At 66.2% G+C, this 48,467-nt stretch carries 51 protein-coding genes and 1 pseudogene; 22 read left to right on the forward strand and 30 right to left on the reverse strand.

The features are described from left to right. Positions 1–187: 187 nt before the first annotated feature. The 7 genes from LL06_RS19995 to LL06_RS20025 form a co-directional block, all read right to left on the reverse strand. Positions 188–1,441 (reverse strand): class I SAM-dependent RNA methyltransferase, encoded by a 1,254-nt coding sequence (locus LL06_RS19995; RefSeq protein ID WP_035530912.1) that lies wholly within the window; start codon positions 1,439–1,441, stop codon positions 188–190. Further along, positions 1,438–2,205, reverse strand: coding sequence for a TlyA family RNA methyltransferase (locus LL06_RS20000; protein ID WP_035530913.1), 768 nt, complete (start codon positions 2,203–2,205; stop codon positions 1,438–1,440). The genes LL06_RS19995 and LL06_RS20000 overlap by 4 nt, the downstream gene beginning before the upstream one ends. A 57-nt stretch (positions 2,206–2,262) precedes the next feature. Next, positions 2,263–2,523, reverse strand: coding sequence for a hypothetical protein (locus LL06_RS20005; RefSeq protein ID WP_152599696.1), 261 nt, complete (start codon positions 2,521–2,523; stop codon positions 2,263–2,265). Positions 2,524–2,657: 134 nt separating this feature from the next. Then, entirely contained in the window at positions 2,658–4,601 is a 1,944-nt protein-coding gene (gene dxs, locus LL06_RS20010) for a 1-deoxy-D-xylulose-5-phosphate synthase (RefSeq protein WP_035530999.1), read from the reverse strand. A 127-nt stretch (positions 4,602–4,728) separates the two neighbouring features. Then, positions 4,729–5,652, reverse strand: a complete 924-nt coding sequence (locus LL06_RS20015; protein ID WP_035530915.1) for a pirin family protein — start codon at positions 5,650–5,652, stop codon at positions 4,729–4,731. 23 nt (positions 5,653–5,675) lie between these two features. Further along, positions 5,676–5,921 carry an exodeoxyribonuclease VII small subunit gene (locus LL06_RS20020; protein ID WP_035530916.1) on the reverse strand — a complete coding sequence of 82 codons (246 nt, stop codon included), beginning with the start codon at positions 5,919–5,921 and terminating at the stop codon, positions 5,676–5,678. A gap of 3 nt (positions 5,922–5,924) precedes the next feature. Continuing rightward, positions 5,925–6,851 carry a histone deacetylase family protein gene (locus LL06_RS20025; RefSeq protein ID WP_035530917.1) on the reverse strand — a complete coding sequence of 309 codons (927 nt, stop codon included), beginning with the start codon at positions 6,849–6,851 and terminating at the stop codon, positions 5,925–5,927. Positions 6,852–7,023: 172 nt separating this feature from the next. On the opposite strand from LL06_RS20025, the gene LL06_RS20030 reads away from it, so the two are divergent. Both LL06_RS20030 and LL06_RS20035 read left to right on the forward strand, forming a co-directional pair. Further along, positions 7,024–8,217 carry a winged helix-turn-helix domain-containing protein gene (locus tag LL06_RS20030; RefSeq protein ID WP_035530918.1) on the forward strand — a complete coding sequence of 398 codons (1,194 nt, stop codon included), beginning with the start codon at positions 7,024–7,026 and terminating at the stop codon, positions 8,215–8,217. A 147-nt stretch (positions 8,218–8,364) separates the two neighbouring features. Continuing rightward, entirely contained in the window at positions 8,365–9,135 is a 771-nt protein-coding gene (locus LL06_RS20035; protein WP_035530919.1) for a gamma-glutamyl-gamma-aminobutyrate hydrolase family protein, read from the forward strand. Here the strand turns inward: LL06_RS20035 and LL06_RS20040 are convergent. The 3 genes from LL06_RS20040 to aroC all read right to left on the reverse strand — a co-directional run bounded on the left by LL06_RS20040 (position 9,132) and on the right by aroC (position 11,896). Continuing rightward, a complete protein-coding gene (locus LL06_RS20040; protein WP_035530921.1) occupies positions 9,132–9,617 on the reverse strand; it encodes a GNAT family N-acetyltransferase in 486 nt (161 codons plus the stop codon). The genes LL06_RS20035 and LL06_RS20040 overlap by 4 nt on opposite strands. Before the next feature lie 71 nt (positions 9,618–9,688). Further along, positions 9,689–10,789 (reverse strand): 3,4-dihydroxy-2-butanone-4-phosphate synthase, encoded by a 1,101-nt coding sequence (ribB, locus tag LL06_RS20045; protein WP_035530923.1) that lies wholly within the window; start codon positions 10,787–10,789, stop codon positions 9,689–9,691. Between the two features lie 12 nt (positions 10,790–10,801). Further along, on the reverse strand, positions 10,802–11,896 hold the full coding sequence (aroC, locus tag LL06_RS20050; protein WP_035530925.1) for a chorismate synthase: 1,095 nt from the start codon (positions 11,894–11,896) through the stop codon (positions 10,802–10,804). A 224-nt stretch (positions 11,897–12,120) separates the two neighbouring features. On the opposite strand from aroC, the gene LL06_RS20055 reads away from it, so the two are divergent. Further along, complete coding sequence (locus LL06_RS20055) at positions 12,121–12,381, forward strand: DUF1344 domain-containing protein (protein WP_035531001.1); 261 nt, start codon at positions 12,121–12,123, stop codon at positions 12,379–12,381. Between the two features lie 73 nt (positions 12,382–12,454). Here LL06_RS20055 and LL06_RS20060 read toward each other — a convergent pair whose 3' ends face one another. The 6 genes and pseudogenes from LL06_RS20060 to LL06_RS20085 all read right to left on the reverse strand — a co-directional run bounded on the left by LL06_RS20060 (position 12,455) and on the right by LL06_RS20085 (position 16,885). Further along, on the reverse strand, positions 12,455–12,841 hold the full coding sequence (locus tag LL06_RS20060) for an Ig-like domain-containing protein (RefSeq protein ID WP_035530928.1): 387 nt from the start codon (positions 12,839–12,841) through the stop codon (positions 12,455–12,457). A gap of 200 nt (positions 12,842–13,041) precedes the next feature. After that, the gene (locus LL06_RS20065; RefSeq protein WP_035530930.1) at positions 13,042–13,512 is read right to left on the reverse strand and encodes a GFA family protein; all 471 of its coding nucleotides are present in this window, start codon (positions 13,510–13,512) and stop codon (positions 13,042–13,044) included. Positions 13,513–13,643: 131 nt separating this feature from the next. Beyond that, complete coding sequence (locus LL06_RS20070; RefSeq protein ID WP_035530932.1) at positions 13,644–14,234, reverse strand: histidine phosphatase family protein; 591 nt, start codon at positions 14,232–14,234, stop codon at positions 13,644–13,646. A gap of 36 nt (positions 14,235–14,270) precedes the next feature. Continuing rightward, on the reverse strand, positions 14,271–15,083 hold the full coding sequence (gene fabI, locus LL06_RS20075) for an enoyl-ACP reductase FabI (RefSeq protein WP_035530935.1): 813 nt from the start codon (positions 15,081–15,083) through the stop codon (positions 14,271–14,273). 285 nt (positions 15,084–15,368) lie between these two features. Further along, positions 15,369–16,316 (reverse strand): annotated as a pseudogene (locus LL06_RS28480) (DnaJ domain-containing protein); the annotation flags it as partial. A 116-nt stretch (positions 16,317–16,432) separates the two neighbouring features. Then, positions 16,433–16,885 carry an RT0821/Lpp0805 family surface protein gene (locus LL06_RS20085; protein WP_161785001.1) on the reverse strand — a complete coding sequence of 151 codons (453 nt, stop codon included), beginning with the start codon at positions 16,883–16,885 and terminating at the stop codon, positions 16,433–16,435. 38 nt (positions 16,886–16,923) lie between these two features. Between LL06_RS20085 and pdxH the strand changes: the two genes are divergently transcribed. Beyond that, on the forward strand, positions 16,924–17,538 hold the full coding sequence (pdxH, locus tag LL06_RS20090; RefSeq protein WP_035530939.1) for a pyridoxamine 5'-phosphate oxidase: 615 nt from the start codon (positions 16,924–16,926) through the stop codon (positions 17,536–17,538). A 34-nt stretch (positions 17,539–17,572) separates the two neighbouring features. Here the strand turns inward: pdxH and LL06_RS20095 are convergent, their stop codons facing one another. From LL06_RS20095 to LL06_RS20110, 4 genes are all read right to left on the reverse strand, one after another. Beyond that, complete coding sequence (locus tag LL06_RS20095) at positions 17,573–18,625, reverse strand: polysaccharide deacetylase family protein (RefSeq protein WP_052161758.1); 1,053 nt, start codon at positions 18,623–18,625, stop codon at positions 17,573–17,575. 309 nt (positions 18,626–18,934) lie between these two features. Next, positions 18,935–19,324: a DUF302 domain-containing protein gene (locus LL06_RS20100; RefSeq protein ID WP_052161759.1), complete on the reverse strand. Its 390-nt coding sequence runs from the start codon at positions 19,322–19,324 to the stop codon at positions 18,935–18,937. A 108-nt stretch (positions 19,325–19,432) separates the two neighbouring features. Further along, positions 19,433–20,848, reverse strand: coding sequence for a metalloprotease TldD (gene tldD / locus LL06_RS20105; RefSeq protein ID WP_035531005.1), 1,416 nt, complete (start codon positions 20,846–20,848; stop codon positions 19,433–19,435). A gap of 150 nt (positions 20,849–20,998) precedes the next feature. After that, complete coding sequence (locus LL06_RS20110) at positions 20,999–21,475, reverse strand: invasion associated locus B family protein (RefSeq protein ID WP_052161762.1); 477 nt, start codon at positions 21,473–21,475, stop codon at positions 20,999–21,001. A gap of 435 nt (positions 21,476–21,910) precedes the next feature. On the opposite strand from LL06_RS20110, the gene coxB reads away from it, so the two are divergent. The 12 genes from coxB (at position 21,911) to rnhA (ending at position 31,384) form a co-directional block, all read left to right on the forward strand. Beyond that, entirely contained in the window at positions 21,911–22,786 is an 876-nt protein-coding gene (gene coxB / locus LL06_RS20115) for a cytochrome c oxidase subunit II (RefSeq protein ID WP_035530943.1), read from the forward strand. Between the two features lie 17 nt (positions 22,787–22,803). Further along, positions 22,804–24,459, forward strand: coding sequence for a cytochrome c oxidase subunit I (gene ctaD, locus LL06_RS20120; RefSeq protein WP_035530945.1), 1,656 nt, complete (start codon positions 22,804–22,806; stop codon positions 24,457–24,459). 147 nt (positions 24,460–24,606) lie between these two features. Beyond that, positions 24,607–25,554, forward strand: coding sequence for a heme o synthase (locus LL06_RS20125; RefSeq protein WP_035530947.1), 948 nt, complete (start codon positions 24,607–24,609; stop codon positions 25,552–25,554). A 2-nt stretch (positions 25,555–25,556) separates the two neighbouring features. Further along, positions 25,557–25,706 (forward strand): hypothetical protein, encoded by a 150-nt coding sequence (locus tag LL06_RS27975; protein ID WP_162835379.1) that lies wholly within the window; start codon positions 25,557–25,559, stop codon positions 25,704–25,706. A gap of 10 nt (positions 25,707–25,716) precedes the next feature. Next, positions 25,717–26,316 (forward strand): cytochrome c oxidase assembly protein, encoded by a 600-nt coding sequence (locus tag LL06_RS20130; RefSeq protein ID WP_035530949.1) that lies wholly within the window; start codon positions 25,717–25,719, stop codon positions 26,314–26,316. 62 nt (positions 26,317–26,378) lie between these two features. Beyond that, positions 26,379–27,254 (forward strand): cytochrome c oxidase subunit 3, encoded by an 876-nt coding sequence (locus LL06_RS20135; RefSeq protein ID WP_035530952.1) that lies wholly within the window; start codon positions 26,379–26,381, stop codon positions 27,252–27,254. A gap of 100 nt (positions 27,255–27,354) precedes the next feature. Then, a complete protein-coding gene (locus LL06_RS20140) occupies positions 27,355–27,738 on the forward strand; it encodes a DUF983 domain-containing protein (RefSeq protein WP_035530954.1) in 384 nt (127 codons plus the stop codon). A gap of 7 nt (positions 27,739–27,745) precedes the next feature. After that, on the forward strand, positions 27,746–28,477 hold the full coding sequence (locus LL06_RS20145) for an SURF1 family protein (protein ID WP_035530956.1): 732 nt from the start codon (positions 27,746–27,748) through the stop codon (positions 28,475–28,477). Positions 28,478–28,545: 68 nt separating this feature from the next. Next, on the forward strand, positions 28,546–28,911 hold the full coding sequence (locus LL06_RS20150) for a DUF1304 domain-containing protein (protein ID WP_035530958.1): 366 nt from the start codon (positions 28,546–28,548) through the stop codon (positions 28,909–28,911). Between the two features lie 30 nt (positions 28,912–28,941). Further along, positions 28,942–29,940: a 4-hydroxy-3-methylbut-2-enyl diphosphate reductase gene (gene ispH, locus LL06_RS20155; RefSeq protein WP_173426131.1), complete on the forward strand. Its 999-nt coding sequence runs from the start codon at positions 28,942–28,944 to the stop codon at positions 29,938–29,940. Between the two features lie 2 nt (positions 29,941–29,942). After that, positions 29,943–30,923 (forward strand): homoserine kinase, encoded by a 981-nt coding sequence (locus LL06_RS20160; protein WP_035530963.1) that lies wholly within the window; start codon positions 29,943–29,945, stop codon positions 30,921–30,923. After that, positions 30,920–31,384 (forward strand): ribonuclease HI, encoded by a 465-nt coding sequence (gene rnhA, locus LL06_RS20165; RefSeq protein WP_035530965.1) that lies wholly within the window; start codon positions 30,920–30,922, stop codon positions 31,382–31,384. Before LL06_RS20160 ends, rnhA begins: the two co-directional genes overlap by 4 nt. Positions 31,385–31,405: 21 nt before the next feature. Here the strand turns inward: rnhA and LL06_RS20170 are convergent, their stop codons facing one another. Further along, entirely contained in the window at positions 31,406–31,891 is a 486-nt protein-coding gene (locus tag LL06_RS20170) for a peroxiredoxin (RefSeq protein WP_035530967.1), read from the reverse strand. 92 nt (positions 31,892–31,983) lie between these two features. Next, entirely contained in the window at positions 31,984–32,859 is an 876-nt protein-coding gene (locus LL06_RS20175) for a protein-disulfide reductase DsbD domain-containing protein (protein WP_052161760.1), read from the reverse strand. Positions 32,860–33,116: 257 nt separating this feature from the next. Between LL06_RS20175 and LL06_RS20180 the strand changes: the two genes are divergently transcribed. Beyond that, positions 33,117–33,746, forward strand: a complete 630-nt coding sequence (locus LL06_RS20180) for a YqgE/AlgH family protein (protein ID WP_035530969.1) — start codon at positions 33,117–33,119, stop codon at positions 33,744–33,746. Between the two features lie 44 nt (positions 33,747–33,790). Here LL06_RS20180 and LL06_RS20185 read toward each other — a convergent pair whose 3' ends face one another. Genes LL06_RS20185 through thrC form a run of 4 tightly spaced genes read right to left on the reverse strand, consistent with a single transcriptional unit; the run spans position 33,791 to position 40,078 of the window. Continuing rightward, entirely contained in the window at positions 33,791–36,685 is a 2,895-nt protein-coding gene (locus tag LL06_RS20185) for an EAL domain-containing protein (RefSeq protein ID WP_035530971.1), read from the reverse strand. Positions 36,686–36,717: 32 nt separating this feature from the next. After that, the gene (locus tag LL06_RS20190; RefSeq protein ID WP_035530973.1) at positions 36,718–37,341 is read right to left on the reverse strand and encodes a GNAT family protein; all 624 of its coding nucleotides are present in this window, start codon (positions 37,339–37,341) and stop codon (positions 36,718–36,720) included. A 22-nt stretch (positions 37,342–37,363) separates the two neighbouring features. After that, a complete protein-coding gene (locus tag LL06_RS20195; RefSeq protein ID WP_035530976.1) occupies positions 37,364–38,662 on the reverse strand; it encodes a pitrilysin family protein in 1,299 nt (432 codons plus the stop codon). 18 nt (positions 38,663–38,680) lie between these two features. After that, on the reverse strand, positions 38,681–40,078 hold the full coding sequence (thrC, locus tag LL06_RS20200) for a threonine synthase (RefSeq protein WP_035530978.1): 1,398 nt from the start codon (positions 40,076–40,078) through the stop codon (positions 38,681–38,683). Between the two features lie 162 nt (positions 40,079–40,240). On the opposite strand from thrC, the gene LL06_RS20205 reads away from it, so the two are divergent. Then, a complete protein-coding gene (locus tag LL06_RS20205) occupies positions 40,241–40,804 on the forward strand; it encodes a hypothetical protein (RefSeq protein ID WP_244447191.1) in 564 nt (187 codons plus the stop codon). A 13-nt stretch (positions 40,805–40,817) separates the two neighbouring features. Here LL06_RS20205 and LL06_RS20210 read toward each other — a convergent pair whose 3' ends face one another. Beyond that, positions 40,818–41,507, reverse strand: coding sequence for an HAD family phosphatase (locus LL06_RS20210; RefSeq protein ID WP_035530982.1), 690 nt, complete (start codon positions 41,505–41,507; stop codon positions 40,818–40,820). Between the two features lie 271 nt (positions 41,508–41,778). Here LL06_RS20210 and LL06_RS20215 point away from each other — a divergent pair, with 271 nt between their 5' ends. From LL06_RS20215 to LL06_RS20225, 3 genes are all read left to right on the forward strand, one after another. Then, complete coding sequence (locus LL06_RS20215; RefSeq protein ID WP_035530984.1) at positions 41,779–42,912, forward strand: site-specific DNA-methyltransferase; 1,134 nt, start codon at positions 41,779–41,781, stop codon at positions 42,910–42,912. A gap of 258 nt (positions 42,913–43,170) precedes the next feature. Further along, positions 43,171–43,344: a CsbD family protein gene (locus tag LL06_RS20220; RefSeq protein ID WP_244447194.1), complete on the forward strand. Its 174-nt coding sequence runs from the start codon at positions 43,171–43,173 to the stop codon at positions 43,342–43,344. A 79-nt stretch (positions 43,345–43,423) separates the two neighbouring features. Further along, complete coding sequence (locus LL06_RS20225) at positions 43,424–44,545, forward strand: AI-2E family transporter (RefSeq protein ID WP_052161761.1); 1,122 nt, start codon at positions 43,424–43,426, stop codon at positions 44,543–44,545. A 169-nt stretch (positions 44,546–44,714) separates the two neighbouring features. Here LL06_RS20225 and LL06_RS20230 read toward each other — a convergent pair whose 3' ends face one another. Further along, positions 44,715–45,191, reverse strand: coding sequence for a ferritin-like domain-containing protein (locus LL06_RS20230; RefSeq protein ID WP_035530991.1), 477 nt, complete (start codon positions 45,189–45,191; stop codon positions 44,715–44,717). Positions 45,192–45,351: 160 nt separating this feature from the next. Here LL06_RS20230 and LL06_RS20235 point away from each other — a divergent pair, with 160 nt between their 5' ends. After that, a complete protein-coding gene (locus tag LL06_RS20235) occupies positions 45,352–46,581 on the forward strand; it encodes an FAD-binding oxidoreductase (protein WP_035530993.1) in 1,230 nt (409 codons plus the stop codon). Between the two features lie 24 nt (positions 46,582–46,605). Here LL06_RS20235 and LL06_RS20240 read toward each other — a convergent pair whose 3' ends face one another. Further along, positions 46,606–47,235, reverse strand: coding sequence for an HAD family phosphatase (locus LL06_RS20240; protein ID WP_035530995.1), 630 nt, complete (start codon positions 47,233–47,235; stop codon positions 46,606–46,608). Then, on the reverse strand, positions 47,232–48,335 hold the full coding sequence (gene mutY, locus LL06_RS20245) for an A/G-specific adenine glycosylase (protein ID WP_035530997.1): 1,104 nt from the start codon (positions 48,333–48,335) through the stop codon (positions 47,232–47,234). Before mutY ends, LL06_RS20240 begins: the two co-directional genes overlap by 4 nt. Between the last annotated feature and the right edge of the window lie 132 nt (positions 48,336–48,467).

Genomic DNA, 48,467 nt, shown 5'->3' on the forward strand with positions numbered 1-48,467 from the left:
CCCAGGATCCATTCCGTGATGCTTCCACCAGCAGTGTCCCCGGATGGATCACGGAATGGATCCCCGGCTCGGGGGCCGGGGATGACGAAAGACGGGGGGCAGCATGACCTAAGACTGGGCCAGCATGACAAGAAAATAGGGCGGAGTCAGCTGTCCTCAATACCGGAAGCACGAGGACAACCGCCCCCTACCGCTTCGGCCGCTCCAAGAGCGCCACCACTTCCACATGGCTCGTCCACAGGAACTGGTCGATCGGCGTCACCGACAGCACCCGGTAGCCGCCCGCAATCAGGATCTCGAGGTCGCGCGCCAGCGTCACCGGGTTGCAGGAGACGGCGGCGACGCGGGGAATGGCGGAGCGGGCGATGTCCTGCGCCTGCACCTCCGCGCCGGCGCGCGGCGGGTCGAACACCAGGCCCTGATAGGCCTTGAGCTCGGCCGTCATCATCGGCCGGCGGAACAGGTCGCGCTTTTCCACGCTCACGGGCTTCAAGCCCTGCGCCCGCCGCGCCGCCTTGTCGAGCGCCGCCAGCGACGGCCCGTCGGCCTCCACCGCATGCACGTGGCTCTGCGTTGCGAGCCTGAGCGTGAAGGTGCCCGAGCCCGAAAACAGGTCGATCACCCGCTTGGCTTTCCTCAGGTGATCCGAGACCAGCTCGCCCATCACCGCTTCCGCCTCGGCCGTCGCCTGCACGAAGCCGCCCGGCGGCGGGCTCACCAGCACCGAACCGAAGGTCAGTTGCGGCGGCTGCTTCTCGATCAGGATCTCGCCGTTGAAGCTCAATCGCGCTACCGGCGCCTCGGTGCGGGTGGCCGAGATGATCCGCAGCCGGTCGGGCTCGGAGAGCTTGAACGGCGCCTCCACGGCGATGTCGAGCCCCGGCACGGCGTCGAGCACGGAGAGATGAAACGCCTCCCGGCCCACCGCCGCAGCGGTCGCAAGCCGCCTTATGCTCGGCAGCGCCTCGACGATCCGCGGCGTGGCGATGACGCAGGTGTCGATCGCCACGATCTGGTGGCTGCCGGCGCGGTAGAAGCCCAGGAGCGCGCCCCTGTCGGTGCGCTTTGCGGCGAACACCACCCGCCGCCGCGAGTGCGGCGCGCAGGCGACCAGCGGCGCCACCTCCGCCGTGATGCCGCGGCCTTCGAGCGCCGAGACCACCAGCTCGCGCTTCCAGGCGCGATAGGGCGCATCCGCCATATGCTGCAGCGCGCAGCCGCCGCAGCCGGCCTGCTCGAGGTCGGGGCCGAAATGCGGGCAGGGCGGCGTCACCCGGTCGGGCGAGGGCGTGAGCACCGCCATCAGCGTGCCGCGGCCCTTCTCCACCGCCGCGTTGACCACGTCGCCAGGCAGCGTGAAGGGCACGAAGATCTGGCCGCCCTCGGCGATGCCGTCGCCCTGGCCGCCCAGTCGGGTGATGTCGAGTTTCTGTGCGCTCATGACTTGACGCCTCCAATGAGAAATTCGTGATTGCCGTCCTGTCCCTCGATCGGCGAGGGAACCGGCCCGACCGCGCGCCAGCCCGGCAGGCCGCCGAGCCAGGCGGCGAGGTCGGCGGCGATCGCCGGCCCCTGCGCCGGATCCCGGAGCAGCCCGCCCTTGCCGATGGCGGCGCGGCCGGCCTCGAACTGCGGCTTGACCAGCAGCACCGCGATAGCGCCGGGGGCCGCGAGATCGAGCGCCGGCGGCAAGGCCAGCCTGAGCGAGATGAAGCTCACGTCGGAGACCACGACGCCGATCTCCCGGCCTTCGAGGTGCTCCCGTGCGAGCTCCCGCGCGTTAACCCCCTCGAGATTGCTGACGCGCGGATCGGCGGCCAGCGTCGGATGCAACTGGCCATGGCCGACATCGACGGCGATGACATGCTGTGCCCCGGCCTCGAGCAGCACCTGGGTGAAGCCGCCGGTCGACGCGCCGATGTCGAGGCAGGCGCGGCCTTTGGGATCGAAGCCGAAGGCCTCGAGCCCCGCCCTGAGCTTGAGCGCCGCCCGCGAAACATAGGCCCGCGCGGGGTCGTCGAGGGCGATCTCCGCCGCCATCTCCACGAGCTGGCCGGGTTTGCTCGCCACCTGGCCGTCGACCCGCACCGCGCCGCGGGCGATCGCGTCGCGCGCCCGCGAGCGGCTGTCATAGAGGCCCCGCCGGACCAGGATCTGGTCCAGCCGGTCCCTGTCAGGCGGCGGATTGGAGGCGGGGGATGTCATGCGCCGTCTTCGCGCGGAAGGGGCGCGAGGGCAAGCCCTTTTCAGGCATTCCGAGCGTCAGTAGCGGATGATGCTGCCCTGGCTCACGCCCACCGGCAGGGCGGCGGGGCCGGATGCCGCCTCGCGCGGAGGGCGCCGCTCCTCGAGCGGCGGGAACAGATGGTCGCGCGTGTCGAGATCGAGCGCGCCGCGGATGTCGCCGAGCTTGGGCTGCAGCATCCGGATCGCGGCCTCCTCGATGTGCCGGTCATAGGCCGGCCGCGTGTCCGCCAGTGCACAGGGGATCCCCCCGCAGATCATGAGAGATGCCGCAATCATCCTGCGCGCGCTCCGCCGCGCCGCCTCGTCCGTCGTCATTGTCGCACCGCCCCGTCGTCGTCCCGTGTTCGGGGGAACCTAGCAGGCGTGGCTTTCGGAACGACGAAAGGACGTGGTTAGGAGGCGGCAAACGCCTATGGTTTCAGGAGCGTTACCTGGGCGCTGTCGCGGCCCGAGCCGTTGCCGGAGCCGTTCAGGGTGCGAAACACCGTGTCGACGATGCCCTTGCGGTCGAGGCCGGCGCGCGCATACATCGCCTCGGGCGCGGCGTGGTCCATGAAGATGTCCGGCATCACCATCGAGCGGGCGCGCAGGCCGCCGTCGAGCAGCCCTTCGTCCGACAGGAACTGGAACACGTGGCTGCCGAAGCCGCCGACCGAGCCTTCCTCGATGGTGATCAGCACCTCGTGGTGGCGCGCGAGCTGGCGGATCAGGTCATGGTCGAGCGGCTTGGCGAAGCGGGCGTCGGCGACCGTCGTCGACAGGCCGGCGGCGTCGAGGTCCTCGGCGGCGAGCAGGCAGTCGGCGAGCCGCGTGCCGAACGACAGGAGCGCCACCTTGGCGCCTTCGCGGATGACGCGGCCCTTGCCGATCTCGAGGATCCGGCCCCGCTCGGGCATTTCCACGCCGACGCCTTCGCCGCGCGGATAGCGGAACGAGATCGGCCCCTCGTCATAGGCCGCCGCCGTGCGCACCATGTGCTTGAGCTCGGCCTCGTCGCTGGCGGCCATCACCACGAAGCCCGGCAGGCAGGCGAGATAGGTGGTGTCGAAGCTTCCCGCATGGGTGGCCCCGTCGGCGCCGACGAAACCGGCGCGGTCGATCGGGAAGCGGACCGGCAGCTTCTGGATCGCCACGTCGTGCACCACCTGGTCATAGGCGCGCTGCAGGAAGGTCGAGTAGATCGCGCAGAACGGCTTCATGCCTTCGGTCGCCATGCCGGCAGCAAACGTCACCGCATGCTGCTCGGCGATGCCGACATCGAAGGTGCGGGTCGGATGCACCTTGGCGAACTTGTCGACCCCGGTGCCGCCGGGCATCGCCGCGGTGATCGCCACGATGCGCTCGTCGAGCGAGGCCTCCTGCGCCAGCGCCTCGCCGAACACCGTGGTGTAGCTCGGCGCATTCGGCTTGGCCTTGGCCTGGGTGCCGGTCACCACGTCGAACTTCGACACGCCGTGGTACTTGTCGGACGCGGCTTCGGCGGGCGCGTAGCCCTTGCCCTTCTGGGTGACCACATGGATCAGCACCGGCCCGTCGCCATTGTCGCGCACATTGCGCAGCACCGGCAGCAGGTGCTCGAGATTGTGGCCGTCGATCGGACCGATGTGATAGAATCCCAGTTCCTCGAACATGGTGCCGCCGGTCACGTAGCCGCGGGCGTGCTCGACCGCGCGGGTGATGGCCCGGTCGATGTTCTTGCCGAGATAGGCCGTCAGCTTCTTGCCCGCCTCGCGGAAGCCCATATAGGTCCGCCCCGACGCCATGCGCGCCAGATAGGCGCTCATCGCGCCGGTCGGCGGGGCGATCGACATGTCGTTGTCGTTCAGGATCACGATCAGCCGCGCATCGAGCGCGCCGGCATTGTTGAGCGCTTCATAGGCCATGCCGGCCGACATCGCGCCATCGCCGATCACCGAGATCACGTTGCGCCGCTGGCCCTGCAACTGGCTCGCCACGGCCATGCCCAGGCCCGCCGAAATAGAGGTGGAGGAATGGCCTGCGCCGAAGTTGTCGTATTCGCTTTCGGTGCGCTTGGTGAAGCCGGACAGCCCGTCTTCCTGCCTGAGCGTGCGGATGCGATCGCGCCGTCCGGTCAGGATCTTGTGCGGATAGCACTGGTGGCCGACATCGAAGATCAGCCGGTCATGCGGCGTGTCGAACACCTTGTGGATGGCGATGGTCAGCTCGACCACGCCCAGTCCCGCGCCCAGGTGCCCGCCGGTGCGCGACACCGCGTCGATCATCTCGGCGCGCAGCTCGTCCGCAAGCTGCGGCAGCAACTTGTCGTCGATGGCCTTGAGATCGGACGGAAACCGGACGGTGTCCAGAAGCGGGGTTGCTGGCGATTTTGTCACGTCATGCCTCACAGTCCTTCAGGCCTAGCCCGGAAACCCTAATGTGTAAACCCGAATTAACGTTTGAGCGGAGGCTTGTGTAAACTTGCCACAGGGTCGAAATATGACAGATTTACGACGGTTGCGGTCATTTGTCCGGCAGGGGGACAAACTCCTCCTCGTCGCCGGGCACGATGTCGAAACGGCCCGAACGCCATTCGGCCTTGGCCTGCTCGATCCGCTCCTTCGACGAGGAAACGAAGTTCCACCAGATGTGCCGCTTGGTGGGGATGCTGTCGCCGCCAAACAGCATCATGCGCGCGCCCGCCGGTCCGGCGGTCACGGTGATCGCATCGCCGGGCCGGAAAACCATGAGCTGGTCGGGGCCGAACCGGTCGCCGGCGATCTCGATCTCGCCTTCGAGCAGATAGAGCGCGCGCTCTTCCCAGGCGGCGTCGAACGGCGCCGACGCGGACGGCGCGAGCGACAGATCGACATAGAGCGTGCCTGTATGCTGCGGCACCGGAGAGACGAGCCCGCCAAAACCGCCCATCACCACGCGGGCGCGGATGCCGTCGTCGTTGAGTTCGGGCAGGTGCGTGGTGGCGGTGTGCGAGAACACCGGGTCGGTCTCCTCCAGATGGTCGGGCAGGGCCAGCCATGTCTGCAGGCCGGAGATCGCCATCTCGCCGCCGCGCATCTCCTCGGGCGAGCGCTCCGAATGGACGATGCCGCGCCCGGCCGTCATCAGGTTCACGTCTCCGGGCAGGATCACCATCTCGGTTCCCAGGCTGTCGCGGTGCCGGATCGCGCCGTCGAACAGGTAGGTGACGGTCGACAGCCCGATATGCGGGTGAGGGCGCACGTCCATGGCCTCGCCGCCCCGCAGGATCGCCGGACCCATGCGGTCGAAGAAGATGAACGGCCCGACCATGCGCCGGCGCGCGGTCGGCAGCGCCCGCTTGACGGAGAAGCCGCCGATATCGCGCGAGGACGGGATGATGAGATGTTCGATCGCGTCGCAGGCAAAGGCGTCGCCGGGTCTTGGATCTCCGCCGGGAAAGAAGCTCATGCCATCCTCCTGTTCGCGGACGCCTATTCCGTGTCCAGCGGCTCGGTGCCCGCGGGTTGGCCCTGGCGGTCGAGCCGGATCTTCTCGATCCGCTTTTCGGCGGCCGACAGCAGCTTCTCGCAATGGGCCTTCAGCGCCTCGCCGCGCTCATAGATCTCGATCGACTTGTCGAGCGGCACGTCGCCGCGCTCGAGCTGCTCGACAATGCGCTCCAGTTCGGCCACCGCCTGCTCGAAGCTCAGGGCCGGAATCTCGTTGGCGTCGCTCATCCCTCAACCCTCCTGCAGGCGGATCACGTGGGCGGCCGCCGATTCCGCCAGCCCCACCAGATCATAGCCGCCTTCGAGCAAGCTGACGACCCGGTTGCCGGCATGGCGGCCGGCGATCTCCATCACCTTGCCAGTGGCCCAGTCGAAATCGTCGGCCACGAGGTTGATCTCGGCCAGCGGATCGCGGTGATGGGCGTCGAAGCCGGCCGAGATGATGATGAGATCGGCATGTGCCTCTTCGAGCGCGGGGAGGATGCGGGTCTTGAACGCCTCGCGGAAATGGTCGCTGCCGTCATTGGCCGACAGCGGCGCGTTGAAGATGTTGCCCCTGCCGGTTTCCGAGCGCGCGCCGGTGCCCGGATAGAGCGGCATCTGGTGCGTCGAGCAGTAGATCACGCTCGGATCGTCATAGAAGATGTCCTGAGTGCCGTTGCCGTGGTGCACGTCCCAGTCGACGATCGCCACGCGTTCCGCGCCATGGACCTTCTGGGCGTGCCGTGCGGCGATGGCCGCCTGGTTGAACAGGCAGAAGCCCATCGAGGTGTTCTTCTCGGCATGGTGGCCGGGCGGGCGCGTGGCGACGAAGGCGTTGTCGGCTTCCTTGCGGAACACCGCGTCGACCGCGGCCATGGCGCCGCCGACGCCGATCAGCGCCGCTTCCATCGAGCGCGGGCTGGCGACCGTGTCCGCGTCGATCTTGGCGAACCCGCTCTCCGGAATGGCCGCGCGGATCCGCGCGAGATATTCCTCGGGATGGGCCAGCAGCACCGCTTCGGCGGCAGCTTCCGGCGCGAGATGCCGCACCAGCGTGTTGAAGTGCTCGTGTTCGAAGATGGCCTCGAGCGCCCTCAGCCGGTCCGGCCGCTCCGGGTGTCCGGGAGGAGTCTGATGTTCGAGGCAGATGGGATTGTAGTAATAGAATGTGGTCATGGAATCTATCTAGCGATGAAAACCGGCTGATGCCAGTGCCATCGATACCTGAAGTGCCCCGGCCTGTCACCCTTGCTGCGGCAGCGACCGGAAGCCGCGCCTCTGGCCGGTGCGCCACCAGGCATTCGCATCCGGCACTTGAACAAAGCGCGAACGGATGTAAGCTCGCGCCATGGTGATTCCGATTTCCAATATCGCCGCGCGGCGGATCTTCCTGGCGAGGCAGGGGCTGTCGGCGTCGCCCGCGCGGGCGCTGACCAAGCAGGGCCTGCTCGACCTCATCCAAGAGCTCGGCTTCGTGCAGGTCGACAGCATTTCCACGGTCGAGCGCGCCCACAACCAGATTCTGTTTTCCCGCAACCAGACCTTCCGGCGCGAGCATCTGAGGCAGTTGCTGGAAGAGGACAGGGCGCTGTTCGAGCACTGGACCCACGACGCCTCGATCATTCCTTGCGAATTCTATCCCTACTGGAAGCACCGGTTCAGCCGGCGCGAGGCGGGCATTCTCACCAAATGGGCGAAATGGCAGGGCGAAGGCTTCGACCGGGCCTTTGACGAGACCTACGCCAGGATCGCCCAGGGCGGGGCGATTCGCGCGCGCGAGGTCAAGGAGGCCGACCACAAGTCCGGCGGCTGGTGGGAATGGCATCCGTCCAAGACCGCGCTCGAATTCCTCTGGCACACCGGCAAGCTGGCGATTTCCGGGCGGGAGAACTTCCAGAAGATCTACGACCTGAGCGAACGCGTCATCCCCGGCCACCATCTCGGGCAGGAGGTCAGCCACGACGACTTCGTCGACTGGGCCTGCCGCAGCGCGCTCACGCGGCTGGGGTTTGCCACCCATGGCGAAATCGCCGCCTTCTGGGACCTGGTGACGCCGGAGGAGGCCAAGGCCTGGGTCGCCGCCAACCGCGAGGGCCTGGACGAGGTCGAGATCGAATGCATGGGCGGGGCGAGGGCGCGCGCCTCCTTCGCCTTCCAGGGCCTGTCGCCCGATCCGGCCGACTGGCCCGAGCCGCCGGCGCGGATCCGGGTGCTGAGCCCCTTCGATCCGCTCCTGCGCGACCGCAACCGCGCCGAGCGCCTGTTCGGCTTCCGCTACCGCATCGAGGTCTTCGTGCCCGAGGCCAAAAGGGAATACGGCTACTATGTCTTTCCGCTGCTTGAGGGCGACCGGATGATCGGCCGCATCGACATGAAGGCCGACCGCAAGGCGGGCACGCTCAATGTCGCGAGGCTCTGGCTCGAGCCGAAGGTCCGCGCCTCCGCCGGCCGCATGGCGAGACTCGAGGCGGAACTCGCCCGCGTCGCCCGCTTCGCCGGCGTCGGCGACATCGTCTATGCCGAGGGCTGGACCGGCGGCTGAGGAGCCGGCGCGCCGCGATCAGGCGGAATTGAACGCACTTCCCATGTTTTTTGGCAGGGTGGAGTTGTTGATCGCGGCCTTGTGTGGAACACACTGAGGATGCCGCCGCCCGATCGCGCGGCGCGGAATCGAGTGCGAGACAAACCCATGGTCAAGCCTGTCATTGGCATCATCGGCAATACCTACAATATGGAAAACCGGTTCGCCGTGCAGATGGCCGGAGAACGCAATCTCCAGGCCATCGCCGACGTCACCGGCGCGCTGCCGCTGATCTTCGCCGGCAATCCGCTGATCACCGACATTTCGGACCTGCTGTCGGTGGTGAGCGGCGTGCTGCTCACCGGGGCGCGGGCCAATGTGCATCCGAGCCTGTTCGGCGCCGAGCCCGATCCCCGCCACGAGCCCTACGACACCGCCCGCGACGCGGTGGCGCTGCCGCTGATCGAGGCCTGCGTCGCCCGCGGCATCCCCCTGTTCGGCATCTGCCGCGGCTTCCAGGAGATGAACGTGGCCGGCGGCGGCTCGCTGCATCCCGAGATCCGCGAACTGCCCGGGCGCATGAACCACCGCATGCCGCGGCTCGAGACGGGCGAGATCCATCCCGATCCCACCGTCGTCTTCGCCGACCGTCACGAGGTGCAACTGGTCCCGGGCGGCTTGTTCGCCCGCATCCTCGGGCGCGAGACGATCAGGGTGAATTCGCTGCACGGGCAGGGCGTTCTCGAACTCGGCCCGGAGCTTGTCGCCGAGGGCTGGGCCGAGGACGGCACCATCGAGGCGATCCGCTTCAGGGATGCGCCCGGCTTTGCGCTGGGCGTGCAGTGGCACGCCGAATACGACCCGCAGGCCAATCCGGTCAATCAGGCCCTGTTCCGGGCCTTCGGCGACGCGGTGGCCGCCTACCGGTCGGCCGGCTAGCCGACCAACCGCTTTTGGAAGCGATGCGTGGGAACGATGAAGGTCCGGGTGACGCCGGCCGGGGTCCACAGGGCGTCGTCAAAGGTCTCCGTGAGGCGCCAGCCCTGCCGGAGGTAGAACCGTTCCGCCCGGACGTTGCCCGCCGTGCAGAGAAGCTCCGCCTCGGTCGTCCCGTCCTGCGCCAAAGTCCGTTCCGCGAAGTCCAGCAGGGCGGAGGCGACGCCCGTGCCGCGCGCGTCCGCGCCGACATACAGCTTGACGACCTCGCAGCCTCTCAATGACACGAAGCCGACAGGCTCCGCGCCGGATGCCGCGACGAAGAACCGGTCGGTCGCTTCCGTCCACCAGGCGAGAAAATTGTCCGGCCTGCGATAGGCCAGGATCTCTGCGGGAACGAGATCGGCATGCGCTTCGTGCCATCCCCGATGCCAGATGTGGATGATGGCGTTGGCGTCTCCCACAGCCGCTGGTCGGATATGCATGCCGGCTTCTCCTGGGAGGGTGGGGGCAGGAGACACCGAGTCCCGTATCTCCGGAATGAACCGGGCCGGCCTCAGATCAGCTCGGTCGACGAGATCCTTATGCCGAAACCTTCCAGCCCGACATAGTGCCGCTCGCGCGACGCATAGAGCTTGATCGAGGAAATGCCGAGATCCCTGAGGATCTGCGCGCCGAGCCCGATCTCCAGCCATTCGTCCTCGCGCGCCTTGGCCTCGGCGTGGTCCTCGCGCTCGTCGGCCATCACCCGGCGCGTGACCTGCTTGCCCACGCCCACCGATCCCTCGCGCAGATACACCACCACGCCGCGGCCTTCCTTGGCCATGCGCGTGATGATCGCCGTCATCGGATCCTGCTTGGAAAACACATCGTCGACCACCGATTCGAGATGCAGCCGGACCGGTACGTCGACGCCGTCGCGGACATCGCCGAAGACCACCGCCAGATGGTGCATCGGGTCCCAGGGCAGCTTGTAGGAATGGGCCTTCGCAGGCCCCGCGACCGTGTCCACGTCGAAGCTCTCGACATGGTGGACCAGCGTTTCCTTGCGCTGGCGGTAGGCGATCAGGTCGGCCACCGAGACCTGCTTGAGGCTGTGCCTGACAGAGAATTCGTCGACCTGCTCGCCGCGCGTCACCGTGCCGTCGTCATTGACCAGTTCGCAGATCACCGCGATCGGCGGCAGGCTTGCGAGCTTGCACAGGTCGACCGCGGCCTCGGTGTGGCCCGAGCGCATCAGCACGCCGCCCTCGCGCGCGATCAGCGGGAAGATGTGGCCCGGACGAGTGAAGTCGTTGGCCCCGGCATTGGGATTGGCGAGGTTGCGCGCCGTCAGCGTCCGGTCCTCGGCGGAGATGCCGGTCGTGGTGCCGTGCTTGTAGTCGACCGAAACGGTGAAGGCGGTGGTGTGCGCCGAATCATTCTCGGCCACCATGGCGGTCAGGTTCAGCCGCTTGGCCTCCTCGCGCGGCATCGGCGTGCAGACGATGCCCGAGGTGTGGCGCACGATGAAGGCCATCTTCTCGGGCGTGCAGTGGACCGCGGCGACGATCAGGTCGCCTTCGTTCTCGCGGCCTCCGTCGTCGGTGACGACGACGATTTCGCCGGCTTCGAATGCGCGAATGGCGTCAACGACGTGAGCTTGGTCATAGGTCATGGAAAGGGTCTTTCAGTCGAGGCGGCCGGTCTGGCCGCGGTCTCTCAAATAGTGGTCGGCCAGCGCGCAGGCCACCATGGCTTCGCCGATGGGCACGGCGCGGATGCCGACGCAGGGGTCGTGCCGGCCCTTGGTCTTCACATCCACCTCGTGGCCGTCGGAATCGATCGAGCGGCGCTCGTTGAGGATCGAGGAGGTGGGCTTGACGGCGAAGCGCGCGACCACCGGCTGCCCGGTGGAAATGCCGCCGAGGATCCCGCCGGAATTGTTGCTGAGGAACACCGGCTGGCCGTCCTCGCCGATGCGCATCTCGTCGGCGTTCAGCTCACCGCTGATGGCGGCGGCGCCGAAGCCTTTGCCGATCTCCACGCCCTTGACCGCGTTGATCGACATCAGGTTGGCGCAGATGTCCTGGTCGAGCTTGGCGTAGATCGGCGCGCCGAGGCCTGCCGGCACATTGTCGGCCACCACCTCGATCACCGCGCCCACCGAGGAGCCTGCCTTGCGGATCGCGTCGAGATAGTCTTCCCAGACCGGCGCCATGGCCGCATCGGGGCAGAAGAACGGGTTGTTATCGACCTCGGCCCAGTCCCAGTTGTCGCGGTTGATCCTGTGCTCGCCGATCTGCACCAGCGCCGCGCGGACCCGCATGCCAGGAACCACCAGCCGCGCCAGGCCGCCGGCGGCGACGCGGGCCGCGGTCTCGCGCGCCGAGGAGCGGCCGCCACCGCGGTAGTCGCGCAATCCGTATTTGACGTCATAGGTGAAGTCGGCGTGGCCGGGCCGGTAGCGCTTGGCGATCTCGGAATAGTCCTTGGACCGCTGGTCGGTGTTCTCGATCAGCATCGACACCGGCGTGCCGGTGGTGATCAGGCCGCCATCCTCCTGCGGCATCACGCCGGACAGCACCTTGACCAGGTCGTCCTCGCGCCGCTGGGTGACGAAGCGGGACTGGCCCGGCTTGCGCTTGTCCATCCAGTGCTGCAGTTCGGCCTCGGTGAAGCGGATGCCGGGCGGGCAGCCGTCGACCACGCAGCCCAGCGCCGGGCCGTGGCTTTCGCCCCAGGTGGTCACGCGAAACAGGTGTCCGAAGGTGTTGTGCGACATGGGCTTCAACCATTTCCATGGCGGGTCCGGCCCGCTCTTGAATGTTCGCCGTGACTTCTAGATGATATCAGGGTCCGGGGGGAAGCCTTTTTGTGCAAAGCGTCCCAAAGCGCGGCTGTTTCGTTGACATCACGTTTTTTTGCGGCTCACATGCCGCCATCAATTTTGCCACAATCTGCCCCTTGAAAGGGGACGACCAGAATCGATTGATCAAGGACTGTCCGATGCGTTTTGCCATTTCCGCCTTGCTGGCCGTTTCCGCCATGCTCGCCCCGTTTTCAAGCTGGGCCCAGAGCGCTGATGCCACCGGTCTGATCGCCGAAGTCTCGCCCGCCGACCAGAGCATCACGCTCGACGACGGCAAGGTCTACCAGACCCCGACCGAGTTCAATTTCGAAGGCCTCGACAAGGATGTGGAAGTGGTCATCTTCTACACCGAAGTCGACGGCAAGCGCATGATCAACGACCTCGAACTGGTGCAGTAAAGCATATCCGCACGGCCGAAAGGCTTCGCAGTCGAATGCGCACGACGCGTAGGGCCGGTCTTGGCCCCGAGACTTATTTCACGGTGAACTTGGCCTTCAGGGACCGCCCGATGGGCGAGCCGTCACCTTCATATCGCGGCGTGGTCACGCTCACAACGAAACTGTCGGGCCCGCGATACCCGCGATCAGGCGTGTAGATCACCTGCATACCCCTAACCTTGCCCTCGCAGCTCGATGGAATGTTCTTGGCGCGGCTCATCTCGAATCGGATGTCGAGACGGCCATGCTGGGGTTGCGCGCTGATCTTGTGCCGCATCTTTCCGAACGTCGCGCAGGTATGGGGATGCCAGACAGCCACGTCATAGACCACCGTGGACCTGTTGGCCTGGACGGTGTTTTCGGCATTGGCGGGAAGGGATAGGCCCAAAAGGGCAAGAAAACCGAGAACAAGAAATTTCATGATCGACTCTTGGTTGCATGCAATAGGGTATTGATAATCAAACAACCGGCGCGCGTAAAGGGTCGAGGAATCAGCCCAGCTCAGATCCAGCCGATGGTGTCGTCCGCGATCTTCAGCATCAACGACCTCGAACTGGTGCAGTAACCGACCTTGGTTCGAATGGGGCCGATTGCCGGCCACGGACGGCCGGTCCAGAAGCTCTAGAACCCCAGCGCCCTGCGCCGCGCCCTGGCCGCCTCTGGCCAGAAGTCATCGACGCTCGAGTAGAAGATGTCGAAAGCCGGAACATCCGGCGGCAACCCCACCCACGGCAATTTGGACCGCGTGAAGATATGCACGTCCGGCGGCAGCAGGGCGGGTTCGTCAAGCGTGCCCACGCGCACGAACAGCATGGTCCGCCGCCGCCCGTAGTCCGACCAGACCGTGGTGCCGCACTCGGCGCAGCGGTAGAGGTCATGCGGAGAGCCGCTGTCGGTCGGCATCGTCTGCATGGCTGTCGCCCCCTGCTCGATGGCGATGTTGTCGCGTTCGATGATGGCGTTGACGACGAAGGCGCTTCCGGTCTGCCGCTGGCAGTCCTTGCAGTGGCAGCAATGGACGATCATCGGCTCGGTTGTGAGCCGGTAGCGCAGCGCGCCGCATCCGCACCCGCCCGAAAGGCCAGCCTTCATGTCCTCTCCGTTCTGCTGACTCGGCCCGCGGCCGGCAGGGGGGCCTGCGCCGTCCGATGGCTCGTGAACGAGCCCGATCCTATCCGCGAATCAGCGCCGCGAAAAGCCGGTCCGGACACCCGATAAAACTGTCAGACCCAGCCGATGCTGCCGTCCCTGATCTTCAGCACCCGGTCCTGGGGAATGTCGATCATGGCCGCTTCATCTCCCGGAATCTTGCCGATCCGGTTGAACAGCGTGCGGATCACGCCGCCATGGGCGACGCAGATCGTCGGTCCGGTGAGCGTGGGCAGGAACCGGTCGATCCGTTGGGCCAGCATGGCGTAGCTTTCCGCCCGCTCGCCCGGCGGCCGGAAATCCCACTTGCCGCTCTCGCGCTGGTCGATGAGATGGGGCGAGTGCATGGCCACGTCGTCGAGCGTTTCGCCTTCCCAGTCGCCGAAGGACAGCTCGATCAGCAGCGGGTCGGTGCGGTAGCCGCCCGGCTCGAGGCCGGCGGCCTCGCGCACCAGCTCCATGGTCTCGCGGGTCCGTCCCAGCGGGCTCGCCACCCAGTCGAACTCAGCAAGCGGCAGTTCCAGGTCGGTCAGCGCCGCCAGCGTCCGGCCATTGGCCCTTGCCTGGCTGCGGCCGGTCTCGTTGAGCGGAATGTCGCGCGCGCCCTGGAGCCGATCCTCCCGGTTGTAGTCCGTCTGCCCATGGCGGATCACATAGAGAATCATGCCGGTGGTCCTGGTCTCGAGGCTTCGGTGGGGATCCTAGACGACGCTTATGTCAGGCGCATCAACGGCCTTCATGCCGACCGTGTGATAGCCGGAATCGACATGCAGGATCTCGCCGGTCACGCCGCGCGCCAGATCCGACACGAGGTACAGCGCGGAATCGCCGACTTCCTCGATGGTCACCGTGCGCTTGAGCGGCGAATTGTACTCATTCCACTTGAGAATATAGCGGAAATCGCCGATTCCCGAGGCGGCAAGCGTCTTGATCGGGCCGGCGGAGATGGCGTTGACGCGGATGTTGGAGCCGCCCAGGTCGACCGCCAGATAGCGCACGCTGGCTTCCAGCGCGGCCTTGGCGACGCCCATCACATTGTAATGCGGCATCACTTTTTCCGCGCCGTAATAGGTCAGCGTCAGGATCGAGCCGCCATCGGTCATCAGCGGTTCCGCCCGCTTGGCCACGGCCGTCAGCGAGTAGACCGAGATGTCCATGGTGCGGTTGAAATTCTCGCGGCTGGTCTCGACATAGCGGCCGGTCAGCTCGTCCTTGTCGGAAAAGGCAATCGCGTGGACGACGAAATCGAGCTTGCCCCACTTCGCCTCGATCTCCGCGAACACGGCGTCGATGGTGCCGAGGTCGGTGACGTCGCAATGGCCGGCGACGATGGCGCCAAGTTCGGCGGCAAGCGGCTCGACGCGCTTCTTCAGGGCGTCGCCCTGATAGGTCAGCGCCAGCTCCGCGCCGGCGTCGGCGCATGCCTTCGCGATACCCCAGGCGATGGACCGATTGTTGGCCACGCCCATGATCAGGCCGCGTTTGCCTTTCAACAAGCCGGAAGTGTCAGCCATGCTAGTCTCCCTCGAAATCAACGCGCAGGCTATGGCACACGGGGCCACTGGCTGCAAGTCACGGGTGGGTGGCGGCTTCTGCCGCCGGGGGTCCGGTCCGTTGCGACTGTGTCAGGCGCGGCCGGTCGATGAAAAAACAATGTCTATTCGGACTGAAAAAAGCGAGCGTCTCGGGTTGGAAGGCGAGGGGCGGGGGCCGCCCTGGCGCGGTCACACATACAGGGGCTTGCGGCCGGACCGCATCAGGTCGATCAGCCGTGGATCGGGTTTGTCGGGCAGCATCACACGCAGGTGGACCAGCAGCGCGCCGCGCCCGCCATTGCCGGTGGGAAGGCCCTTTTCCTGCACGCGGAGCACGGTGTCGGACCCGGACCATTGCGGCACCTCGATCCGCAGCGGACCGTCGAGGCCCTGATAGACAAAGGATCCGCCGAGCACCGCCTCGGTGAGCTCGATCGCCTGCTCGCCATGGATGTCGGCGCCCGAGGACTGGAAATGCGGATGCTTGAGGTGACGGATGGTGACGATGGCGTCGCCCAGCGTCGAGGGGTCGGGAGAGGCGACAGCGATCTCGGCGCCGTCGACGGTGCCGGCGGGCACGTCGAAGGCCACCGTCCTGCCGTCGGCGAAAGCTATTTCCCCGCGGTCGCCGGCGAAGGCCGCTTCCAGGCTGATGGCGATATGATGGTGCGAGACCGGCAGGGCCGATGGCGGCTTGTGCCGGGTCTTCCATTTGGCGAACAGCGCGTCGAGCGCTTCGAGCGGATCCTCGTCCAGGCCGGGCGCGTCCGTCTCGGTCCGTCGCCCGGAAGGCTCGGCGTTGCGCGCGGGGCTCTGCTTGGTTTGCCTGGCCGCCGCTTCGCCGAAGATGTGGGACACCATGTCCTCGAAGCTCGCCTCCTCCTGCTCCTCGGACCTTGCCTCCGCAGTCGCGCCGGTGGCGGCGGCCATCGCCTGCTTGAAGGCCTTGAAGGGATTGGCGGCAAAGCCGCGGACGGGCCGGGTCCGCTTGCGGCCGCGGGCGTCGATATGGCCGCTGTCGAATTTCAGCCGCATGTCGGGATCGATCAGCAGCCGGTAGGCGAGCGCGATTTCCGCGAACCGGTTGCCGGCCTCCGGATCGTCCCGGTTCTGGTCCGGATGCCAGGTCTTGGCGAGCTGCCGGTAGGCGCTCTTGATATCTTCAGCCTTGGCGGTCTTGGAGACGCCGAGCACCGTGTACGGACTACGCATGATACAATTCCCGCAGGGGCTTTACCCGGGGAAGCGTAGCGACGATTTGCTAACCATCGGTGTATGAAACACAAAACGGCGGAAAAAGCGTGGCGGCAAGGCGCGCGCGCCAGGCCTCAGGCGCCGGCGCGGTCGAGGCTGACGAGGTCCCAGCCGCCGTCGGGGCGGCGGCAGACGCGGCCGTTGAACAGGGCGACGCCGTCGAAGCCGTGCCGCGTGGTCTGGAAGGCGCGGCAGGACCTGCCCGCCTCGGTCGATTGCGTCAGGCCGGAGATCACGCCCGCCGATCCGGTCAGGGTATTGGACCAGGGCCTGGGCGCGGCGAGCTCGTTCTGTCCCAGGGCGCCGACGATGTCGCGGATCACGGTTTCGTCCGACATGATCTCGCTGTCGGCCGACAGCGGCGAAATCGCCCCCGTCGTGGCGGTGTCGACGGTGAGCGCGGACACGGCCGAAGAGCCCGAGCTCATGCATCCCGACAGGCAGAGGGTCACGGCCAGCGCCAAAAGAGCGCGGCTGAAAGCCCCGCTCTTTTCCACGTCGTCTGCTTCTGTTAGGTCAATCGCCACGATATTGCCACTCCAGCCAGGAGGCATGAAGGAAGACTATGACGGAAACAGGGTTAAAGATTGGTGACTTCACGGAAGCGGCCGAGCCATACAGGCTGTTTGCCCAGTGGCTGGAGGATGCCACCGCTTCCGAGCCCAACGATCCCAACGCGCTGGCGCTGGCGACGGTCGACGCCGACGGCCTGCCCGACGTCCGTATGGTGCTGCTCAAGGGGTTCGACGAGCGCGGCTTCGTCTTCTACACCAATTTCGAAAGCGCCAAGGGCCGGGAGATCCTTGGCTCGATGAAGGCGGCGATGTGCTTCCACTGGAAATCGCTCCGGCGTCAGGTGCGCGTCCGCGGACCGGTGGAGCAGGTGAGCGACGCCGAGGCCGATGAATATTACGCCTCGCGCGCCCGCGGCAGCCGCATCGGCGCCTGGGCGTCCAAGCAGTCGCGCCCGCTCGAAAGCCGCTTCGCGCTCGAGAAGGCGGTGGCCGAATACACCGCCCGGCACGCCGTCGGCGAGATTCCCCGTCCGCCCTACTGGTCGGGCTTCCGGATCATCCCGCAGTCGATCGAGTTCTGGCACGACCGGCCGTTCCGGCTGCACGACCGCGTGGTGTTCACCCGGAACGGCGAGGCCTGGGACAGGACGCGGCTCTATCCGTGAACAAGGGGAGGGGCCGAGTCTCAGCGAGGCCGGTTCAGCTCAGGGCGAAGGGAATGCCCGAGGCGAGCGCCCCGACATAGCGGCTTTTCTGGTAATAGCCGTTGAGCGAGATCCGCCTCAGCGCGAACAGGTCCTGCAGGCTCCGCCGGTTGAGCACCCCCGGGTTGGTGGTGACCGCGAGCTTGAAGCCGAGGTCGCGGGCGGCCTGGTACTCCCGCGGACCGGCGGCGCAGCGGTCGCCATAGGGATAGGCCAGCGTCGAAGGCATGTCGCCGGTGATCGCCGCCACGCGCTCGGCCGACCGGGCGATCTCCGAGCGCATCTCGTCGGCGGCGAGGTGGGCGAGGTTGAGATGGCCGATCGTGTGTGCGCCGAGATGGGCCAGCGGCCTTGACGCCAGCCGGCGCAGTTCCTCCTCGTCCATGACCTCGCGGTCGATGATGCCGGTCGGGCAGATGCCCGCGGCCTTGGCCTGGGCATCGAGCCGCTTGACGATGGCGTCCTGGTCGGCGCAGGCGAGCGACTTGTGCAGCCGATCGAACACGGCATATTTCTCGAGCAGCGTCCGGCAGGGGAGCGTGACCTCGCCATGGCCGAAATCGAAGCTGAATTCGTCGATCTTGCCGATCAACTGCTCGGCGGTCTCCCACCAGATCGAATGGGTCCGGTCGACGAACCCGCCCGAGATGAAGATCGTGTAGGGGATGCCGTGCTTCTCGAACACCGGCCGGGCATGCTCGTCATTGTCGCGGTAGCCGTCATCGAGGGTGAACACCATGGCCGGCCCCGGCCGGTCCGGACTGGCCAGGAATTCCGGCAGGTCCTGCAGCGCCACCGGGACATGGCCGTCGCGCTTGAGCTGGGTGATGCTCGCGTCGAGGAAGTCCGGCGTGACCGTGAGGTGAGCGGCCGGATCGAAGTCCTTGTGGTGGGCGGGCCGGACATGATGCAGGGTGAAGATCGCGCCCAGACCGCGCGCGCCGGGCATCAGCCCGCTTCGGGACAACAGCGACACCGCTTCGAGCCCGCCCTGGATGGCGGCGCGCTTGACCAGTCTTCGTGCGGCGACGGTGTTGGGTCCGTACATTCTTTCGATCCGAAATGCGCGATGAACGCGCGTCATCCGCAGGTTCTACCACTTCCGGCTTAACCGATGTTGAATCGCCTTGGGTTTTTCGCGTCCGGCCTGGTGCGGGCAGGCGCAGTTCGCCGGATCTAGCGCTTGACCGCCCGCTGCACAGCGCCCGGCGCGACAAAGGACCGCACCGCCGCCATTATCATGGCCGCGATGCCTGTCCGTTGCCGGGGGCGCTACGCCGGGATGGGACAGATCCCCGTCACCGGCGCCGCCGCCAGAAGGAACTCCGTCTCCTGCAGTGCGCGTGAAAGCGGCTGATCAGATCGCCGCGACGACGTCCCGGAGCATGTCGCGCACCTTGCCCGCGACCGAGTGGAGCGTGTCGTTGGGGATGGCCTGCATCGAAGCCACCGGGTCGATGGCGCTGACCATGACCTCGTCCTTCGACGTCGAGCGGACGATGACGTTGCAGGGCAGCATGGCGCCGACGCGCGGCTCGATCTTGATCGCCTCGTTGGCCATGCCCGGATTGCAGGCGCCCAGGATCAGGTAATTGTCCATCTCCGCGTCGATCTTCTTCTTCATCGTCGCCTTGACGTCGATTTCGGTGAGAACGCCGAAACCCTTGGCGGCCAGCGCCGCCCGCGTCCGGTCCACGATCGTGTCGAAAGCCTCGCCCTTGAAGCTGCGGTCGAGTGTATAGCTCATGTCCGGGTCCTTTCCGTTTTCATATAGGGTAATGCCTATATGTGGTCGGCGGCGCAGATCTCAAGGGCAGGCGGCCCATCGGCCGCCGCGGGACCCGGCCAGTCGGGGTCAGGCCTGGGTGCCGCCCACGGTCATGGCGTTCATCAGGAGATGCGGCTGGCCGACGCCCACCGGCACGCTCTGGCCCGCCTTGCCGCACATGCCGATGCCGGTGTCGAGCGCGGAATCATTGCCGACCATCGAGATCCGCTGCATGGCTTCGGGTCCGTTGCCGATCAGCATCGCGCCGGTCACCGGCGCGCCGATCTTGCCGTCCTCGATCATGTAGGCCTCGGTGCAGCCGAACACGAACTTGCCCGAGGTGATGTCCACCTGACCGCCGCCGAAGGAGACGGCATAGAGGCCCTTCTTCACCGAGGAGATCATTTCTTCCGGCGTCCGGTCGCCCGACAGCATGTAGGTGTTGGTCATCCGCGGCATCGGCTGGTGCGCATAGGACTGGCGGCGGCCGTTGCCGGTGGGCGTCATGCCCATCAGCCGGGCATTCTGCCGGTCCTGCATGTAGCCCACCAGGATGCCGTCCTCGATCAGCACGTTGTAGCCCGAGGGCGTGCCCTCGTCGTCGACCGACAGCGAGCCGCGTCGGCCCTCGATGGTACCATCGTCGACCACGGTCACGCCCTTCGACGCCACCCGCTCGCCCAGGAGGCCTGCGAAGGCCGAGGTCTTCTTGCGGTTGAAATCGCCTTCCAGGCCGTGGCCCACGGCCTCGTGCAGCATGACTCCGGGCCAGCCCGCGCCCAGCACCACATCCATGGTGCCCGCGGGCGCCGGCACGGCTTCGAGATTGACCAGCGCCTGTCTCAACGCCTCGTCGGCGCCGTGACGCCAGCTTTCCTCGGTCAGGAAGTCGCCGAACAGCTTGCGGCCGCCCATGCCGTAGCTGCCGGTTTCCTGGCGGTCGCCCTTGCCGGCGACCACGGAAATGTTGAGCCGCGCCAGCGGCCGCACGTCGCGGACGCGGTGGCCGTCGGCGCGCAGGATCTCGACGATCTGCCAGTTGGCGGCGATCGAAACCGAGACCTGGCGGACCCGCTCGTCCTTGCTGCGCAGATACTGGTCGATGGTCTGCAGCAGCTTGACCTTGTCCTCGAAGCCCGGGGACGCGAGCGGGCTTTCGGCGGTGTAGAGCAGCTTGTTGGTGCGCTGCGGGGCGGCGCTGTAGACGCCGCTGGCGCCGCGCGTGACCGCGGAGACGGCATCCGCCGCCCGCTTCAGCGCCGCTTCCGACAAATCGCCCGCATGGGCGTAGCCGGAGCTCTCGCCGAGCACGGACCTCAGCCCGAAGCCGCGATCGGTGGAATAGGCGCCCGACTTCAGCTTGCCGTTGTCGAACAGCAGCGATTCGGTCTCCTCGTATTCGAGATAGAGCTCGCCGTCATCGGCGCCCTTGAGCGCGTCGGCGACGATCCTCTCCACCTGGGCTTCGGAGATGTCGAACTGGCTTGCGAGCGGATCCTGCATGGTCGTGTCCATTTTCTGATGAGATCATGGTGAATATATAGGAGCTCGCGGCGCGATTGGAACCGACCCGTTGATGACACGGGATGGTTCCGCGCAAGGACGGTCAGGCGAGGGTGGTCTCGACAGACGCGATGCTGCGGCGGCCACTCGTCACGGCAGCGCGGCATAGCCTTCGGTGAAGCCCGCGAGATCGACCGGGATGCCGATGCCTTCCTCGGGCGTCTGGAACACGATGAAGGTCGCCGTCGTGCCGCCGCGCAGCGTGGTCAGCAGCGTCTCGTCGAGGATCACCTCGGCATAGCAGCCGTCGGAGAAGCAGCGTACGAAATAGGCCCGGCCGATATCCTTGCCGTCGACATTGAGGCCGAGACCGGAGGGCAGCAGCACGCCGAGCGGCGCCAACACCCTGAGGATCTTCGCCTGCTGGTCGGCGGTCTTCAGCACCACGACAGAGAGCCCGACCTCGGGCCGGTCGTCGGCGATCACGTTCTGCATCAGCGCGCACTGCTCGCCCGGCGCGCCGGCGGGCGTGTCGCAGACGATCGACCAGGATCCATGGGTAGACTTGACCTTGCCGGCCTGCTGGGCGGACGCCTGGGTGGCGAGGCCCACGGGAGCGGCGAGCATGCAGAGGGCCAGAAGCGCGGTGCTGGCCGGATTGGATTTTCGTGCAAATGCCATTTGAACTCCCGGGTGCGGCCGAATCATCACGCATTTTGTAAATGGGAAGGGCCGAATTGTAACCCTTCCCGGCAACTCTCTCGCGTTTTGTGCGGCAAAAATGCGGCTTCGCGCCAAACCGGCGGGGCAGATGCGGCAATTCCCGTCCGGAGAGCCCGTCCCGAGGCCTGCCGGAGGGCCGGTCCCGGAGCGCGCCAACCGCCCTTTTGCAGCGCGATTGCGCGTCAAAACCCGGGGCACCCCATCGACCGTGCAAAATTGCCGCACTATCAACAGGTGACTACTGTTGCTAGCGATGTCATTCTGTGGTTTGAAGCGCCGGATATGTGAGGGATTCCGTCTGGTCACGCAGACGGTACTACACTCGAGGGAGAAATAAACGTGACCAACAAGCTTTTTGCAGGGCTTGCGGCGTCCGCAGTGCTGGGCGCAGGCCCGGCATTTGCTGCGCAGCCTGTTGACTGGCAGATGGGCTTCCAGCCCGCCGCCACAGAAATCATGACTCAGGTTCGCGGCTTTGAAGCCTACACGCTGTGGTTCGTGGTGCCGATCACGCTCTTCGTGCTGGCGCTGCTGCTCTATGTGATGGTGAAGTTCCGCGCGAGCGCCAATCCGGTCCCGTCGCGGACCAGCCACAATTCGCTCATCGAAGTGGTCTGGACGCTGGGCCCCGTGGTCATTCTCCTCGCGCTGGCGATCCCCTCCTTCAATCTCCTGACCGCGCAATACTCGCCGCCGCCGGCCGACATCACGGTCAAGGCGACCGGTTACCAGTGGTACTGGGGCTACGAGTACCAGACCGAAAACGAGCTCTCGTTCGACTCGCTGCTGCTGCAGGACGCCGACCGCGCGGGCTACGCCAAGGAAGACGTGGCCGCCTATCCGCGCCTGCTCGCCGTCGACAACGAGCTCGTCGTCCCGGTCGGCAAGACCGTGCGCCTGCTGGTCACGGCGGCCGATGTGCTGCACGCCTTCGCCATGCCGGCGTTCGGCGTCAAGATGGATGCGGTCCCCGGCCGCCTCAACGAGACCTGGTTCAAGGTTGATGTCGAGGGCCTCTATTACGGCCAGTGCTCCGAGCTGTGCGGCAAGGACCACGCCTTCATGCCGATCGCCGTCCGCGCGGTTGCCCAGGACAAGTACGACGCCTGGATCGCCACCGCCGCCGACGACATCGAGGCCGCCAACCGCAATCTGATGGCAGCCATCGACGCCGACGCCAAATCGGTCGCCGTTGCCGCCAACGCCAAGAATTAGTAGAGGGAACTGAGAGCATGGCCGGTTCAACTGTCGCTCACGATGACCACGACCACAAGCCGAAGGGGTTTGTGCGCCGCTGGATGTACTCCACCAACCACAAGGATATCGGGACGCTCTACCTGATATTCGCCATCATTGCCGGCGTCATCGGCGGCGCGCTGTCCATCGCCATGCGCATGGAGCTGCAGGAGCCCGGCATCCAGATCTTCCATGGCCTTGCCTCCATGGTCTACGGCTTCGAGGGCGACTCGGCCATCGACGGCGGCAAGCACATGTACAATGTGTTCACCACCGCCCACGGCCTGATCATGATCTTCTTCATGGTCATGCCGGCGCTGATCGGCGGCTTCGCCAACTGGATGGTGCCGATCATGATCGGCGCGCCGGACATGGCGTTCCCGCGGATGAACAACATCTCCTTCTGGCTGCTGCCGCCGGCATTCCTGCTGCTGCTGCTGTCGATGTTCGTCGAAGGCCCCGCCGGCGGCTACGGCACAGGCGGCGGCTGGACCATCTATCCGCCACTGTCGACCACCGGCCAGCCCGGCCCGGCCATGGATTTCGCCATCCTGTCGCTGCACATCGCCGGCGCCTCCTCGATCCTCGGCGCCATCAACTTCATCACCACCATCTTCAACATGCGCGCGCCGGGCATGACGCTGCACAAGATGCCGCTGTTTGCCTGGTCGGTGCTGATCACCGCCTTCCTGCTGCTGCTGTCGCTCCCGGTCCTGGCCGGCGGCATCACCATGCTGCTGACCGACCGCAACTTCGGCACCGCCTTCTTCTCGCCCGACGGCGGCGGCGATCCGATCCTGTTCCAGCACCTGTTCTGGTTCTTCGGCCACCCGGAAGTCTACATCCTGATCCTGCCGGCCTTCGGCATCATCAGCCACATCATCTCGACCTTCTCGCGCAAGCCCGTGTTCGGCTATCTCGGCATGGCCTACGCCATGGTCGCCATCGGCGCGGTCGGCTTCATCGTCTGGGCCCACCACATGTACACGGTCGGCCTGTCGCTCAACACGCAGCGCTACTTCGTCTTCGCCACGATGGTGATCGCGGTGCCGACCGGCGTGAAGATCTTCTCCTGGATCGCGACGATGTGGGGTGGCTCGATCACCTTCCGCACGCCGATGCTCTGGGCGATCGGCTTCATCTTCCTGTTCACCGTCGGCGGCGTCACCGGCGTCCAGCTCGCCAATGCCGGTCTCGACCGGGCCATGCACGACACCTACTACGTGGTTGCCCATTTCCACTACGTGCTGTCGCTCGGCGCCGTGTTCGCGATCTTCGCCGGCTGGTACTACTGGTTCCCGAAGATGACCGGCTACATGTACAACCCGCTGATGGCCCGCATCCACTTCTGGGTCACCTTCGTGGGCGTGAACCTCGTGTTCTTCCCGCAGCACTTCCTGGGTCTGGCCGGCATGCCGCGCCGCTACATCGACTATCCGGATGCGTTCGCCGGCTGGAACGCGGTGTCGTCCTACGGCTCCTACATCTCCGGCGTCGGCGTGCTGATCTTCCTCTACGGCGTCTGGGAAGCCTTCGCCAAGAAGCGCATCGCCGGCGACAATCCGTGGGGCGAGGGCGCAACCACGCTCGAATGGCAGCTTTCGTCGCCGCCGCCCTACCACCAGTGGGAAAAGCTGCCGCGCATCAAGTGATCGGTCGCCAAGGCGTGAAGTAAGGGCCGCCGGAGCCATCCGGCGGTCTGACACATTGAACCGGGCGCATAGCCCGGCCGCCGGACGCAGAGGCCCCGCACACCGGGACCCGCCGCTCCGGGAAGACGAGGGAAAGGCAAGTTGCCCATGGCAATGACCAACGACTACAAAGCTCCGACGATGCCCGCTGCCGGCCAGGTCCTGGACGGCGACGCAGGCGATTTCTTCGCGCTTCTGAAGCCGCGCGTCATGTCGCTGGTTGTCTTCACCGCTCTCGTCGGATTGCTGATGGCGCCGGGCGAGATCCATCCCGTGCTCGGCTTCATCGCGGTGCTGTCGATCGCCGTCGGCGCAGGCGCCTCGGGCGCGCTCAACATGTGGTACGACGCCGACATCGACATCCTGATGGGCCGCACCGCCAAGCGCCCGGTGCCCGCGGGCCGGATCTCGGCCGACGCGACGCTGGCCTTCGGCCTGTTCCTGTCGGTCTTCTCGGTGGCGATGCTCGGCCTGATGGTCAACTGGCTGTCGGCCGGCCTTCTGGCCTTCACCATCTTCTTCTACGCCGTCGTCTACACGATGTGGCTCAAGCGCTCGACGCCGCACAACATCGTCATCGGCGGCGCCGCCGGCGCCTTCCCGCCGATCATCGGCTGGGCCTGCGTGACCAATTCGATCTCGATCGAGAGCATCGCCCTGTTCGCCATCATCTTCCTGTGGACGCCGGCGCATTTCTGGGCCCTGGCGCTGTTCAAGGCGGAAGACTACGGACGCGCCGGCGTGCCGATGCTGCCCAATGTCGCCGGCGAGCGCGCCACCAAGACCCAGATCGTGATCTATTCCGTGCTCACCGCCGTGAGCGGCGTCGTGCCGACGCTGATGGGCTTCGCCGGCATCGCCTATGGGGTCGTTGCCGCCCTGCTCGGCGTGGCCTTCATCTGGTATGCGGTCCAGGTCTGGCGCATGGCCGACGGCGACAAGAAGATGATCCCGGCCAAGAAGCTGTTCGGCTATTCGCTGCTCTACCTGTTCGGCATCTTCACCGCGCTGCTGGTCGATGCGCTGGTCACCAAGTTCTTCGGCGTGGTGGTGTAATCATGGATCACGTTGAACTCACCGAACGGCAGAAGAAGGCGCGGCGCTCGCGCTCGGTGGCGCTCGGCATCGTTCTCGCCTGCCTGGTCGTGCTGTTTTACGTGGTGACGATCATCAAGGTCGGCCCCGGCATCTTCGACCGGCCGATGTGAGGAAAAAGCCATGAGCGACAAGCCCGGCAAGACAGCCAATCCGGCCAACAGGCGCATCGTTCTCGCCTGCTCGGCCTTCGTGTTGTCGATGGTCGGCGTCAGCTACGCCGCCGTGCCGCTCTACCAGCTCTTCTGCCAGGTGACGGGATACGGCGGCACGACGCAGCGCGTCGAACAGATGTCCGACACGATCCTCGACCGCACCATCAAGGTCCGCTTCGATTCCAACGTGGCCGCCGGCCTGCCCTGGACGTTCAAGCCGGACCAGCGCGAGGTCGAGCTCAGGATCGGCGAAACCATCCAGATCGCCTACACCGCGGAGAACCGCTCCGAGTCCACGACCTACGGCCAGGCGACCTTCAACGTCACGCCGATGTCGGCGGGCGCCTACTTCAACAAGATCCAGTGTTTCTGCTTTACCGAGAACGAACTCAAGCCCGGTGAAGTCATGAACATGCCGGTCGTCTTCTTCGTCGACCCGGCAATCGTCGACGATCCGGACGCCAAGGATGTCGACACCATCACCCTGTCCTACACTTTCTTCTCCCACGCACCGGAAAATCCCGTTGCGGCCGTGGCGGAGCCGGTGCAAGACAATGAAACCTTGTAAGAGCAACTGGGCTTCGGACCTGCTGTCCGGGGCTGGACTGATGACCATGGGGGAAAGCTGACATGGCCGACGCGCATCAAAAGAACCACGACTACCACATCATTGATCCAAGCCCCTGGCCGCTGATGGGATCCATCGGCGCGCTCGTCATGGCGCTTGGCGGCATCGGCTGGATGCAGGGCCTGAAGGGCGCCGATTCGCTGCTCGGCATGCCGATCACCAACCCGGTTCTGTTCCTGGTCGGTCTCGCCATCGTGCTCTACACCATGTTCGGCTGGTGGTCGGCGACCATCAAGGAGGCCCATGAGGGCCACCACACCCGCGTGGTCGGCCTGCACCTGCGCTACGGCATGATCATGTTCATCGCCTCGGAAGTGATGTTCTTCGTCGCCTGGTTCTGGGCCTTCTTTGACGCCAGCCTGTTCCCCGATGAAGTCCATCAGGTCGCCCGCGCCGCCTTCACCGGCGGCCAGTGGCCGCCCGCAGGCATCGAGGTGCTCGACCCGCTGCACCTGCCGCTCTACAACACCATCATCCTGCTGCTCTCGGGCACGACGGTGACCTGGGCCCACCATGCGCTGCTGCACGGCGACCGCAGGGGCCTGGTCAACGGCCTGGCGCTCACCGTGGCGCTCGGCATCCTGTTCTCGGCCGTCCAGGCCTATGAATATGTCCATGCCCCGTTCGCCTTCAAGGAATCGATCTACGGCGCCACGTTCTTCATGGCCACCGGCTTCCACGGCTTCCACGTGCTGATCGGAACGATCTTCCTGATCGTCTGCCTGATCCGCGCGATGAAGGGCGATTTCACGCCCAAGCAGCATTTCGGCTTCGAGGCGGCCGCCTGGTACTGGCACTTCGTCGACGTGGTCTGGCTGTTCCTGTTCTTCTCCATCTATGTGTGGGGATCCTGGGGTGCGCCGATCCACCACGGCTGAAAAACGCCTTGGACCGACCTATATCGGGGCGGCGGGGAAACCCGCCGCCCTTCGCATTTCGGCTTTTTGCAGTCACCCTGATCGAGCGAGGACTTTGACCATGACCAAGGACGAGGCGCATTATCCACCGGTCGACCCGGTGTCGGTCGGCCTGCGCGGCCGCTGCCCGCGCTGCGGCGAGGGCGCGATGCTCGAGGGCCTCCTCGGCGTCAAGCCGACATGCTCGGTCTGCGGGCTCGACTATTCCTTCGCCGACGCCGGCGACGGTCCGGCGGTGTTCGTCATCCTCATCATCGGCTTCATCGTCGTCGGCCTGGCGCTGTGGCTCGAGGTCAATTACAGCCCGGCCCTTTGGGTGCACCTGATCCTGTGGATCCCGCTGGCGACGGTGCTGACGCTCACGCTGCTGCGCGCCCTCAAGGGTCTGATGATCGCGCTCCAGTACCGCAACAAGGCGGCCGAGGGTAAGATCGACCGTGGCTGAGACGGAGATGGCGAAACCGCCGCGGCGCCAAAGGCGGTTCTGGGCGGCCCTGGTGCTGCTGCCGGTGGCGCTGGCGATCCTCGTGTCGCTCGGAACCTGGCAGGTCAAGCGGCTGCACTGGAAGGAGGACCTGCTGGCGTCGATCGAGCAGCGGCGGCATGCCGAGCCGCTCGACGTGGCCGGCGTCGAGGCCGAGCTTCAGGCGGGCCGGCCGGTCGATTACCGCGCGGCCAGCGCCTCGGGCACGTTCCTGCACGACAAGGAGCGCCACTTCTTCGCCACCTTCGAAGGCCAGTCGGGCTATTACCTCTACACGCCGCTGCAACTGGCTGACGGCCGCTTCCTGTTCGTCAACCGCGGCTTCGTGCCCTACGACCGCAAGGAGGCATCGACGCGTCCGGAAAGCCTGGTTGCGGGTGCGCAGCGCATCACCGGGCTGGCGCGCGCCAGGCTCGCCGAAAAGCCGTCTTCGCTGGTGCCCGACAACGACGAGGCCGGCAACATCTTCTACTGGAAGGACCTGGACCGCATGGCCGCGAGCGCCGGTCTGCCCGAGGGCCAGGTGCTGCCGTTCTTCCTGGACGCCGATGCCACGCCGGTCCCGGGCGGGCTGCCCAGGGGAGGGGTCACGGTGATCGACCTGCCCAACAGCCACCTGCAATACGCGATCACCTGGTACGGGCTGGCGCTGGCGCTGGCGGGGGTGAGCGTGTTTGCCTGGGTGAGACGGAAATCCTGAAAGCGGCTGGTGCGGCACCGCGCCGGCATGGTATCGGGGTGTTCGGCAGCAAGCGAAGAGGTGCACGGGTGGAAATTCTGGCAATCATTCTGGTGGCGCTCGTGGCCCTCGAGCATGTCTATATCCTCGTGCTCGAGATGTTCCTGTGGACCACCCCGCGCGGCATGAAGGCGTTCGGACTGAAACCCGACCAGGCCGCCCAGACGAAGGTGATGGCGGCCAACCAGGGGCTCTACAACGGATTTCTCGCCGCGGGCCTGATCTGGTCGCTGGTCCATCCGGATGCGGCGGTTGCTTTCGAGCTCAAACTGTTTTTCCTTGGCTGCGTTCTCGTGGCGGGCCTCTATGGCGGGGCGACCGCGTCGCGCAAGATCTTCGTGATCCAGGCGCTGCCCGCGGCGATCGCCCTCGGCGTCGTGCTGCTGGCGTCCTGATCCTGTTTGGCTGAACCCATGAATGATCCAATGACCAAAACTCCCCTGACCATCAGGCTCTGCGGCCCGCGCGGATTTTGCGCCGGCGTCGACCGCGCGATCCAGATCGTGGTGCTGGCGCTCAAGAAATACGGCGCGCCGGTCTATGTCCGCCACGAGATCGTCCACAACCGCTATGTGGTGGAGGGCCTCGAGTCGCTGGGCGCGATCTTCGTCGAGGAGATCGACGAGATCCCGGCCGAGCATCACGCCCAGCCGGTGATCTTCTCGGCCCATGGCGTGCCGAAATCCGTGCCCGCCGACGCCGCCTCGCGCAACCTGTTCTATCTCGACGCCACCTGTCCGCTCGTCTCCAAGGTGCACAAGCAGGCGATGCGGCACGAGCGACTCGGCCGCCACGTCGTGCTGATCGGCCACAAGGGCCACCCCGAGGTGATCGGCACCATGGGGCAGTTGCCGCCCGGCGCCGTGACGCTGGTGGAAACCGTGGCCGATGTCGACGCCTTCCAGCCCGCCGATCCGGCGGCGCTCGGTTTCGTCACCCAGACCACGCTGTCGGTCGACGACACCGCCGACGTGATCGCGCGCCTGCAGGCGAAGTTCCCGCTGATCACCGCGCCCGCAGCCGAATCGATCTGCTACGCTACCACCAACCGCCAGGAGGCGGTCAAGCAGGCGGCGCCCGGCTGCGATCTGTTCGTCGTCGTCGGCGCCCCCAATTCCTCCAATTCCAAGCGCCTGGTCGAGGTCGCGCTCAAGGCCGGCGCGAAGCAGTCGATCCTGTTGCAGCGCGCCCACGAGATCGACTGGGACGCGATCGGCGACATCGGTCTCCTGGGGATCTCGGCAGGCGCCTCGGCGCCGGAAGTGGTGGTCGATGAGATCATCGAGGCCTTCAAGGCGCGCTTCGACGCCACGATAGAACTCGCCGAGACCGTGCGCGAAACCGAGAATTTCCTGGTCAACCGCGAGCTGCGCGACGTGGAGCTGACCGTCGCCGACATGGCCTTTGTCAATGGAGTTGAGTAAGCATGGCGGTCTACACAGACGTCAACGAAGACCAGCTCAGGACCTTCCTGGGCGAATATGACGTGGGCACGCTCTTGTCCTACAAGGGCATCGCCGAGGGCGTGGAGAATTCCAACTTCCTGCTGCGCACCACCGCGGGCACCTTCATCCTCACGCTTTACGAAAAGCGCGTCAACCGCGACGACCTGCCGTTCTTCATCGGCCTGATGGATCACCTGGCGCTCAAGGGCCTGAGCTGCCCGCTGCCGATCACGCGGCGCGACGGCGGCCATCTGGGCGAGCTGGCCGGGCGTCCGGCGGCGATGGTGTCGTTCCTCGACGGCGCCTGGCTGCGCAAGCCGCAGGCCCAGCACTGCCGCGAGGTGGGGCGTGCGCTGGCCGAAATGCACCTGGCCGGCCGGGATTTTTCGATCCGCCGCGTCAACGCGCTCTCGGTGGCGGGCTGGCGGCCGCTGTGGGACGGCTCGCGCGACCGCGCCGACGAAGTCCAGCCGGGGCTGAAGGCGGAGATCGACGCCGACCTTGAGGCGCTCGAGCGCGGCTGGCCCGACAGCTTGCCCGAGGGGGTGATCCATGCCGATCTGTTCCCCGACAACGTGTTCTTCATCGGCGACCGGCTGTCCGGGCTGATCGATTTCTATTTCGCCTGCAACGATTTCCTCGTCTATGACGTGGCCATCTGCCTCAACGCCTGGTGCTTCGAGCCCGACGGCGCCTTCAACCACACCAAGGGCATGTCGCTGATCGACGGCTATGTGTCGGTGCGCCCGCTCGAGCCGCGCGAGGTCGACGCCCTGCCGCTGCTGGCGCGCGGCGCGGCGCTGAGGTTCTTCCTCACCCGGCTGCACGACTGGCTGACCACGCCCGAGGGCGCGCTGGTGGTCAAGAAGGACCCGCTCGAATATCTGCGCAAGTTGCGGTTCCACCGCAAGGTCGCCTCTGCGGCCGAATACGGTCTGCGCACAAAGGATCTGATATCGTGAAGCATGTCGAGATTTTCACCGACGGCGCCTGTTCGGGCAATCCGGGCCCGGGCGGCTGGGGCGCCATCCTGCGCCACGGCGAGACGTTGAAGGAGCTGTCGGGCGGCGAGGCCGAGACCACCAACAACCGCATGGAACTGCTGGCGGCGATCTCGGCGCTGAGCGCGCTCAAGAGCGCCTGCGAGGTCGATCTCTACACCGACAGCAAATACGTCATGGACGGCATCTCCAAGTGGATCTTCGGCTGGAAGAAGAACGGCTGGAAAACCGCTGACAAGAAGCCGGTCAAGAATGCCGAGCTCTGGCAGGCGCTGGACCAGGCCAACCAGCGCCACAAGGTCAAGTGGCACTGGGTCAAGGGCCATGACGGCCACATCGAGAACGAGCGCGCCGACGAACTTGCCCGCGCCGGCATGGCTCCTTTCAAACAGAAAACGGCGCCCCGCAGGAGCGCCGTCTGACGTTTCCTCGATCTGCGTGGATCAGAGCTGTTCGAGCAGGGCAGCAGCCCCGGAGGTGACGGCCTGGCCCGGCGAGTCCTCGACGTTGAGCGCGGTCACCTTGCCGTCCTCGACGATCATCGAATAGCGCTTCGAGCGGATGCCCAGCGTGCCGGCGGACAGGTCGGCGTCCATGCCGATAGCCTTGGTGAAGCCCGCGTCCCAGTCCGACAGGTAGCGCAGCTTGCCGGTGCCCTTGGTGGCCTTTTCCCAGGCCGCCATGACGAAGGCGTCATTGACCGAAACCACGGCGATCTCGTCCACGCCCTTGGCCAGGATGGCGTCGCGGTTCTCGAGGAAACCGGGCAGGTGGTTGAGGGTGCAGGTGGGCGTGAAGGCGCCGGGCACGGCGAACAGCACGACCTTCTTGCCGGTAAACAGGTCGCTCACCTTGGTCTCGGCCATCCCGTCGGCGGTCTTCTCCTTGAAAGTGGCCTCGGGCAGTTTGTCCCCAATTGCAATCGTCACGTCGGCGCTCCCTTGTTGCCGTTGATGTCATGGGTCGAATTTAGTGTTTCATGCGCCAATTGCGAGTGGCGATCTTGAAAAAACCGCACGGGTCACTCCCGCGCGAACCCCTCGACCGCCACGCTCTGCGCCATCGCCCGCTGACCCAGGGTAACGACCACGTCGAGTATGGCGCTATCGGCCTTTCTTGCCGCGTCGGACACGCGTTCCACCCGGACTGTCCAGCGGGCGGAGCCGCCGTCGTCGGAGGCAAGCTGCGGCGGGGCGAAGGCAAATCCGTCGGGTCCGGCGACGAAGAGTTCCGGCGCTATGCCCGCGGGCCGGAAGCCAGGCAGGCTGGCGGAGATCTCGAGCTCGGCGCCATCGCGGGCGAGAGCTGTCTTTTCCACGTTGAAGTCCGAACTTGCGGCCTCGGGCAGGCTGTCGAAGGCGTGCCGGACCGCGTCCTCGGCTCCGTCTCCGGCGACAGCGCCCCGGGGCAGGTCGACCTCGAACTCGGCCTGGAACGGAACGCAGATCTTCTCGCAGATGCCGATGAAGGCGCTGGCGCGGATCCGGGCGTCGCCGGAGCCCTCGCGGCGGAAGGTCAGCGGGAAGCGGACCGGCGCGGTGTAGCCGGCCCAGATCGCATAGCCGTCATCGACGCGCACCGGGGGCGGGTACTGCATCGACTGCAGCGTGATGCCCTGGCTCCGCGAGAAATCCAGCATCGGCGGGATGCCGGCGCTGCCCGGATCGCGCCAGTAGGTTTTCCAGCCGGGCTCGAGCGCGACATCGAGAATGCCGGTGATGGTCCCGTCCTCGCGCGGGGAGGGGTCGATCAGGAGCCGCATGCGCCCGCCTTCGGTCTCGGCCCAGCCGCTGTCGAGCGACAGGGCCGGCGCGGCGCCGAGGCAAAGCGCAACGGCTGCTGCGGCGCTCAGGAGAAACGCCCGGCGGGGGGGCGAGGCGGGGCGATGCAGGTTCATGGCGCCAGTCTAGCCGAACCGGGGTTTCCAAATCCATTCAATCCGGCGGGCCGGACGCTCATATTTCCGTGACCGGCCGGTCCCCGGCCAATGCCGGGGAGGCCCATGCAGCCCGTTCGGAGCGCGCTTCCGGGCTTGCGCACGGGCGATGGCAAAGGGCCGCCGTGCCGGAGATCGGCGGTGGTGCTTGAGCGCCAAGTTTGCGGCGCGGCGCTTTATCCCCTTTCCAAAACCCCAAAACTTGGTAGCATTCACTGATGCTAGGGATCGAAGACCATCTGTCCCGGCGGGACCGGGGGTGCCTGGACGGGCATTTCCTGGTCGCCATGCCGGGAATGACCGACGAGCGCTTTGAGCGCACCGTCATCTTCGTCTGCGCCCATTCGCAGAACGGCGCCATGGGCTTCATCCTCAACCGCCCGCAGCCGCTGAGCTTCGAGGACCTGGTCCAGAACCTCGATCTGGACGGCCGGGTCCAGCCCCGGGGACGTCCCGCCCGGAAGATCGGGATGAGCGAATGCGCCCGCGACTTTCCGATCCAGCTCGGCGGCCCGCTCGATTCCGGACGCGGCTTCGTGCTGCATTCGGACGATTACATCAGCCAGTCGACCATGCCGGTCAATGACGACCTGTGCCTGACGGCCACCGTCGACATCCTGCGCGCCATCAAGGACGGCTGCGGCCCGCGGCGCGGGATCATGCTGCTCGGCTATGCCGGCTGGGCGCCCGGCCAGCTCGAAAACGAGATCTTCGCCAATGCCTGGCTGAGCTGCCCGGCGAGCGACGACATCGTCTTCGATCCCGATCACACGACCAAATATGACCGGGTCCTGGCGTCGATGGGAATCTCCGCGGCCATGCTGTCGACCGAGGCCGGCCACGCCTGAGCGCGGCTTTGCGCCGGTGAGGCGTGGATGGACGACGATGCGTCTCAGCTCGCCTTGGCCACCGGAAAACGCTCCCTCAAGAGCTTCTGCACCGAATCCGTGCCGATCGGCGGGCCGAACAGGAAGCTCTGGCCGTAATCGCAGCCCATCTCCGAGAGCTTGATCGCGTCCTCCTCCGAGGCCACGCCCTCGGCCACCACCCGCATGTCGAGCTGCTTGGCGAGTTCGACGATCGAGCGGATCAGGATGCCGCCCTTGTCGGAGCGGTCGATCACCAGCGACTTGTCGATCTTGAGGGTCTTGAACGGGAACCGCGTGAGATAGGCGAGCGACGAATGCCCGGTGCCGAAATCATCAAGCGTCAGCCCGATGCCGGCGTCGGCCAACCGCGACAGCGTCATCAGCGCCTGCTGCGGATTGTGCATCACCAGGGTCTCGGTCAGTTCCAGCCGGAACCGGGTCGGGTCGCAGCGCGTGGCCGAGATCACCTTGATCACGTCGTTGCACAGATCGCTCTTGAGAAGCTGCGCGCTCGACAGGTTGACCGACATGAACACCGGCAATTCGCCCAGCGTCTCCTGCCAGCGCGCCAGGTCTTCGGCCGATTGCTTGAGCGAGTACATGCCGAGTTCGAGGATCAGGTCGGAGGTCTCCGCCACGGGAATGAACTCGGACGGCGGCACCGTGCCGCGCTTGGGATCTTCCCATCGGAGCAGGGCCTCGAAGCCGGCGATCTCGGCGTCCTTCAGCTCGACAATCGGCTGGTAGACCAGCCTCAGCTCGCGCCGTTCCACCGCCCGGCGCAGGTCGCTCTCGAGTCGCTGCCGGTCAGAGCCGACGGTGCGGAAGGCCGGCCGGAACGGTTCGATCCGGTTGCCGCCGAAGCGCTTGGCCTGGTACATCGCCAGCTCCGCGTCCTTCATCAGGTCGTCGGGCACGGCGTTGTTCTCGACCCAGGTCACCAGGCCGATCGAGGCGGTGAGCCTGATGTCCTGTCCGGCGAAATCGATCGGCGCGGAAATCGCCTTGGAGATCGCCTCGGCGAGTGCTGCCACCTTGACCGCGTCCTGCTCCGACACCAGCACCAGTCCGAACTGGTCGCCCGAGATGCGGGCCAGCGTGTCCTGCGGCTTGAGGAGCCGCTTCATCCGCCGCGTCAACGCCAGCAGGATCGTGTCGCCGACCGACATGCCGAGCTTGTCATTGACCTGCTTGAACCGGTCGAGATCGACCATGAACACGCTCGGCCGCACATCCGGATTGCGCTCGGCCATCGAGATCATGGTCTGCAGCCGGTCGAGGAACAATTGCCGGTTCGGGAGCCCGGTCAGGTTGTCGTGCACCGCATCGTGCAGCAGCCGGTCTTCCGAGGTCTTCTGCTCGGTGACGTCGATGATGGTGCCAACGCAGCGGATGACTTCGCCGTTCGATCCCAGCACCGGACGCGCGCGGAGCGACATCCAGTGGTAATGGCCGTCCTCGGCGCGCATGCGGAACTGGTGGCTGAGCCGGCCCCTGCGGTGCTCGAGCATGACGTCGAGCGCGGTGCGGAACCGGTCGCGGTCGTCGGCGTGGATGCGCGGCAGCCAGTTGCGCGCGGGTCCCCCGAGCGCGCCCGGAGAAAGGCCGAGCTGCGGCGCGAGGTCGGGCGAGGTGACGAGCCGGTCCCTGGCGACGTCCCAGTCCCAGACCGTGTCGCCCGAGCCCGCCAGCGCCATCGCCTGGCGCTCCATGTCGGAAAACAGCCCCTGGTGATAGGCGCCGCCGGCAAAGGCGTGCTGCATCACGGTGAAGCCCATCAAGAGCACGATCAGCACCAGGCCGCCGCCGAGCGCCGGCTGGACGATGTCGTTGGCGAGCTGGCCGGTCACGGTCACCCAGGCCCCGAACAGCCAGCATAAGATCAACGCCCAGGTGGGAATCAGCATCACCGCCCGGTCGTAGCGGTTGAAGCCCAGATAGGCGATCAGCGCCACGCCCGCGAGCGCCGTGGCGGCGAACGACATGCGGGCGATGCCGGAGGCCACCGGCGGGTCGTAGATCGCCACCGCGAACAGCCCGCCCAGGCCAAGGATCCAGGCCACGGTGACGTAGGAGAGATTGGTGTGCCAGCGGTTGAGATTGAGATAGGTGAACAGGAACACCACGAGCCCGGTGGCGAGCAGCACCTCGGTGCCCGAGCGCCAGATCCGCTCGTCGCCGGGCGTGACGCTGATCAGCTTGGAGAGGAACCCGAAATCCACCGAGACATAGGCCAGCACCGCCCAGGCCAGCGCCGCGGTGGCGGGCAGCATCGACGTGCCCTTGACCACGAACAGGATGGTCAGGAACACCGCGAGCAGGCCGGCGATGCCGAGCACGATGCCGCGGTAGAGCGTGTAGGCGTTGACGGTGTCCTTGTAGGCCTCCGGCTCCCACAGATAGATCTGCGGCAGTTGGGGCGCCGCCAGTTCGGCGACGAAGGTGATCACCGTGCCCGGATTGAGGGTGATGCGGAAGACGTCGTCCTCGCTGCTTTCGACCTTGTCGAGCGCGAAGCCTTCGCTCGGCGTGATGCTCAGGATGCGCGCCGAGCCGAGATCGGGCCAGAGGATGCCCGAGCCGACCAGCCGGAAATGCGGCGCGACGATCAGCCGGTCGATCTGCTCGTCGGTGACATTGGCGAGCGCGAACACCGCCCAGTCGCCCGAATGCTGGGTCGAACTGGCGCGGACCTCGATCCGCCGCACGATCCCGTCCGATCCGGCCGCGGTGGAGACCTGGAAGGCCTCGCCGCGGCGCTTGTAGATCTCGGTCGTGGCGGTGAGGTCGAGCGCGGTGTCGTCGCGGCTGATCTTGACCGGCTCGATGGCATGCGCCGCCGGCGCAAGGGCCATGACCAGGCACATCAACAGCAGGCAGAGCGCCGCCCGGACGCGGCAGGCCGCCAGGGCGCGCATCGACCGGACATCAGTGAATCGGGAATTGCATATCATCCGCCGGAACCGGATCCTTTCGCACGCATGGACTGCCAGTCGTCGGCAACCAGCGCGTAGAGCAGGTGATCGCGCCAGGCGCCATTGATCTTCAGGTAGCCGCGCAAGTATCCCTCACGCTGAAACCCGACCTTTTCAAGGACGCGCTGGCTCCTCTGGTTGTCGGGAATACAGGCCGCCTCTATCCGGTGCAACCGCATCCTGTCAAACACATGGGGAATGAGGGATTTAAGCGCGTCGGCCATCAGGCCCTTGCCCGCATGCTGCTCCCCCATCCAGTAGCCGAGCGCGCAGCAATCCGCCGCCCCCCGCCGGATCGCGCCCAGCGTCACGCCGCCGACGAGCCGTCCCGTGGACTTGTGGCAGACAAACAGGGGCAGCGCCACGCCGGCCTCGCGGTCGGCCTCGTAGCGCCGGATCCGGTAGCGGAAGGCCGGGCGGGTGAGGTCGTCCTCCGGCCAGCGCGGCTCCCAGGGTTCGAGGAATTCCCGGCTTGCCGCCCGGAGCTTGGCCCATTCGGCATGATCGCCCACCACGGGATGGCGCAGATAGGTCCGTTCCCCTTCCAGCCGGAACTCGTCGAGTGCCCGGCTGCGGAAACGAAACACCGGAGGCGCCATGGCGGGACTGATCCTTGCAGGTTTACTCGGCCGCGGCGGTGCGCCCGCCATGTCTGCCAAGTGTGTGGGCCATGTCCGGGATCGTCAGCAGATTGCCGATCGGCCCGATCGCCGACACCGTGATCGGGGTATCGAAGAACAGCCGTCCGGCAAGGTCCGACAGGCGCTTGGGCGTGAGGTTGGCGAGCCGCTCCATCAGTTCGGCATTGCTGACCGGGCGCCCGAACAACAGCATCTGGCGGGCGATCTGGCTGGCGCGGGCCGCGGGGCTTTCCTGCGCCATCAAAAGGCCCGAGCGGACCTGGGCGCGCGAGCGGTTGATTTCCTGCTCCTCGACGCCGTCGGCGGCCTTGGCGAGTTCCGACAGGATGACCGGCACCAGTTCGGCCAGATCCTCGGCGCCGGTTGCGGCATGGACGCCGAACAGGCCCGAATCCGAGAATCCCCAGTGGAAGGCGTAGACCGAGTAGCAAAGCCCGCGCTTTTCGCGCACTTCCTGGAACAGCCGCGAGGACATGCCGCCGCCCAGGATGTTGGCGAGCAGTTGCGAGCAGTAGAAATCCCGCACCTGGTAGGCCCGGCCCTCGAAGCCGATCAGCACCTGGGCGTCCATCAGGTCGCGGCTCTCGCGATAGTCGCCGCCAGTGTACTTGGCGGTCGGGATGGCGCGTAATTGCGTTCCCGTCGGCATGATCGACTGGCCGAAGCGCTCGTCGACCAGCTTGACGAAGGCGTCGTGGTCGACAGCGCCGGCGGCGACCACCACCACGCGGTCGCCGGTGTAATGGCGGGCGAGATAGGCGCGGATCTGCGCCGGGGTGAAGGATTTGACCGTCTCCGGCGTCCCCAGGATCGGCCGGCCGATGGTCTGGTCGCGGAAGGCGGCTTCGGTGAACTTGTCGTAGACGACATCGTCGGGCGTGTCGTTGGCGGCGCCGATCTCCTGCAGGATCACGTGTTTTTCGCGGGTCAGCTCATCCTCGTCGAAGACCGAGTCGGTGAGGATGTCGTGCAGGATGTCGATGGCCAGCGGCACGTCGTTCCTGAGCACGCGGGCGTAATAGGAGGTGGTTTCCGTCGAGGTCGCGGCATTGAGCTCGCCGCCGACATTCTCGATCTCCTCGGCGATCTGCCGGGCGCTGCGCTTGCGGGTGCCCTTGAACGCCATGTGCTCGAGCAGATGGGCGATGCCATGTTCGGCCGCGGTCTCGTCGCGCGAGCCGGATTTCACCCAGACGCCGAGAGCCACGCTCTCCAGGTGGGGCATCGTTTCGGTCACGACGGTGACGCCATTGCCGAGAGTGGTTGTCTGAACTTTCATACTGTCACTTTCCCCGGATCATCGCGATGCCCGCGTCAGGGACAGGATATGGGCTTCCACCTTGTCCTGTTCATTGGGCAATACGCTGAACCGTTCCTCCCGTTGCATCAGGTCAGAGAGCCACGACGGGAGCGCGGGGTCAATACCACAGGCTTTTTTTACGGCATCGGGGAATTTCGCCGGATGCGCGGTCGCCAGCGTGATCATCGGCGCCGACGGTTTTTCGAACCTGTTTGCGACATGAACCGCCACGGCGGTATGGGGATCGAGAACGTATCCGGTCGCGGCCTGGGTGTCGCGGATCATCGCCATGACCTGGCGTTCGCTCGCCCGGCCGGCGCGGAACTCCTTGCGGATCGCCTTGAGCGCCGGCTCGTCGATATCGAAGGCGCCGGACTGCTTGAGGCTCGACATCGCCCGGCGCACCGCGCCTGCATCGCGTCCGAAGGCGTCAAACAGCAGCCGCTCGAAATTCGACGAGATCTGGATGTCCATCGAGGGCGAGGAGGTGGGGTGGACGCCGCGCATCTCGTAGCGCCCGGTCTTCATCGTCCGCGCCAGGATGTCGTTCTCGTTGGTGGCGATCACCAGCCTGTCGATCGGAAGCCCCATGCGCTTGGCGCAATAGCCGGCGAAGACATCGCCGAAATTGCCGGTGGGCACCGTGAACGAGACCTTGCGGTCGGGGCTGCCGAGCGAGACGGCGGCGGTGAAGTAATAGACGATCTGGGCCATGATCCGCGCCCAGTTGATCGAGTTGACGCCCGACAGGCGCACCCGATCGCGGAACGGGCCGTGGTTGAACATGGCTTTGACCAGGTCCTGGCAGTCGTCGAAATTGCCCTTGAGCGCCATCGCATGGACATTGCCGGCCTTCGACGTGGTCATCTGCCGCTGCTGCACCGGCGACACGCGGCCTTCGGGAAACAGGATGAAGATGTCGGTGCGGTCGCGCCCGGCAAAGGCGTCGATCGCCGCGCCGCCGGTGTCGCCGGAGGTGGCGCCGACGATGGTGGCGCGCTCGCCGCGCTTGGCCAGCACGTGGTCCATCAGCCGGGCGATGAGCTGCATCGCCACGTCCTTGAAGGCGAGCGTCGGCCCATGGAACAGCTCGAGCACGAAGGCATTGGCGCCGCTTTGCGTGAGCGGCACCACCGCCGGATGGCGGAAGGTGGCGTAGGCCTCGTCGATCATGGCGCGCAGCGACTCAGGCTCGATCTCGCCCGCCGTGAACGGCTCGATCACCCGGAAGGCGATCTCCTGGTAGCTCTGGCCGCGAAAGCCGCGGATGTCCTTGCGGGTGAAGACGGGCCACTGGCTCGGCACATAAAGCCCACCGTCGCGGGCCAGCCCAGCCAGCAAGGCATCGCTGAAACCCAATGAAGGCGCTTCGCCTCGAGTTGAAATATAGTCCACAGACAATTTCTCCGGTGGTGGACGCGGATCGCGCAAGATGAGATAACGCCGGTCGAATTTTCGCCGCGCGGCTGATATAGACCATGGGCGCTCGTCATGCAAAGGCCACACTCCGACCGGAGGGGTTTCTCCCGGCCAAGTGCGGATAAAGGTAGGTGTATCGTGTCAGACAGATTGTTGCGTTTCGTTCCTGCTCTCCTGGGCGCCGCCCTGATCGCCGGCTGCACATCGGCCGATCCGCGCGCCGTTCTCAATCCCGGCGCGGGCGGCCAGCAGGCTGCGATCGATCCGGTGACCAATTCCGAAGTCATCCAGGGGACCTGCCCCCAGGTCGTCCTGCGCGAGGGCACGGCCTATTACCGGCAATTCGCCAAGGGCGGCGACGGCGATCCGGCCAAGATCATGCACCAGGCCTCGATCTCCGACACGACGCGGCAGTGCCGCATCAGCGGCGACCAGATGATCATCACCGTCGCGGTGTCGGGGCGCGTGGTTACAGGCCCGGCGGGCAAGGCCGGGACGGTCGAAGTGCCGGTCCGCGTCGCCGTGATCGAAGGCGAGAACGTGCTTTACTCGGACCTGCAGAAGCACCCGGTGACCCTTCTCGAAGGCATGCCGGCCGAGCAGTTCATCTTCACCAATTCCAGCGTCACCTTTCCGGCCGCCTCCGCCCGCTCGGTCAAGCTCTATGTCGGCTTCGACCCGGGCCCCTACGACACCCCCTGAGACCCGCTGTCCGTCAGAGAAGCTCGGACCAGCCCGCCAGCGCCTCGACCGTGGCGGGGAGGTCGCTCATGCGCCGGATCACGGTTTCCGCCCCGGCTTCGGTCAATTGGTCGGCATGGCCGGGAAAGCTGTGCGAGCCGCCGGTGAAGCCCACCACGCGCATGCCGGCGGCGGTCGCCGCATGGATGCCATGCACCGAATCCTCGATCACCAGGACGCCTGACGGCTTGACGTTGAACTGGCTGGCGCCATGCAGGAACACGTCTGGCGCGGGTTTGGTGCGGCCTTCGCCGAGGTCTCGCGCCGAATAGACGTGCTCGCCGAACAGCCGGTCGATGCCGGTGCGCGCGAGCATGGTCCTGAGCCGCGGCAGGGTGGAATTCGAGCATATGCAGCGCGGTCCGGGGATCCTGAGGATCGCTTCCATGGCGCCGTCGATGGCCTGCACCTCGGCCGCGAGCCGGATGTCGAGCAGCCGCTCGGACTCGTCGAGCAGCCGCGCCGACAGCGGAATGCTTGACTGGCGCTCCACCTCGAACAGGATGTCCTTCCAGGTCAGTCCGGCGAAGCGCTCGGCCATTTCCTCGACGCTGATCGGAAAGCCCGCTTCGGTCAGAAGCTCGGATTCCACCTGCGCCGCGATGATCTCGCTGTCGACGAGAACGCCGTCGCAATCATAGATGATGAGGTCGAAACCGGGCATGGGACTGCTCCTGCTAAAGGGGAGACGGAAGGGACGGGAGGCCACCGCACGTACAGCATGGCCTCTCCGCAGGCAAGGACAGATGGGGCGCCTGCACCGCTGGCGAAGCATCCGGCAAGAGTACGGCGCAAGCCCGGCCGGCGAGCGCGGGCGCCTTTCTGCCGCCTCGGGATCCCGAAAAGGGATGAGCCGGCGCGCCGTTCACCGGATGTTTACCCTGTTCGGTAACCATGAGGCTCAGTTGTTGCGTATGCGTAATGTGAGTATCCCCATGGCCCAGTCAGTATCGCTTGCCGAAATCCGTTCCGTCACCGCCACCCGCCAGTCCTGGCTCGACACGATCATCAAGGGCGACTGCGTGGCGGCGCTCGAGGCGCTTCCCGCCAACTCGGTCGACGTCATCTTCGCCGATCCGCCCTACAATCTCCAGCTCGGTGGCGATCTCGCCCGCCCCGACCAGTCGATGGTCGACGCGGTCAACGATCACTGGGACCAGTTCGAGAGCTTCGCCGCCTACGACGCCTTCACCCGCGCCTGGCTGCTCGCCTGCCGCCGCGTGCTCAAGCCCAACGGCACCATCTGGGTGATCGGCTCCTACCACAACATCTTCCGCGTCGGCTCGCAGCTCCAGGACCTGGGCTTCTGGCTCCTGAACGACATCGTCTGGCGCAAGACCAACCCGATGCCGAATTTCCGCGGCCGCCGGTTCCAGAACGCGCACGAGACCATGATCTGGGCCTCGCGCGACCAGAAGGCCAAGAGCTACACCTTCAACTACGAAGCCATGAAGGCCGCCAATGACGACGTGCAGATGCGCTCGGACTGGCTGTTCCCGATCTGCACCGGAGGCGAACGGCTCAAGGGCGAGGACGGCCGCAAGGTGCACCCGACCCAGAAGCCCGAGGCGCTTCTTGCCCGCGTGCTGATGGCCTCGTCCAAGCCCGGCGATGTCGTGCTCGATCCCTTCTTCGGCTCCGGCACCACCGGCGCCGTCGCCCGCAGGCTCGGCCGGCATTTCGTCGGCATCGAGCGCGAGCAGGATTACATCGACGCCGCCCGCGCCCGCATCGATGCGGTCGAGCCGCTCGGCAAGAACGAACTCACGGTGATGACCGGCAAGCGCGCCGAGCCGCGGGTGGCCTTCAACGTGCTCATCGAGGCCGGCCATGTCAAACCCGGCGACGTGCTGTTCGACGCCAAGCGCAAGCACCAGGCGATCATCCGCGCCGACGGAACGCTGGCCGCCAACGGCACCGCCGGCTCGATCCACAAGATCGGCGCCGTGGTGCAGGGCTTCGACGCCTGCAACGGCTGGACCTTCTGGCATGTCGACACACCCGACGGCCTCAAGCTGATCGACGATTACCGCACCGCCATCAGGCAGGAGATGGCGCGCGCCGGATAGCGCGCGGACACCGGATCCGGCGGGTCAAGTACCTTCAGTCCCCGCCGGTCATGCAGCGCCCGGGATGTGGAAACACAGCCCGGGCGTCTTGTTTGGCGAGGGCGGCATGCCCTCACCGGACACCGCCGGAAAAAATTCGCGACATTCCGGCAAATGCCGGTGAACCACAATCAGTGTCAGGCGTTATTGCAGGCAAGCAACAGCTTGCTTGGTCAGCGCCGCATTCGAGCGGCTCACAGGAGACTTGTCATGGGCAAGATGATTGATAAGACGAAGGCCGCCGGCAACAAGGTTGCGGGCGAGGTCAAGGACACTGTCGGCAAGGCAACCGGCAACGAACGGCTCCAGGCCGAAGGCAAGGCGCAGAAGGTGAAGGGCGCCGTGCAGGACGTGACCGGATCCGTCAAGGGCGCTCTGGGCAACAAGGTTTGAGTTTCAAACCTCGATCCTTGCCAACTGGCCGCAGCCCGTTCCGGGCGCGGCCTTTTTGTCTTTTCCGGTGAGGTTCCCTATGGATGCGCAGACGCCTCTTCCCCAACAGGACCTGACGACGATCAAGCGGGTCCTGATCGGCATCTTTATCGTTCTGGTCGCCCAGGTGCTGTTCGTCGCCCAGGATGTGGTGATGCCGATGGTGCTGGGGCTGCTGATCGCCCAGACCTTGAGACCGGTCGTCCGGTTCGCCGAAAAGCGCGGCATTCCCGCGGCCATCTCGGCGTTCCTGATCATCGTCTTTCTCGCCGGAGGCCTCGGGGTCGGCGCCTATTCGCTGTCCGGGCCGATTTCCGATCTGGTGTCGTCCGCGCCGGAAACGGGGCTGAAGATCCGGGAGAAATTCGCCGAATATCGCGACGAGATCGCGGCGGTGAAGGAGGCGAGCGAGCAGGTCGAGACCCTGACCGATGGCCCGTCGAGCAACGAGGCCCAGAAGGTGGTGGTCCAGCAGCCGGCTCTTCTGAGCGCCGCGGCATCCAATGCCTTTGTCGGCCTCACCACCCTCGTGGTCGCCTTGATCCTCGCGATGTTCCTGCTGTCGACCGGCACGCTGTTCTACGAGAAGATCGTCGGCATCATGCCCCTGCTGAGCGAGAAGAAGCGGGCGCTGCGCGTGATCTACGACGTCGAGCGCCAGGTGTCGCGCTACCTGTTCACCATCACCCTGATCAATGCGGGACTTGGCGTGGCGATCGGCACCGGCCTGTGGCTCTACGGCATGCCGAACCCGGTCATGTGGGGCTGCATCGCGGCGGTTCTGAATTTTCTCCCCTTCATCGGCGCCTGGGGCGGGGCCGTGGCCGTGGCGGCCACGGCGATGGTCGTCTATCCGACGCTCGGAGCCGCCCTGGTTGCGCCCGCCATCTATCTGGGCTTCACCATCCTCGAGGGCAATTTCCTCACGCCGATGATCGTCGGGCGCCGGCTCGAACTCAACATCGTCGCCGTGTTCCTGACCGTGACCGTCTGGGGCTGGCTGTGGGGCCTGCTCGGCGCGCTGATGGCGGTACCGATCCTGGTGGTCGTCAAGGTTCTCTGCGACAATTTCGAATCGATGAACGCTTTCGGCCAGTTTCTCTCGGGCCGCCCCGTGATCGAGGAAGAGGTGGAAGTGCCCGCCGCCGACAGCGCGGACTGAGGCGCCGAGGCGGCTGTCGCGATCCCTGGCAAGCGGGGGGAACCTCGCCGCGACCGGACTCCCTCGCCACTTGAAACGAAACATCAGGGCTGCGTCACCACAGCCCTGATGCATGTCCGGGAAGGTCCGCCCGCCGGAACAGGTCCGGCAGGCGAGGGGTCTTCGGGCCTCAGGCGGCCTCGTTGATTTCCGAAACGGCCAGATTGGTCAGCTTCGAGTTCGCCGCCTTTTCCTGGTCGAGGATGGCCGTGAGCAGGTCATGCGCCTCGGTGTGTCCGAGAACCTTCGCCCATTCGCGCAGCGTGCCGTAGCGGGCGATCTCGTAATGTTCGACAGCCTGGCAGGCGCCGATCAGCATGGCGTTGAGCGCTTCGCCTTCGGCTTCCTCGATGAGGCCGTCGGTTTCCTTGATCAGGCCTTCGATCGCGTCGCACTTCTCGCCCTCGGGCTTCTTGCCGATGGACTTGAAGACCTTGTCGAGGGTCTTGATCTGCTCCTTGGTTTCCGCGAGATGGCTCTCGACGGCGTCCTTGAGCTTCTTGCTCGTCGCCGCCTTGGCGACCTTCGGCAACGCCTTGGTCAAGGCGTTCTCGGCGTAGTAGATGTCCTGGAGTGTATGTTCGAAAGCATCTGCAAGAGTTTTCATGGTGGTGTCTCCGTTGGGGGTGGCATCGTCCAACGTCTGGTCTGCGGGTCCGTTCCACGCCCTTCGCGGAAAAAACCTATTGACCGATAATGCCGAATTCGCACCCGCGCGGGGGAACCAATGCGCGCCTGAGCGGTTGTGAGCCGCTGTCACCCAGGAGATGCCGATGGACGCCGCCACCCGAAAACGCGACCTTCGCGACTCCATGCCCTTGTGGGCATCCACGCCCTCGATCAGCGTCGTCACCTCGAAATCCTGTGCATCCAGAACCTATGACGTGATCATCGTCGGCGCCGGCATTTCGGGGGCGCTGGCGGCCGAGGCGCTTGCCGACGGCAAACGCTCGATCCTCGTCATCGACCGGCGCAAGCCCGTCACCGGATCGACCATGGCCAGCACAGCCATGATCCAGCACGAGATCGACACGCCGCTGAGCGATCTCGCCCGGATGATCGGCGAGGAGCCCGCGGCCCGCGCCTGGCGCCGCTCGGCGGCCTCGGTCAAGGCGCTCGGAAGCAAGGTGGCGGCGCTCGAACTTGCCTGCAGCTTCCGGGAAAAGCAGACGCTGTACCTCGCCGGCGAGGGCGGCGGCGCGCGGAAGCTGAGCGCCGAATTCCGGGCGCGGCAGGCGGCGGGGCTCGAAGTCACATATCTTGACGGCGCCGAGGTCGAGACCGGCTACGGGCTCGACCGGGAGGCAGGCCTGCTCAGCCAGGCCTCCGCCTCCTGCAATCCGGCGCAGATGACCGCGGGCCTGCTGCGCGCCGCCCGGGAGCGCGGCATCGAGATCGTCCAGGGCGTCGAGATCACCGACCTCGGCGAATTCGGCGACCGGGTGGTGCTCGCCACCTCCTCGGGATCGCTGCTCGAAGCGGGCCATGTGGTGTTCTGCACCGGCTACGAATTCCTCGAAAGCGTCGCCCAGAAAAGCCATTCCATCGCCTCCACCTGGGCGATCGCGACGCCGCCGATGGAGACGCTGCCGAAATGGCTCGCCGACACGCTGGTCTGGGAAGCCGCCGATCCCTATCTCTATTTCCGCATGACCCGCGACGGCCGCCTGATCGCCGGAGGCGAGGACGAGGACGACCCCGAGGCCTATCATTCGGCGGCCAAGATGAAATCCAAGCCGAAACGGATCGTCAAGAAGATCTCCGCTCTGCTCGGCATCAAGCTGCCGGAGCCGGACTTCGCCTGGTCGGCGGGCTTCGGCGTGACCCCGACGGGGCTGCCCTATATCGACCGGGTCCCCGGCATGAGCCGCGCCTTCGCGGTGATGGGCTTTGGCGGCAACGGCATCACCTTCAGCCAGATTGCCTCCGAACTCCTCAAGGCCGAGGTGAACGGCAAGCCCGATGCGGATGCCGACCTGTTCCGCTTTCCCGCCTGAGCCGCGGCGCCGGGGCGGACCAGGCTAGAGCCCGAACCGCGCCAGGTCCGCCCTGAGTTGCCCGGCCCCGGTGAACAGCACCGACTGCCAGCCCGCGGCGATGGCGCCATCGACATTCTTCTGGCTGTCGTCGATGAACAGGCAGGCGGCGGGATCCAGATCGAAGCTGGCGACATGGGTGTCGTAGATCTCGCGGTCCGGCTTGATCAGGCCGATCTCGCCCGACACGGTGACGCCGCGCGGGACCTTGAGGAAGGGAAACCTCTCCCGCGCCTCGCTGAAGGTGTCGGCGGCGAAATTGGTCAGCATCGTCACGTCGCGGCCCTGCTGGACCAGGTCGAGCATGATGTCGACGCTGTCGGCATAGGCGTGGCTCACCATCTCGTGCCAGTGCTGCCGGAAGGCGCGGATCATCTCGGCCTGGTCGGGGAACTGGTCGATCAGCAACGCCTCCGCCTCGGGCCAGCCGCGTCCCCGGTCCTGTTCGAGATTCCATTCATGGGTGCACACGGTGTCGAAGAAGCGGGCGCGCTCCGCCTCGTCCGGGATCAGCTGGCTGAAGGGAATGTTCGGATCGTAATGGATCAGCACCTTGCCGATATCGAACACGATATGGCGCACGGGTTGGCCTGCGGGCGGGATTGTCTCGCTCATGGTTTGCCTTTTCTGAACAGCGCCGGGAACGCGGCCCTCAGCGCCTTCTTCATCACGGTGGGCAGCGCTTCGCCGGGCAGCGAATCGCTGTCGCTCCACCAGCCCCCATGATCGGGGGCGGCGGTGACAACCGCATGAAAAACCTCGAGCCGCAATTCAAAATGTGTGAACACGTGTGAAACCACGCCCCGGCTGCGCCAGTCCGCGGCAAAAGGCGCCGATGTGGCGCTGGTCGCGCCATCGGCCCGCACCGTCCAGTTGGTGGTGGGCACCCCGGTCATGCCGCCGAGCAGGCCCTGGTCCGGGCGCTTGACCAGAAGCACCGCGCCGTCGCCCCGTTCGGCCACGAAGGCCGCCCCCAGCCGCACCGGCTTCACCTTCTTCGCCGGCTTGACCGGAAACTGCTCCTGCCGCCCGGACAGGCGGGCGAGACAGGTTTCGGTGAACGGGCACAGCGCACAGGCCGGCCGCCGCGGCGTGCAGATGGTAGCACCAAGATCCATCAGGCCCTGCGCGAAATCGCCAGGCCGCTGCTCCGGCGTCGCCGCGTCGACGGCGGCGCGGATCTCGGTCTTGGCCGAGGGCAGCGGCGTGTCGATCTCGTAGAGCCGTGTGAACACGCGCTCGATATTGCCGTCGACCACCGCCGCCCTTCGGTCGAAGGCGATCGCCGCGATCGCCGCGGCGGTGTAGGGGCCGATGCCGGGCAGGGTGCGCAGGCCTTCCTCGGTGTCGGGGAACCGGCCGCCATGCTCGGCCGCCACCACATCGGCGCAGCGCTTGAGATTGCGGGCGCGGGAATAATAGCCGAGTCCGGCCCAGGCCTTCATCACGTCCTCGGTCTCGGCGGCGGCGAGATCGGTGACGCGCGGCCAGCGCTTGGCGAAAGCGGCGAAATAGGGCTTCACTGCCTGCACGGTGGTCTGCTGCAGCATGATTTCCGACAGCCAGACCCGGTAGGGATCGGCCACCACGCCATGGACCCTTTCGGCGGGGCTCACCCGCCAGGGCAGCGCGCGCGCATGCCGGTCGTACCAGGCAAGCAGCAGCGCCGCCAGATCCGGCTCAGGCGCAGTCTGTGAGGGCGTGGCGGATGACATTGAAGCCTTGGCGGTGGGACGGAGACGGGACACAGGATGTAGGTCGCCCGGTTGCGACCGCAAGGCGATCATGTCCTTCCCGCTGCCCGGGCGCAATCCACGCCCGGGGTTTTCCCCGCGGCATCGGCGGGG

The sequence above is a fragment of the Hoeflea sp. BAL378 genome (assembly GCF_000759435.1).
Taxonomy (GTDB): domain Bacteria; phylum Pseudomonadota; class Alphaproteobacteria; order Rhizobiales; family Rhizobiaceae; genus Hoeflea.

Bases quoted from the DNA above. Each gene is read 5' to 3' on its own strand.
- LL06_RS20070 (WP_035530932.1), bottom strand. From the start codon at position 14,234: ATGATTCTCTATGTGATCCGCCATGGGCAGACGGACTACAACCGGGAG.
- LL06_RS20035 (WP_035530919.1), top strand. From the start codon at position 8,365: ATGGTCAAGCCTGTCATTGGCATCATCGGCAATACCTACAATATGGAA.
- LL06_RS20160 (WP_035530963.1), top strand. From the start codon at position 29,943: ATGGCGGTCTACACAGACGTCAACGAAGACCAGCTCAGGACCTTCCTG.
- LL06_RS20025 (WP_035530917.1), bottom strand. From the start codon at position 6,851: ATGACCACATTCTATTACTACAATCCCATCTGCCTCGAACATCAGACT.
- LL06_RS20130 (WP_035530949.1), top strand. From the start codon at position 25,717: ATGAGCGACAAGCCCGGCAAGACAGCCAATCCGGCCAACAGGCGCATC.
- LL06_RS20175 (WP_052161760.1), bottom strand. From the start codon at position 32,859: ATGAACCTGCATCGCCCCGCCTCGCCCCCCCGCCGGGCGTTTCTCCTG.
- LL06_RS20065 (WP_035530930.1), bottom strand. From the start codon at position 13,512: ATGAAGGCTGGCCTTTCGGGCGGGTGCGGATGCGGCGCGCTGCGCTAC.
- LL06_RS19995 (WP_035530912.1), bottom strand. From the start codon at position 1,441: ATGAGCGCACAGAAACTCGACATCACCCGACTGGGCGGCCAGGGCGAC.
- LL06_RS20020 (WP_035530916.1), bottom strand. From the start codon at position 5,921: ATGAGCGACGCCAACGAGATTCCGGCCCTGAGCTTCGAGCAGGCGGTG.
- tldD (WP_035531005.1), bottom strand. From the start codon at position 20,848: ATGCAGGATCCGCTCGCAAGCCAGTTCGACATCTCCGAAGCCCAGGTG.
- LL06_RS20015 (WP_035530915.1), bottom strand. From the start codon at position 5,652: ATGAGCTTCTTTCCCGGCGGAGATCCAAGACCCGGCGACGCCTTTGCC.
- LL06_RS20225 (WP_052161761.1), top strand. From the start codon at position 43,424: ATGGATGCGCAGACGCCTCTTCCCCAACAGGACCTGACGACGATCAAG.
- LL06_RS20210 (WP_035530982.1), bottom strand. From the start codon at position 41,507: ATGCCCGGTTTCGACCTCATCATCTATGATTGCGACGGCGTTCTCGTC.
- ispH (WP_173426131.1), top strand. From the start codon at position 28,942: ATGACCAAAACTCCCCTGACCATCAGGCTCTGCGGCCCGCGCGGATTT.
- pdxH (WP_035530939.1), top strand. From the start codon at position 16,924: ATGACGGAAACAGGGTTAAAGATTGGTGACTTCACGGAAGCGGCCGAG.
- LL06_RS20140 (WP_035530954.1), top strand. From the start codon at position 27,355: ATGACCAAGGACGAGGCGCATTATCCACCGGTCGACCCGGTGTCGGTC.
- LL06_RS20190 (WP_035530973.1), bottom strand. From the start codon at position 37,341: ATGGCGCCTCCGGTGTTTCGTTTCCGCAGCCGGGCACTCGACGAGTTC.
- LL06_RS20030 (WP_035530918.1), top strand. From the start codon at position 7,024: ATGGTGATTCCGATTTCCAATATCGCCGCGCGGCGGATCTTCCTGGCG.
- LL06_RS20095 (WP_052161758.1), bottom strand. From the start codon at position 18,625: ATGTACGGACCCAACACCGTCGCCGCACGAAGACTGGTCAAGCGCGCC.
- LL06_RS20040 (WP_035530921.1), bottom strand. From the start codon at position 9,617: ATGCATATCCGACCAGCGGCTGTGGGAGACGCCAACGCCATCATCCAC.
- ribB (WP_035530923.1), bottom strand. From the start codon at position 10,789: ATGACCTATGACCAAGCTCACGTCGTTGACGCCATTCGCGCATTCGAA.
- LL06_RS20220 (WP_244447194.1), top strand. From the start codon at position 43,171: ATGATTGATAAGACGAAGGCCGCCGGCAACAAGGTTGCGGGCGAGGTC.
- LL06_RS20230 (WP_035530991.1), bottom strand. From the start codon at position 45,191: ATGAAAACTCTTGCAGATGCTTTCGAACATACACTCCAGGACATCTAC.
- LL06_RS20110 (WP_052161762.1), bottom strand. From the start codon at position 21,475: ATGCTCGCCGCTCCCGTGGGCCTCGCCACCCAGGCGTCCGCCCAGCAG.
- LL06_RS20180 (WP_035530969.1), top strand. From the start codon at position 33,117: ATGCTAGGGATCGAAGACCATCTGTCCCGGCGGGACCGGGGGTGCCTG.
- LL06_RS20195 (WP_035530976.1), bottom strand. From the start codon at position 38,662: ATGAAAGTTCAGACAACCACTCTCGGCAATGGCGTCACCGTCGTGACC.
- aroC (WP_035530925.1), bottom strand. From the start codon at position 11,896: ATGTCGCACAACACCTTCGGACACCTGTTTCGCGTGACCACCTGGGGC.
- LL06_RS20185 (WP_035530971.1), bottom strand. From the start codon at position 36,685: ATGCGCGCCCTGGCGGCCTGCCGCGTCCGGGCGGCGCTCTGCCTGCTG.
- LL06_RS20135 (WP_035530952.1), top strand. From the start codon at position 26,379: ATGGCCGACGCGCATCAAAAGAACCACGACTACCACATCATTGATCCA.
- LL06_RS20235 (WP_035530993.1), top strand. From the start codon at position 45,352: ATGCCGATGGACGCCGCCACCCGAAAACGCGACCTTCGCGACTCCATG.
- LL06_RS20060 (WP_035530928.1), bottom strand. From the start codon at position 12,841: ATGAAATTTCTTGTTCTCGGTTTTCTTGCCCTTTTGGGCCTATCCCTT.
- LL06_RS20100 (WP_052161759.1), bottom strand. From the start codon at position 19,324: ATGAGCTATACACTCGACCGCAGCTTCAAGGGCGAGGCTTTCGACACG.
- LL06_RS20055 (WP_035531001.1), top strand. From the start codon at position 12,121: ATGCGTTTTGCCATTTCCGCCTTGCTGGCCGTTTCCGCCATGCTCGCC.
- LL06_RS20000 (WP_035530913.1), bottom strand. From the start codon at position 2,205: ATGACATCCCCCGCCTCCAATCCGCCGCCTGACAGGGACCGGCTGGAC.
- LL06_RS20005 (WP_152599696.1), bottom strand. From the start codon at position 2,523: ATGATTGCGGCATCTCTCATGATCTGCGGGGGGATCCCCTGTGCACTG.
- fabI (WP_035530935.1), bottom strand. From the start codon at position 15,083: ATGGCTGACACTTCCGGCTTGTTGAAAGGCAAACGCGGCCTGATCATG.
- LL06_RS27975 (WP_162835379.1), top strand. From the start codon at position 25,557: ATGGATCACGTTGAACTCACCGAACGGCAGAAGAAGGCGCGGCGCTCG.
- ctaD (WP_035530945.1), top strand. From the start codon at position 22,804: ATGGCCGGTTCAACTGTCGCTCACGATGACCACGACCACAAGCCGAAG.
- LL06_RS20240 (WP_035530995.1), bottom strand. From the start codon at position 47,235: ATGAGCGAGACAATCCCGCCCGCAGGCCAACCCGTGCGCCATATCGTG.
- LL06_RS20145 (WP_035530956.1), top strand. From the start codon at position 27,746: ATGGCGAAACCGCCGCGGCGCCAAAGGCGGTTCTGGGCGGCCCTGGTG.
- mutY (WP_035530997.1), bottom strand. From the start codon at position 48,335: ATGTCATCCGCCACGCCCTCACAGACTGCGCCTGAGCCGGATCTGGCG.
- LL06_RS20125 (WP_035530947.1), top strand. From the start codon at position 24,607: ATGGCAATGACCAACGACTACAAAGCTCCGACGATGCCCGCTGCCGGC.
- LL06_RS20215 (WP_035530984.1), top strand. From the start codon at position 41,779: ATGGCCCAGTCAGTATCGCTTGCCGAAATCCGTTCCGTCACCGCCACC.